The following is a 55,992-nucleotide window of genomic DNA, read 5'->3' on the forward strand; positions in this document are numbered from 1 at the left end:
CTTGGTCTGTCGAGGGTAGAGAACTCACCTGCCGATCGGCTACATGATTCGTCTCAGGTCATCTGCCGGCCCGTCAAGGGTCGGCTTAACTCAGGCGTTAGGCCTTGCCGCACATGGATATGAAAGAGATCATCCCTATAATCGGAAACGCCACTACGGGCGTCTTTGCTCTGCTTGCAGCCTACTTTGCATGGCGCCTGAAGCGCGGCACAGATGATCGTGATCGAAAAACAGCTTTGGCAGTTGAGCGCCGCAAAGACCTGCAAGAACTATTCTCCGAAGTATTCGCTCATTTGGAGCAGGCCATTCAACGCGGTCAACGGCTTGAGAGTTTTGACCTGACACTAGAATTGAGTCGCGTCAACGCAAAGATACGGTTAATTGCTTCCGAAGAAGTGAACTTGGCCTATGACGATGCCGCCGACAAACTTCACGAATGGTCCCTCTTGCACGTCAAGGCGTCTCCTCGTCAAGTGAAAGTTGGCGAAAGCACCATCGCCATCATTCAGGCCCCCGATCCAACTGCAGCTTTCAAAAAACCTGCGGCAGAAGCGTATGAAGCCCTTCAGGCATCACTCGACAATCTGCGTAAATGCATGAGGTCAGAAATTGAACGAGCAGGTTCTTAGAAATGCCATGAACACCCTGCAAAATGGCCTAACTGCAAAAACAGGGGTCAGAATAGAGTTTCCACCCGCAAGCTCATAGGGTGAACTCGTCGAGTAGCGGTAAGCGCAGCGAACCCCACCCATCGGCGACACCCGCGGCGAACTCCGAACGATGCATCGACGGCCGCCCGCATGCGGCCGTTTCGTTTTCCTGCGACATGCGGACGCGGCGAGTGAGTGGGGGTTGCTGCGCTCACCGCCATCCTGCGCGGCTGGCCGCCATGGTCTGCGAATGGTGGTTCCGCGGCCTGCCATATGGCCGCAGTCGTCGGTCGCTGTTGCCGGCGGCCGAGGTCACGCCATCTCCACCCGGGCACCGATCCGCGCAGCGGCGGGCTGGCCGCCGGGCATCCCGAATTCCGTATTTCCCCGGGGATCCGTACACTGACGGAAAGGTCGCTCGACCGGGGAATGCAAGATGACGCTGTTGAACGTGCTGATCGTGGCGGTGGCCACGCTGATCGGGTTGATCCTGTTGCTGTGGCTGCTGTTGCGCTACGCGCTGCCGTGGTGGCTGGCGCGCAAGATCGCCGCGATGGCGAATCTGCCGCAGACCGGGATCGCCGCGCGCATCACCCTGGAGCCGAACGTGCAGCCCTGGCAGCAGCCGGGCACCGCCGGCCTGATCGAAGCGATGCTGGTCGCCGGTTTCGCCGAAGTCGGCCGCTACTCGGTGCCGGAAATGCAGGGCATGCAGCTGTGGACGGGCACCCACCCGCAGGACGGCACCGCCGCCGCGGTCTACGATCACAAGCTGATGCCGTCGTTCTTCGACGTGGTGCGGGTGTACGAGGACTACCGCACCTGCACCGTCACCACCAATCCCATCCACGATCCGGACAACGTGCCGCCGGGCAGCCGCTGCATCGCCGATCCCGCGCTGGCGCCGGCCGATGCCTTCGCCGCGCTGCGCGCGCAGCCGCTCGACGGCGACGCGCTATGGGTGGACGCGTTGAATTTCGCGCCGGTGTTCATCGAGCTTTACGCGCGTTCGATCGATCACATCCTGGCGAAGCAAATGCCGGACGCCGAGAAGATGCGCCGCGTCGGCGAGCGCGTTTCGGAAGCCACCGGGCAGGCGGTGCCGCAGCTGGACGAGCGCCAGATGCAGATGGCGGTGGACATGGAGCGCGCCAGCCGTCTGTCCGCGTTGCAGGAGGCGATCATCGATCGTTTCCTGCAGTCGGGGCAGGTCGACGCGCGCGAGTGGGAGCGGGTGCGCGACCGGGTGATGGTCGTCCACGATCTGCTCAGTCGCGAGGACGCCGCCGATCTGGCGCGCACCGCCGCCGACTGGGAACTCTCGCAGCCGGTGGTCGACGAAGTCGTGGCCGAAGGCCTGTCGCCGCTGGATACCTTCGAGAAGATCGCCTCGGTGTTGCCCGAACATCAGCGCCTGCGCCTGCTCGGCGAGGTCGATCACCCGCTGTACGCGCAGATCTACGTCGGGATGGCCTGAGCCGAGCCTGCGCCGGCGTCAGGCCCCGGCGCAGGCAAGCGCCTGCAATTTCAGCGTGGTCGCCCAGTTGCGCGCGGTGACGCGGTCGCGGAATTTCGATCCGCCCAGGGCCTCGCCGATGCGGCTCTCGAGGATGCCGTCGGGACACCACAGATAACAGGCGTGCGCGCCGAGCGCGAAGGCTTCGTCCGGGAATTCGCGCCGCAGCGCTTCGAATGGTGCGCGGTCGGCGCCGTCGAGGTAGAAACCGACCAGCATCCGCGAGGGATCGTCGATGCGGTCCGCGAACGGATTGTCGGCGATCGCCGCGTCCAGCGTGGTCGCCTTGAGCACCAATGTGTTCGCCGCGACGCCGGTGCGTTCGACCAGCGCCGCGCCGATGCGCGCCGCATGAGCCGAGGGCGCGCCGCGCGCCGCATCGAACACCACGTTGCCGCTGTTGAGCAGGGTTCGCACGTCCGAGAAACCGAGGTCCTCGAACATCGCCTTCAGCTCGGCCATCGCGATGCGCTTGGCCTTGCCGACGTTGATGCCGCGGAACAAGGCGATGTGGGTCGACATTTCAGACTTCAAGCGTGGCGAGGTCGCCCTTCGCCTCCAGCCACGTCTTCCGATCGCCCGCGCGCTTCTTCGCCAGCAGCATGTCCATCAGCGCATGGGTCTCCGTTCCGCCATCGACGGTCAACTGCACCAGTCGACGTGTGTCCGGATGGATCGCCGATTCACGCAACTGCATCGGGTTCATTTCGCCGAGACCCTTGAAGCGGGTGACGTTGACCTGTCCCTTGATCTTCTCGCGTTCGATCCTTTCCAGCAGCAGCCGCTTCTCTTCCTCGTCCAGCGCGTAGAACACCTGCTTGCCCACGTCGACGCGGAACAACGGCGGCATCGCCACGAAGATGTTGCCGGCGTTCACCAGCGCGGGGAAATGCTTCAGGAACAGCGCCGACAGCAGGGTCGCGATGTGCAGGCCGTCGGAGTCGGCGTCGGCGAGGATCACCACCTTGCCGTAGCGCAGGCCGCTGATGTCGTCCTTGCCCGGATCGCAGCCGATCGCGACCGCGAGGTCGTGCACTTCCTGCGACGCGAGCACGCTGCCGGAGGCGACTTCCCAGGTGTTGAGGATCTTGCCGCGCAGGGGCAGGATCGCCTGGAAATCCTTGTCGCGCGCCTGCTTCGCCGAACCGCCGGCGGAGTCGCCTTCGACCAGGAAGAGCTCCGTGCGCGACAGGTCCTGACTGATGCAGTCGGCGAGCTTGCCGGGCAGGGCCGGCCCCTGGGTGACCTTCTTGCGGACGATCTGCTTTTCGGTCTTCAGGCGCGCGGCGGCGCGCTCGATCGCGAGCTGCGCGATCTTCTCGCCGAGTTCCGTATGCTGGTTGAGCCACAGCGAGAACGCGTCGTGCGCGGCGCTCTCGACGAAGGCCGCGGCCTGTCGCGACGACAGTCGTTCCTTGGTCTGGCCGCTGAACTGCGGGTCGGTCATCTTGATGCTGAGCACGAAGGCGACGCGGTCCCACACGTCTTCCGGCGCCAGCTTCACGCCGCGCGGCAGCAGGTTGCGGAAATCGCAGAACTCGCGCAACGCATCGGTGAAGCCGGTGCGCAGGCCGTTGACGTGGGTGCCGTGCTGCGCGGTCGGGATCAGATTGACGTAACTTTCCTGCACCAGCTCGCCGTCCGGCACCCAGGCCGCGGCCCAGTCGACGACTTCGGAATCCTTCTTCAGCTGGCCGACGAACAGTTCCGGCGGCAGGACTTCGGTCGCGCCGAGCGCGCCCTTCAGGTAATCGCGCAGGCCGTCTTCGTAGTACCACTGGTCTTTCTCGCCGGTCGCGGCGTCCAGCAGGGTGACGGTCAGGCCGGGGCAGAGCACGGCCTTGGCGCGCAGCAGATGGCGCAGATGGCGGATCACGAATTTCGACGAATCGAAATATTTGCCGTCCGGCCAGAACCGGATCCGGGTGCCGGTGTTCTTCTTCCCGACCGTGCCCACGACTTCCAGCGGCGTGGCGCGGTCGCCATCGCGGAAGGTCATGCGGTATTCGTTGCCGTCGCGTTTGATGTGCACTTCCACCAGCTTCGACAGCGCGTTCACCACGCTGACGCCGACGCCATGCAGGCCGCCGCTGAAGGTGTAGTTCTTGTTGCTGAACTTGCCGCCCGCGTGCAGGCGGGTGAGGATCAACTCGACGCCCGGGATCTTCTCTTCCGGATGGATGTCCACCGGCATGCCGCGACCATCGTCGGAGACTTCGCAGCTGCCGTCGGCGTGCAGCACCACGTCGATGCCCTTGGCGTGGCCGGCGAGGGCTTCGTCGACGGCGTTGTCGATCACCTCCTGCGCCAGATGGTTCGGGCGCGAGGTGTCGGTATACATGCCCGGCCGGCGTTTGACCGGATCCAGGCCCGACAGGACTTCGATGTCTGCAGCGTTGTAGCGTGAGCTCATGCGTGGGCGTCGATTGGCGTGTGGGAGTGGCGGAAGCGCGATGCCGGCTCAGGGACAGTCGGCGGGGCGGATGCGGGCCGAAGCGAGCATCTTGCCCGAACCGTCGCGAAGTTCCTTGAGCACGTCGATGCGATGCTGGACGAGCATCGCCCGTTCCTTGACCAGCTCGCGGCAGGCATCGGAGACCAGCGCCGTTTCCAGGGTGCGGACTTCGTCCGCGGTCAGCGGGCCGGGCGGCAGGGTGGTGGTCGAGGTGGTGAACACCAGCGTATTGCCCTGCGCGGAAATGCGTTCGAGCCTGAAGCCGTCGCCGAGATCGCGGGGCATCTGGACCCGGCGATTCATTTCGGTCGCCAGCGCCTGGGCGGTGATCGGTGTGCCGGGCCGCCCGATGAGCCACGCGAGACCGATCACCACCAGCAGGCCCAGCACGAGCCACAGCGGATGGAACGAGGCGGCGGGCGGGTGCGGGCTGGCGGTCTTGCGGACGTTCATGCGGGCATCGTCTGGCGGCGGGGCGGATCGCGTGCCACGGGCGTGCATGGGCCCGCGGCTGAAGGCGGCGAGCTTGGCGGCCCGGCCGTGCGGGGTCAAGCCGTTCAGTCTGCGGCCGGCGGGGTGGCCGGATTCATGCCGCAGTGTGTTCCGCGCCGGTATGGTGCCCGGGACCGCGAAGAACCCGCCGATCCTCCGGCGCATGCGGCCAATCCCGACCATGAAGAGTTTCCGCCGCCCCGCTTTCGTCCTGGTGCCGCTGGCGCTGGCGGCCGCGCTGCTGGCAGTCGTCGGCAGCGTCGCCGCACAGTCCAACACCGGCAGCCCGCCCGCCAAAACCAACAACGATGAGGCCGACAAGGCCAAGGCCGAGGCCGACAAGCGCCAGGCCGATGACGCCGCCCGCGCCGAGGCCGCCCGCAAGGCCGAGGCCCGCAAGCCGAAGCGCGACCAGAACGGGGATCGCAAGCACCCCGAGCGCGAGCTGGAGGAAGAAGAGGACATCTGAGCCCGACCACCCGCTCCGCCTTCCACGCCCCGGATTCCGGGGCGTTTTTTCTTTCCCGGAAAATCAATCGCTTGCGTCGTCGGGGTCGCCGCGACCATCGCTTCCCGGTAGACTGTGGCTTTCCAGCGACCCGCTGCCGCCATGAACCCCCCCAGCTCCGCGACACCCCTCGTCTTCGTCACCGGCGGCGTGGTGTCCTCACTTGGCAAAGGGATTGCCGCCGCCTCGCTCGCCGCCATCCTCGAAGCCCGCGGCCTGCGGGTGACGATGATGAAACTCGACCCCTACATCAACGTCGATCCGGGCACGATGAGCCCGTTCCAGCACGGCGAGGTGTACGTCACCGACGACGGCGCCGAGACCGATCTCGACCTCGGTCACTACGAGCGCTACGTCAATACCCGCCTGTCGGGCAAGAACTCGATCACCACCGGCAAGATCTACGAATCGGTGATCCGCAAGGAGCGCCGCGGCGATTATCTCGGCGCCACCGTGCAGGTGATTCCGCACATCACCGACGAGATCAAGCGCTGCATCGACGCCGCCACCGAGGGCTACGACGTGGCGCTGGTGGAGATCGGCGGCACCGTCGGCGACATCGAATCGCTGCCGTTCCTCGAAGCCATCCGCCAGATCCGTACCGAACGCGGCGCCGAGAAGGCGATGTTCATGCATCTGACCCTGGTGCCGTTCATCGCCGCGGCCGGCGAGCTCAAGACCAAGCCCACCCAGCACTCGGTGAAGGAACTGCGTTCGATCGGCATCCAGCCCGACGTGCTGCTGTGCCGCAGCGAACAACCGCTGCCCGACGGCGAGCGCCGCAAGATCGCGCTGTTCACCAACGTTTCCGAAAAGGCGGTGATCTCGGCGGTCGATCTGGACAACATCTACAAGATTCCGATGTGGCTGCATCAGCAGCAGCTCGATCAGATCGTGGTCGAACACCTGCACCTGCAGCACAAGGCCGCGGCGACCGCCGATCTGTCCGAGTGGGAAGCGGTGGTCGATGCCTCCGAACGGCCGATCGACGAAGTCACCATCGCCGTCGTCGGCAAGTACGTCGACCACAAGGATGCCTACAAGTCGGTGGCCGAGGCGCTGAAGCACGGCGGCCTGCGCCAGCGCAGCCGGGTGACGCTGAAGTGGCTGGAATCCGAGGACATCGAACGCGACGGCGCGGCCGTCACGCTGGCCGGGGTCGACGGCATCCTGGTGCCGGGCGGTTTCGGCGATCGCGGTTTCGAGGGCAAGGTGCTCACCGCGCAGTACGCACGCGAACACGGCATTCCCTATTTCGGCATCTGCTATGGCATGCAGGCGGCGGTGGTCGATTACGCGCGCCACAAGCTGGGCCTGACCGACGCCAACAGCACCGAGAACGACCGTCGCAGCCCGCATCCGGTGATCGGGCTGATCACCGAATGGCGCACCGCCACCGGTGAAGTGGAGCGTCGCAGCGAGAAGAGCGATCTCGGCGGCACCATGCGCCTGGGCCTGCAGGAGCAGCGGGTCAAGCCGGGCACGCTGGCGCACAGGCTCTACGGCAAGGACGTGGTCGGCGAGCGTCACCGCCACCGCTACGAATTCAACAATCGCTATCGCACCCAGCTCGAAGATGCCGGTCTGGTGATTTCGGCCAAATCGCTCGACGACCTGCTGGTGGAAATGATCGAACTGCCGCAGTCGCAGCATCCGTGGTTCCTGGCCTGTCAGGCGCACCCGGAATTCCTGTCCACGCCGCGTCACGGCCATCCGCTGTTCATCGGTTTCATCCGCGCCGCGCGCGAGCGGAAGGCCGGCGGCAAGCTGCTGAAGGAGGCGAGCGCGTGACGACTGCGGCGACGCCGGGGAGCGCAGGGCGGTGAGCGACGCGACGGTCTCGGCCGTGATGGCGCTGTCGTTCGTGACGCTGCTGGCGATCGCGATCGCCCTGCTGTTCTTCGTCGCCGTGGCCGCCACCGTCAGCGCCACCGGTCTCGCGCGCGAACGGGGTCGCGAGCGCTTCGCGGTGCTGGCGATGGTGGTGCCGGTGATCGGCTGGTTCTATCTCATCCGTCATGGCCGGTCGACGCGCTGGCTGCTGCGTTATCTGCTGATCGGTCTCGGCGCGCTCGCCGGCGCCGCGCTGCTGTCCTATTCCATCTTGCAACGGGGGCCTGTCGCACAATGAAACTCTGCGGTTTCGACGTCGGTCTCGACCGGCCTTTTTTCCTGATCGCCGGCCCCTGCGTGATCGAGTCCGAGCAGTTGCAGCTCGATGTCGCCGGGCAGCTGAAGGAGATCACGTCCGCGCTCGGCATTCCCTTCATTTTCAAGTCCAGTTTCGACAAGGCCAACCGCACCTCGGGCACCAGTTTCCGCGGCCCGGGCATGGAGGAAGGTCTGCGCGTGCTGGCGGAAGTGAAGCGCCAGATCGGCGTGCCGGTGCTCACCGACGTGCACGAATACACGCCGATGGACGAAGTGGCGAGCGTGGTCGACGTGCTGCAGACGCCGGCGTTCCTGGTGCGCCAGACCGACTTCATCCGGAAGGTCTGCGCTGCCGGCAAGCCGGTGAACATCAAGAAGGGTCAGTTCCTCTCGCCCTGGGACATGAAGCCGGTGGTCGAGAAGGCGAAGTCGACCGGCAACCACGACATCATGGTCTGCGAACGCGGCGCCAGCTTCGGTTACAACAACCTGGTCAGCGACATGCGCAGCCTCGCGGTGATGCGCGACACCGGTTGCCCGGTGGTGTTCGACGCCACCCATTCGGTGCAGTTGCCGGGCGGGCAGGGCAGCAGCAGCGGCGGCCAGCGCGAATTCGTGCCGGTGTTGGCGCGCGCGGCCACCGCCGTCGGCATTGCCGGCCTGTTCATGGAAACCCATCCCGATCCGGCCAAGGCGCTGAGCGACGGCCCCAATGCGTGGCCGCTGCCGAAAATGCGCGCGCTGCTGGAAACGCTGCAGGCGCTGGATGCGGTGACCAAGCGCAATGGATTCCTCGAAGCCGATGTCTGAGCCCGGTGCGGTATCGCATGCCACATCCGCGGCGCGCGCAGGCCGTCGTCGCCTTGGACCGATGGCGGCGGTTCCGGTCGTCGCGCTGATCCTGTCCGCCTGCGGCGATCAGGCGCCCCCGGAAGAGTTCCGGACGGCGGTCGAACCCCGGCGCGTCGTCGGCGCCGAAGAACAGACGTTCCGCGATGCGGTGATCGCGTCGGTCACGACCGTCGATCCGGAGTTGGCCTCGCAGACCCGCATCTACTATCGCGCCATGGATGCCGGCGAGCAGTCGCGCGCGGTGCGCGATGCCGGCGGTCTCGATCACGTCCGCTCCGAGCTGCGCGCGGCCGAGCTGTATCACTACGCGCACAAGCTGGACGTCTGCGTGGCCGATGTCTTCGACACCCGCAGCCAGCGCGGCGCGGTGCGCCTGATCGAACGCCTCGCCGCCGGCAGGCACGGCGCGGCCCTCATCGCCGACGCGAAGCGCTACGATCCCGATGGCTACGCCTTCGATCTGACCGGGTACGGCGATCGCCCCAGCCAACCGCAGCGGGTGGCCGCCGCCTACGACACGCTGTCCGTGCATTGGCGCACCATCGGTACCAAGCAGGGCAGCGATGAGGCGGTCAAGGTGTTCGCCGAAACCATGCTGCACATGGCCGCGGTCAGCGACGGCAAGTGCGTTCCCGATCCGAAGCTGCACGTTCTCCTCGACACCAGCGCACGATCATGACGCTTCGAATCCACGGCCATGTCGCTGGCGATGCCGTTTCGCATCCGCATCGGGAGAACGCGCCACGAGCACGGTTTCCATGATTCATGCCCGCGCGATTTCGGTGTTCCTTCGGTCGATGCTGTTGCTGGCGATCCTCACTGCATCTGCCCTGACGGCGGCGTACGCTTCCGCATCGGAGAAGGGTGGGGTCGAATCTTCGATGCCAGCGGCGGGACGCGAAACGAAAATACCGGATTTCTTGATCCAGCTGGATGCGCAGGAGCGATTCGAGCAGTGCGTGACGGCCGCATTCAAGGCCGGCGATATCGGTGAAAACGACGCGCTCGAAGCGGTGATCGCGAAAGGCAAGGTGGCCCCGCTGTATGCGGATCTCCAGAAGGACTGGACGCTTCAGTCGCTGCGGGAGATGGGAATCGATCCCGAGGCCGATCTCGATGATCGGGGCAGGCTCAAGGCGGTCACGGCTGCGATCGCTCGTCCTGTCGATGACCTGGCTTTTGCGATGACCGGACCTCGGCTGTCTGCAAGGCTGCGTATCGCGCAAATCGAAGCTCTCGGCATCACATCGTGCGAAGTGCCTGCGCATCTTCTGCCGGGTGGGGACCCGGAGCGCGACTGGATGATGGCCAATACGGCGTTGCTGGACGAAATGACCGGATTCACCAACGCGTTCGTCGAGTGCGTCGACGACGAAATGGCCGAGGACGAGAGTATCGATCGGGAGTCGCTGAGCAAAGCGATTCCGGCGGATGTGCAGGCCGCCATTCGCGCGCATGTCGTATCCAGTCTGAGCGCGGATGGATTGTTGCAAGACGGAGATCGGGAAGGAATCGAGTCCGCCAGGACGATCGACGAAGTGTTTGTGGTCTACAAGTTGCTGATGGGAACGGCCATGGACATGCGCCATATCGGAAAGATGGTGTTATACGACAAGTACTATCAGAATCGCTATCTCAAGCTGGGTTGCGATTTCAAGCCCAGTGCCCGCTTGCGCGAACACCTCGGCCTTCCCGAAGAGCATTGAAGCCTGCACGATTACCTCAATCCATCCGCTCGAAAATCCATGACCGCCATCACCCGCATCCACGCCCGCGAAATCCTCGACAGCCGCGGCAATCCCGCGCTCGAAGCCGAGGTCGCGCTCGCCGACGGCGGTTTCGGCCGCGCGGCGGTGCCTTCGGGCGTGTCCACGGGTGCCCGTGAAGCGGTCGAACTGCGCGACGGCAACAGGGCGCGTTATCTGGGCAAGGGCGTGCAGAAGGCGGTCGGCCACGTCAACGGCGCGATCGCCCAGGCGCTGACCGGTTTCGACGCCGCCGATCAGGCCGGCCTCGACCGGCGCCTGATCGATCTCGACGGCACCGAGAACAAGGGCCGGCTCGGCGCGAATGCGCTGCTCGGCGTGTCGATGGCCGCGGCACACGCGGTCGCCGCGTCGCGCAAACAGGCGCTGTGGCAGTACCTCGCCAACGGCCGCGACGTGTCGCTGCCTGTGCCGATGATGAACATCATCAACGGCGGCGCGCATGCCGACAACAACGTCGACCTGCAGGAATTCATGGTCCTGCCGGTCGGGTTCGATTCGTTCTCCGAGGCGCTGCGCTGCGGCGCCGAAATCTTCCACGCGCTGAAGTCGGTGCTGAAGGGCAAGGGCCTGAGCACGGCGGTCGGCGACGAGGGCGGCTTCGCTCCCGACCTGCGCAGCAATGCCGAAGCGCTGGACGCGATCATCGAAGCCATCGGCAAGGCCGGCTACCGTGCCGGCGAGGACGTGCTGCTCGCGGTGGATGTCGCGTCCAGCGAATTCTTCGAGAACGGCAAGTACAACCTCACCGGCGAAGGCAAGCGTCTCACCGGCGATCAGTTCGTCGACGTGCTTGCCGACTGGTGCCGCGAGTATCCGATCGTCAGTATCGAGGATGGCATGGCCGAACACGACGCCGCGGGCTGGAAGCAGTTGACCGATCGGCTCGGTACCAAGGTCCAGCTGGTCGGCGACGATCTGTTCGTCACCCATCCGAAGATCTTCCGCGAGGGCATCGACCAGGGCGTGGCCAACGCGATCCTGATCAAGCTCAACCAGGTCGGCACGCTCACCGAAACCCTGGAGGCCATCGCGATGGCCGACGCGGCGAAGTACGCGGCGATCCTGTCGCATCGTTCGGGCGAAACCGAGGACACCACCATCGCCGACATCGCGGTCGCGACCACCGCCACCCAGATCAAGACCGGCTCGCTGTGCCGCAGCGACCGCGTCGCGAAGTACAACCAGCTGCTGCGCATCGAACAGGCGCTGGGCGCGTCGGCGAAATACGCCGGCCGCGACGCGTTCGTCTCGTTGCACGGGGGCTGATGTCGAAACGATGACCCAAGGTCTCCGCCCGCTCCGCATCCTCGCGCTGCTGATGCTCGTGCTGCTGGCATGGCTGCAGTATCGGCTGTGGTTCGGCGAAGGCGGCGCGTCCGCCACCGGCGCGCTGCAGACCAAGGTCGAGCGGCAGGCGGTCGAGAACCGCGGGCTGCGCCAGCGCAACGACCAGCTTGCGGCGGAAGTCGAAAACCTCAAGTCCGGCGAAGCCGCGGCCGAAGAGCGCGCGCGCAGCGAACTGGGCATGATCAAGCCCGGCGAGACCTTCTATCGCGTGGTCGAACCGCCGGCACCGGTCGATGCGGCCGTCGACGCCGCCGTCGATGGGGGCGAGTCGCCATGATCTGGGCGGTGGTGCCCGCGGCCGGGCGCGGCGCCCGCTTCGGCGGCGAACTGCCCAAGCAATATCTCGACGTGGGCGGGCGGCCGCTGATCGCCTATACCCTCGATGCGCTGCTGTCGCATCCGTCGGTCCATGGCGTGATGGTGGTGATCGCGGAGAACGACCGTTTCTGGCGCGGCATGGATGCGGTGGCCGGCAAACCCGTGCTGACCTGCAGCGGCGGCGCCGAGCGCGCCGATTCGGTGCTGGCCGGGCTGAACGCCTTGCCCGACGACGTGCGCGCCGACGAATTCGTGCTGGTCCACGATGCCGCGCGGCCGAATCTCGCGCATGCCGATCTGGATCGCCTGCTCGACCTGGGCTGCGGCGACCCGGTGGGGGCGATCCTCGCCGCGCCGGTGCGCGACACCCTCAAACGCGCCGGCGACGACGGCGGCATCGACCGCACCGAGCCGCGCGAACGTCTCTGGCGCGCGTACACGCCGCAGTTGTTCCGGCGGATGCAGCTGAGCCGCGCGCTCGCCGCCGCGCAGGCCGCGGGCGTGGCCATCACCGACGAATCGATGGCGATGGAACGGCAGGGCCTGCGACCGCTGCTGGTGGAAGGCCGCGAGGACAATTTCAAGATCACCACGCCGGCCGATCTGGCGCGGTTCGAGTTCGTGCTTTCGCAACGCCATCGTTGATGCCGCGACGACGCAAGGGAGAATGATGAAGACTGTGATGTTGACGGCGATGCTGTCGCTGGCCGTGCTGGACGTGCCGGCCTCGATGGCGTCCGCCCCCGTATCCGCCGCGCAGCCGCAGGCCGCGACGCCCGCGCCGGCGCGTGTCGCGCCGGCGGCGCCGAAGGTCGCGCCGACCCTCCGCGCGCAGGACGCGCTGACGAAATGCCTGGTCGAATCCGCTTCGCCCGAAGACAGGCGCGTCCTGGTGAAATGGGTGTTCGCGGTCATCGCCCAACATCCCGACATCGCCTCGATGACGCAGATCGATGCCGCGCAGCGTCTGGTCATCGATCGGGCCGCGGCCGGCGTGTTCGAGAAGCTGCTCGCCGAACAATGCGCGGCGCCGCTGCGCGCCGCGGTGAAGCAATCCGGCACCGATGCGATCGGCAGGAGTTTCCAGGCGCTGGGCACGTCCGCCGCCACCGACATGCTGCAGAACCCGCAGGTCATGTCCAGCGGCGCCGGCCTGCTGAAGCACCTCGACATGCAGCGCCTCCTGATCGCGCTGATCGCGCCATGACCGCCGAGATCCGCATCGGCCAGGGTTTCGACGTCCACGCCTTCGGCGACGGCGATCACGTGATGCTCGGTGGCGTGCGCGTGCCGCACGATCGCGGCATCGTCGCCCACAGCGACGGCGACGTGGCCCTGCATGCGTTGTGCGATGCGCTGCTGGGCGCGCTGGCGCTTGGCGATATCGGCACCCATTTCCCCCCGAGCGATCCGCAGTGGAAGGGTGCCGACAGCCGTGCGTTCCTGCGCCACTGCGATCGCCTCATCCGCGAATTGGGCTGGAAGGCGGGCAACGTCGACCTCACCGTGATCTGCGAGCGGCCAAAGGTCGGGCCGCATGCCGAAGCGATGCGGCACGCAATCGCACAGGATCTCGGCATCGCCCTGGATGCGGTGAGCGTGAAGGCCACCACCACCGAGAAGCTCGGCTTCACCGGCCGCGGCGAAGGCATCGCCGCGCAGGCCGTCTGCCTGCTGGTCCACGCGTGAGCGACACCGCGTCGGCGCGCGCCCACGGCGAGGCGGTGCTGTCCGCGCGCATCCGCAGCGCGCCGGAGGATTTCGTCGTCGACGAGATCGATGCGTTCGAGGCCAGCGGCGCCGGCGAGCATCTGCTGCTGACGATCGAGAAGCGCGGCATGAACACCGCGTTCGCCGCGAAGCGGATCGCGCAATGGGCGGGCGTCGCGGAATCGGCGATCGGCTATGCCGGGCTGAAGGACCGTCACGCGCTGACCCGTCAGCGCTTCAGCGTCTGGATTCCGAAGAAGATCGCACCCGACATCGCGGCGCTGCAATCGGACGATCTGCGCGTGCTCGCCCATGCATGGCACGCGCGCAAACTCCCGCGCGGCGCGCTGGCCGGCAATCGCTTCGCGCTGACCCTGCGCGGGATCGTCGGCGATGCCGGCGTCATCGACGAACGCCTGCGCGCGATCGCCGCGCGCGGCGTGCCGAACTATTTCGGCGAGCAGCGCTTCGGCCGCGGCGGCGACAACGTCGCCAAGGCGCTGTCGATGTTCGCCGGTCGCCGCGTGCCGCGCGAGGAGCGTACGCATCTGCTCTCGGCCGCGCGTTCGGAACTGTTCAACCGGGTGCTGGCCGAACGCGTGCGCCGCGGCGACTGGGACCGCGGCCTCGACGGCGAGGTCTGGATGCTCGACGGCAGCCGCAGCGTCTTCGGCCCGGAGCCCTGGAACGACACGCTGGCCGAGCGTCTGGCGCGTTTCGACATCCATCCCAGCGGGCCGCTGTGGGGACGCGGCGAATTGCGCAGCCAGGGCGAAGCGCGCGCGCTCGAGCTCGCGGTGCTGGACGATAGCGGGCCGCAGGCCCTGCGCGCCGGTCTGGAGCGCGCCGGCCTGGAGCAGGAGCGGCGCGCGCTGCGCCTGCGGCCGCAGGCGTTGGCCTGGGAGTGGCGGGAGGCGGATGCGCTGCGCCTGCGGTTCGAGCTGCCGGCGGGCTGTTACGCCACCACCGTGCTTGCCGAGCTGGGCGAGGTCGTGGACGCGGCCTACGGCTGAATGCGTCCGGCCTGTGCCGTTCGTCGGAAACGCAGGACGCGCACAGCCGTCGGCGCTGCGCAGGCGTATAAGCCGGGGTGAGCGCCCTGCGGTCGCCGGGCGCGCGTGAACCGCCGTCGCTCCGGAGGTTTCAGATGAACGCAAGACGTTTCCTGCCGCTCGTGTTGGCCATCGCCACCGTGTTCCTGCCGGGGTGCAGGACCATGGACGAATCCGCCGTGGCGCCGCCGCCCGCCCGCATCCAGACCGCTCCGGCGCAGGTCGCCACCACCTATCAGCCGCGCATCGAAGAGGATGCGCGCTACGTGGCCTACGTCGAGAACATGGCCCGCCGCCGCGGCATCATCGTGCGCTGGGTCAACAAGCCGGTGAAGCGGCACGTCGACGTGCCGACCGATCGCGACTGACCACGCGCGACCGATCACGCGGGATCCGTGCCCCGATCCTGCGGGATCGGTCGGCGCTCAGCGGTCGGTGATCAGCACCAGCACCGCGCCGGTGCCGCCTGCGGCCGCCGGCGCGGAATGGAACGCCAGCACATCGCTGCGCTGGCGCAGGATGCGGTCGACCAGATTCTTGATCGTCGGCACCCCGTCCGGCGAGTTCAGGCCCTTGCCGTGGATCACGCGCACGCAGCCGGCGCCGGCCTCCCGCGCCTCCTTCATGAACCGTCGCAGCAGGACCTCGGCGGTCGCCGCGTCGACGTGATGCAGGTCCAGTTCGTCCTGCGCGGCGTAGTGGCCGCGCGCCAGCCGCTGCAGCACCCGCTGCGGGACTTCGTCGCGGCGGTAGCTCAGGGTGTCGCCGGCCAGCAGCGGGTTGGCGTCCAGCATGCGCCGGAACTCGCTGCGGGCATCGTCTTCGTCGAGATCGCGCATCCGCGCGGCCGGCTTCGGCCTGGGTTTCTGCGGCCCGGTGTCCGCCGCCGGCAGTTCGCGCACCGGGCCGATCGCGGCGCGGAACAGCGCGGCGTCGTCGTCCTCGGGCAGGGGCGCTGCAGGCGGGTCTTTGCGCGGTTTCATCGTCGTCGAGGTTAGCAGGGCGAGCGGGCGCGGCGCATGCGTGCGCGAGCAGGTCCGATGCATCCGGTATCATTCGGGGCATCTCCCTCCGATGGCGACGATTCCGACTCCATGCGCATCCTGGTCAGCAACGACGACGGCGTCGACGCCCCCGGCATCCGCGTCCTCGCCGCAGGTTTGCGTGCGGCCGGGCACGAGGTGCTGGTGGTGGCGCCCGACCGCGACCGTTCAGGCGCCAGCAACTCGCTGACCCTGGACATGCCGATCCGGGTCATCCGTCAGGACGAGACCACCTGGCGCGTCCACGGCACGCCCACCGACTGCGTCCACGTCGCCATCACCGGCATGCTCGAACACGAGCCGGACATCGTGGTCTCCGGGATCAACAACACCGCCAACCTCGGCGACGATGTGATCTATTCCGGCACCGTCGCCGCGGCGATGGAAGGCCGCTTCCTGGGCCTGCCCGCGGTGGCGGTGTCGCTGGTCACCGCCGATCACAAGGGCCTGCACTACGAAACCGCAGCGCGCGCCGCGGTGGAGATCGTCGCCCGATTGCGCGCCGACCCGCTGCCGGCCGATACCATCCTCAACGTCAACGTGCCCGACCTGCCGTGGGCGGAGATCCGCGGTTTCGAGGTGACCCGCCTCGGCAACCGCCACCGCGCCGAACCCTGCACGCCGCAGGAAGATCCGCGCGGCCGCACCTGGTGGTGGATCGGCGCAGCCGGTCCCGAGCAGGACGCCGGCCCGGGCACGGATTTCCACGCGGTGCGCACCGGTTTCATCTCGATCACTCCGATCCATGTCGATCTGACCCGCTACCAGGCGCTGGAACAGGTGGCGAGCTGGGTCGGCGGCCTCGCCGCCGGTCTGGAGAATGCCCAACACGATGCGCAGCAGGACACGCCGCGCGGCCCGGGAGCCCCGGCATGACCGCGCGCATGCGCCTGCAGCCGGAGGCCATCGGCATGGGCATGACCTCGCAGCGCGTGCGCGATCGCCTGATCGAGCGTCTCAGAGAGAAAGGCATCGTCGACGAGAACGTGCTCAACGCCATCCGCACCGTGCCGCGCCATCTGTTCGTGGACGAAGCGCTGGCCGCGCGCGCCTACGAGGACAACGCGCTGCCGATCGGCCACGGCCAGACGATTTCGCAGCCGTGGGTGGTCGCGCGCATGACCGAGGCGCTGTTCGAGGACGGCGCGCAGCCGAAGAAGGTGCTGGAAGTCGGCACCGGCTCCGGCTACCAGGCCGCGATCCTCGCCGCGCTGGGGCTGGAAGTGCATACCGTCGAGCGCATCGGCGACCTGCTGCGCACCGCGCGCAAGCGCTTCCGCACCCTCGGCCTGAACATCCGCAGCAAACACGACGACGGCCGCATCGGCTGGTCGGAGAACGGCCCGTTCGACGCCATCGTCGTCACCGCCGCGGCGCCGGCGCTGGTCGATGCGCTCACCGCGCAGCTCGCGCCCGGCGGCACGCTCATCGCCCCGGTCGGCGGCAGCGGCGGGCAATCGCTGGTGAAACTGCGCAAGGCCGCGGACGGCAGCATCGAACGCAGCGATCTCGCCGCGGTCGTGTTCGTGCCGCTGCTGTCGGGAGCGATCGACGGATGAGCGGACGCGCCGCATGAAGCTCTTCGCCCCGATGTACCAGCGCGCCATCGCCTGGTCGCGCCATCCGCACGCGCCGCGCCTGCTCGCCGGGTTGAGCTTCATCGAAGCGATCATCTTTCCGGTGCCGCCCGAGGCGATGCTGGCGCCGATGTCGCTGTCGCAACCGAAGCGCGCGCTGTGGTTCGCCACCCTCAGCCTCGCGGCCTCGATGGCCGGCGCGGTCGTCGGCTATCTGCTCGGCCATTACGCCTTCGAACTCATGAAGCCGGCGTTCGAAGCGCTGGGCATGATGGACGCCATCCAGCACGGCATCGACACCGTCCGCACGAAGATGGAAGAGTCGCCGTGGGCGGTGTTCTGGCTGCTGGTCGCCGGCGGTTTCGCGCCGATCCCGATGAAGGTCTTCACCTGGGCTTCGGGCGTGGTCGGCGTGCCGTGGGTGCCGTATCTCGCCGCGATGGCGATCGGTCGCGGCAAGCGCGTGTACCTGATCGCGATCGCGATCCGCCTCGGCGGCGAGCGCGCCGAACGCGCGCTGCAGCGCTACATCGAACCGATCGGCTGGGGCGCATCCGCGGTCCTGCTGGTCGCCGGCTGCTATCTCGGTTACCGGGCGTGGGCCGGATGAGCGGGCGTCGCGTTCCGGCGATGCGCGCGCTCGCGGCGCTGCTGATGCTGGCGCTGCTCGCGGCGTGCGCGCAGACCACCGTGGTGCGCACCGCGCCGCGCGGCAAGCCGCAGGCCGCGCGTCCGGTGTCGCCGCCGAAGCCCGGATCGACCGCGCTGGTGCGCAAGGGCGACACCGTCTACCGGATCGCCACGACGCACGGCGTCAGCCCGCTCGATCTGGCGATGTGGAACCGCATCCCGCCGCCGTACACCATCCATCCGGGCCAGCGCCTGCGGCTGACGCCGCCGGATGCGCGTCGCCCGGAACCGCCCCGACCCGCGGGACCGACGCCGCCGCGCGTCGCCGGCACCACACCCGCGTCGACGCCCCGCCCCCCGGCCGGCACGCGACCGCCGTCGACCACGACATCGCCCGCCACGACGCCGCCCGCGACCACGCCGCGACCGGTGCCGCCTCAACCCGTCCCGCCGCCGGCCGCCGCCGCGTTCGACTGGCGCTGGCCGGCCGATGGCGCGCTGGTCGGCCGCTTCGCCGCGGGCGATCCCACCCGCCAGGGCATCGACATCGCCGGCAAGAGCGGCGCTCCCGTGCGCGCCGCGGCCGACGGCGTGGTGGTGTATTCCGGCGCCGGGCTGGTCGGCTACGGCGAGCTGATCATCGTCAAGCACGACGAACAGTGGCTCTCGGCCTACGGCCACAACCGCGCGCGCCTGGTCAACGAAGGCCAGCGCGTGAAGGCCGGCGACCAGATCGCCGAGATGGGCCGCAGCGGCGCCTCGCGCGACATGCTGCATTTCGAAATACGTTTCAACGGCAAGCCGCAGGATCCGCTGCAGGCGCTGCCGAAGCGCTGACATTCGGATGCGAGCGATCCGCACTCGCATCGTCGCCGCGCTCGTTCTGCGGTCGGCGATCGCGGCGCTGCTGTTCGCCATGCTGCTGGCGGGCTGTCATCGCGGGACCCGCGCCGATGCGCCGCTGACCGTCGTCACCCTGAATCTCTGGCACGACAAACAGGACTGGCCGCATCGCCAGGACCTGATCGTCGCCGGACTGCAGGCGCAGTCGCCGGACGTGATCCTGCTGCAGGAAGTGCTGCAGGACGCCGGATTGCCGAACCAGGCGGCGACGCTCGCCGAACGGCTCGGTTACCGGTACCGGTTCTTCTCGGTCGATCCGCCGGATCGCGCGCGTCGTTACGGCAACGCGATCCTGACCCGCGCGGAGCCGCTCGCGACGCACGAGATCAAACTCGCGCCGCTCGACGATTACCGCAACGCCGGCCATGTGCTCGCCGACATCGGCGGCCGCCGGATCTCGATCTACGTCACCCATCTCCACCACACCGCCGAGGGCGGCGCGATCCGCGCGCGGCAGGTCGAGGACCTGCTGGCCTTCGTCGCGGCCACCCGCGGCGATGCGCCGGTGTTGATCGGCGGCGATTTCAACACCCGCGCCGACGCGCCCGAATTGAAGCCGCTGGCCGATGCCTTCGTCGACGCCTACGCCACCGCGCATCCCGGCGAGGATGTCGACGCGCCGGAACGCAGCACGCTCAACACGCATGCGGGTCACGCGCCGCTGCGCATCGATCACGTGTTCTTCCCGCGCGATGCCTTCCGCATCGACGATGCGCGGATCATCCTCGATCGCGCCGATGCCAACGGCGCATGGCCGTCGGATCACTACGGCGTGCGGGTGCGCCTCCTGCCGCGCTGATGCTGCGATCCATACGGCACCCATGGCGAGTGGCGATGGCACTCCGAACGGAATTGATCGCGCGCAACATTCCAGCCGCGGCGTGCCGGATAACATGTCGCGCATGAGGTCTTTCCGTCGCCCGCATCGATGGCTCTCCGCGCTCGCGCTCGCCGCGAGTCTGCTGCTGTCGCTGTTGCCCACGGTGGGGCGGTTGCAGCAGGCGTTCGCGCAGGAGGCGCAGGACGCCGTCGTGCTGGCGATGTGCACGGTGCGGGGCCTGGAATACCTGCCTGTTTCGCGTCTCGATGCCTTGTCTGCTGATCGGCCGGCGCCGCAGCGCGATCCCGCACCGGCCGGCCATGGCGACGACTGCGCCTATTGTCCGCTGCTGGCCTCGCTCGATCTGCCGGCTCCGCCGCCGATGGCGCATCCGGCGTCCGTGTCCTCCTCCGACGATCTCCGTTCGCCGTCCGATCGCGGCGTCACCGCTGCGCATCGCATGGGCCTGGGCCCGCGCGGGCCGCCGACGATGGTTTTCGCGGGCTGATCGCCCGTCCGATCCACACATTCCAGCGCCTCGCATGCGTCGCGCGCCTGCGTGCGCAGCGCGCGCGTGCCCTCGCGCGCACGACACCGAATCCAGGAGTTCCACCATGCCGTTCCGTTTCCGGCCGCTCGCTGCGGCCATCCTCGCCGCGCTTCCGCTCTGCGCGTCCGCCGCCGAACCCGCCGATGCGCACACCCCGTCCGATGGCGACACCGCCGTCGCCACCCTGCCCAGAGTGCTGGTCGAAGCGGATCGCGCCTCGATCGCGCCCGCGCGCCGCGTCGAACAGGGCGCCCTCGATCGCGCTGCCGCCACCGACGACACCGCCGCGCTGCTCGATCGTCTGCCCGGCGTGTCGATCAACCAGGCGGGGGGCGTGTCCGGTCTGCCGTCGATTCGCGGTCTCGCCGACGATCGTCTGCGCATCCTCGTCGACGGCGCCGACATCACCGCTTCGTGTCCGAACCACATGAATCCCGCGCTGTCCTACGTGTCGCCGTCGGCCGTCGGCCGGATCGTCGTCTACCCGGGCATCGTGCCGGTCTCGAAGGGCGGCGACTCCATCGGCGGCAGCATCGTCGTCGACACCGCGCCGCCGACGTTCGCCGCCGCGGGCGAAGATCCGCGGTTCTCGGGCGAAGTCGGCGCCTTCTACCGCAGCAACGGCGACGCCCATGGCGCGAACGTCGGCGCGACCTGGGCCAGCGAACGCTTCCGCATCCATTACGCCGGTTCCACCGCGCGCGCCGACGATTACCGCGCCGGCGACGACTTCAAGGATTACGACTTCACCGGCCGCGCCGGTCACGACCTCGATCGCGACGAGGTCGGCTCCACGGGATATCGCGTGCACAACCAGCGCCTGGATCTCGCCTGGACCTGGGGCGACCACCTGCTGGAAGCGAAACTCGGCTGGCAGTCGATCCCCGAACAGGGCTTCCCGAACCAGCGCATGGATCTCACCGACAACCGCCAGCGGCGACTGAATCTGCGCTACCTCGGCGATTTCGACTGGGGCCGGCTGGACGTGCGCGCCTATCGCGAAACGCTCGAACACGCGATGGATTTCGGCGCCGACAAGCGCGACTGGTACGGCATGGCGTCCGGCGGGCAGTTCCCGCCCGGCGGCAACGCCGTGGCGTGTTCGCCGCTGGGATCGACCTGCGCCGCGGGCATGCCGATGCTGACCGAGAGCGACACCACGGCGCTGTCGGCGGAGGCCGATCTGGTGCTGGGCGAAGACGATCGCCTGCGCCTCGGCGTGGCGCACCGCAGCTACCGGCTGGACGACTGGTGGCCGCCGTCGGGCGGCATGATGTGGCCGGGCGTGTTCTGGAACATCCGCGACGGCCGGCGCGACCGCAGCGCCGGCTATGCGGAATGGGAGCGTCGTTTCGATGCGCGCAGCACCCTGGAACTCGGCGTCCGCTACGAACGCGTGCGCATGGATGCCGGCGATGTCCGCGGCTACGACCCGGCCAGCAACATGATGGGGTCGTACCAGATGCGCGACGCCGCGCGGTTCAACGCCAGCGATCGGGACCGCAGCGACGGCAACTGGGATGCGACCGCGCTCTATCGCTTCGCCGCCAGCGACCGCACCGATCTCGCGCTGGGTCTCGCCCGCAAGACGCGCTCGCCCGGTCTCTACGAAGTCTATCCGTGGTCGACGTGGACCATGGCCGCGGTGATGAACAACTTCGTCGGCGACGGCAACGGCTACATCGGCAATCCCGATCTGCGCCCGGAGCGTGCCGCGACGGTCTCGCTCACCCTCGACCGGCATGCGGCCGATCGCGGCTGGGAACTGCAGATCACGCCGTACTACACGCGGATCGCAGACTACATCGACGCGGTGCAGTGGGATCCCGCGACCAACGCGCCGCGCGCGGTGCCGATGCGCGACGCCTTCACCACGCTGCGCTACGCCAACCAGAGCGCGCGCTTGTTCGGCGTCGATCTGTCCGGCAAGGCGACGTTCGGCGAAACCCGCTTCGGCACGTTCGGCGTCGAAGGCGAGCTGGCGTGGTCCAGCGGCGAGAACACCCGCACCGGCGACAATCTCCATCATCGGATGCCGCTCAACGCGCGGATGGCGCTGACCTGGCGCAACGGTGGTTGGGAAGGCGCGCTGGAAGCGGTGGGCGTGGACCGCAAGAACGCCGTCTCGCGCGTGCGCAACGAAGTCGAGACCGCCGGCTACGGCTTGGCGAATCTGCGGCTGTCGCGCGAGTGGTCGCGGCTGCGGGTGGATGTCGGCGTCGACAATCTGTTCGACCGTTTCCATGCGTTGCCGACCGGTGGCGCCTACGTCGGACAGGGCACCACGATGTCGATCAATCCGGCGGCGCCGAACTATCCGCGCTGGGGCATCGCCGTGCCCGGCGCGGGACGTTCGGTGTACGCGGCGGTGAAGGTGACGTTCTGATCGCAGACGCTGCGCGCATCGATTCTCCCTGCCGGGCCTCCGCGCCCGGCAGGGCGGATGCGCGTCGCGATCAACCGGCGGTGCAGAGCGAGGTCCGCCAGCTGTGGTCCTCGCCCCAGGTGCGATAGCCGGCGGTGTCGATATGGATCGCGGTCGGCGTGTAGAACCCGAGGCCCATGTCCAGCGCCTGTCCATGTTCGCGCCAGAACGCGCAGAGTCTTTCGACGTTGTCGCCGCGCTTCGGCAGATCGAAATCGATCGCGCGGTTTTCCAGATGCTTGCTGCGGGCGCTGCCGCCGGCGCAGGTGTTCATCGCCGGATCGCGATACACCGATCGCGCACGCTGCGGATCGACGATGCCTGCGTCGCGCAGGCGTGCGACCAGACGCAGCGTCGGTGGCATGTTCGCCTGCAACGCCGGCGGCGGGACGTCGAACTCCCGGTTGCCGCAGAGCCGCCAACGGCGCGCGGTCCGCGCCAGCGCGGCGGCGGGAACGATGTCGCCCACGCCTTCGCTCCGCAGGTAGGCCGCATAGCCTTCGGCGGCGTCGCGATGCCCGGCATCGAGCCAGCGGGCATGCCGCGATGCCGGCGGCAGGATCGAGGTGCAGGCGCAGAGCGCGACGCCCAGCATCGCGAGCGCGAGCCAGCGTCGGCGCGGCGCCGTCTTCATCCTGCCAGCACGAAGCCGGCGACCACCCGGCGGCCTTCGCTGGCGAGCACGTTGAACGTGCGCGCGGCGGCGGCGTTGGTCATCGTTTCCAGACCGATGCCGCGCGAGAGGCAGGCGGCGAGGGTGGCGGCGGGCGGAAAGGTCTGGCGGTCGCCGCAGCCCAGCAGGACCAGTTCCGGCGACAGCGCGAACAGCGGTTCCAGATCGGCCGGCGACATCGCGGCCACATCACGCACCGGCCAGGACTCGACCAGCGTGTCGGGGGACAGCAGGAAACTCGCGGTCAGGCGGCGGTCATTGACCAGCGCGCCGGCGCCGTCGGCACCGCGCAGGAAGAATTCGTGATCCGGACGTTCGAGATGGAGCTGCATCGGCCGGCGCTCACGCCCGCGGCAACACGATCTGGCGGTGGTCCGTGCTCTGGCGGTACAGCACGGCGACGTTGCCGATCCGTTGCACCAGGGTCGCGCCGCTGCGGCCGGCCAGGTCGGCGACCATCGCATCGCGGGCGTCGCGGTCCTCGGCGGCCACCTTCACCTTGATCAGCTCATGGTGTTCCAGCGCCAGATCGACCTCGGCCACCAGCGCGTCGGTCAGGCCCTTGGCCCCCACCTGCAGCATCGCTTTCAGGCCGTGGGCGTGGCCGCGGAGGAATCGGATCTGGGCATTGGTGAGCGTGGACATGCGGATGGCGTCTCGTGTGGCATGCGGGCGCCAGGGGGCGCCAGCGGAAGAGCGGATCGGGCCGGCAGGGTATCATGGCCCGCACGCCGGCCTTTCCGGCTGCCTCCGTCCGCCTTCCCGAGCCGTATTCCCCGCATGACCCGCAGCAAGAGCAGCCACCGCTGGCTCAAGGAGCACTTCTCCGACCCCTACGTCAAAAAGGCGCAGGCGGAAGGGCTGCGGTCGCGGGCTGCCTACAAGCTGGAGGAACTGGTCGAACGCGACCGCCTGCTCAAGCCGGGCATGGTGGTGGTGGATCTCGGCGCCGCCCCCGGGGGCTGGTCGCAGTGGGTCCGCCAGGCGATGGGCGACAGCGGCCGGGTGGTGGCCCTGGACATCCTGGACATGCCGTCGCTGGCCGGGGTGGAATTCATCCACGGCGATTTCCGCGAGGACACCGTCCTCGCCCAGCTCGAAGGTCTGCTGAACGGGCAGGCCGTGGACCTTGTGCTGTCCGACATGGCCCCCAATATGAGCGGAGTCGACGCGGTGGACCTGCCGCGGGCCATGCATCTGGCGGAGCTGGCGATGGATTTCGCCGACCACCACCTGCGGCCCGGGGGCACCTTCCTGATCAAGCTGTTCCAGGGGGTGGGGTTCGACGATTACGTCCGGGCCTTGCGCAAGCGCTATGCCCGTGTCGTGATCCGCAAACCGGCGGCCTCGCGCAAGCGTTCCACCGAGGTCTACGCCCTCGCCCAGGGCAGGCACGCGGCTCCGGCCGGGTGAGGCGCAGGGCGGTATCGGCGGTTCCGGTCGTGCGTTTCGGCGGCGTGCGTCGGTTCCACGTTTCGAAAGCAGTACGTTTCCAACCATGCGTCCCCGCGGGGGACGTCAGCGAAGGGTGAACATCTTGGCCAAGAATCTGCTGCTGTGGGTGATCGTCGCCATCGTGCTGATGGCGGTGTTCCAGAGCTTCACGCCGTCGGGGATGACCGCGGGCGACAAGCCGCTCACCTACGACCAGTTCGTGCAGCAGGTCCAGGGCGACCGCGTCGCGAAGGTCGTGATCGAAGACGACGGCATGACCATCCGTGGCCAGCGCAAGGACGGTACCCAGTTCTTCACCTACAGCCCCGGCGACCGCGACATGGTCAACGACCTGATCAAGCACAAGGTCGAGATCGAGCAGAAGCCGCCGTCCTCGGGCCGCAATCTTTTCCTCAGCCTGTTGTTCAACCTGCTCCCGATCGCGCTGCTGATCGGCGTGTGGCTGTACTTCATGCGCCAGATGCAGCAGGGCGGCACCAAGGGCGCGATGTCCTTCGGTCGTTCCCGCGCCAAGCTGCTCAACGAAGACCAGACCAAGGCCACCTTCGCCGACGTCGCCGGTTGCGACGAAGCGAAGGAGGAAGTCGCCGAACTGGTCGAATTCCTGCGCGATCCCGGCAAGTTCCAGAAGCTCGGCGGCAAGATTCCGCGCGGCGTGCTGATGGTCGGCCCGCCGGGCACCGGCAAGACCCTGCTCGCCAAGGCCATCGCCGGCGAAGCGCGGGTGCCGTTCTTCAGCATCTCGGGTTCGGACTTCGTCGAAATGTTCGTCGGTGTCGGCGCCAGCCGCGTGCGTGACATGTTCGAGCAGGCCAAGAAGCACGCGCCGTGCATCATCTTCATCGACGAAATCGACGCCGTCGGCCGCCATCGCGGGTCCGGCATGGGCGGCGGCCACGACGAGCGCGAGCAGACCCTCAACCAGATGCTGGTCGAGATGGACGGCTTCGAGGGCGGCGAGGGCGTGATCGTGATCGCCGCGACCAACCGTCCCGACGTGCTCGACAAGGCGCTGCTGCGCCCGGGCCGTTTCGATCGCCAGGTCATGGTCGGCCTGCCCGACATCAAGGGCCGCGAGCAGATCCTGCGCGTGCACATGCGCAAGGTGCCGCTGAGCGACAACGTGCGCCCCGAAGTGCTGGCGCGCGGCACCCCGGGCTTCTCCGGCGCCGATCTGGCCAACCTGGTCAACGAAGCCGCCCTGTTCGCCGCGCGCCGCAACAAGCGCGAAGTGGAGATGCAGGACTTCGAGGACGCCAAGGACAAGATCTTCATGGGTCCCGAGCGTCGCAGCATGGTCATGCGCGACGAAGAGCGCCGCAACACCGCGTATCACGAATCCGGCCACGCCGTGGTCGCGATGTCGCTGCCGAAGGCCGATCCGGTGCACAAGGTCACGATCATGCCGCGCGGCTGGGCGCTGGGCCTGACCTGGCAGCTGCCGGAGCACGACCAGCTCAGCAACTACAAGGACAAGATGCTGGAGGAGCTGTCGATCCTGTTCGGTGGCCGCATCGCCGAGGAACTGTTCATGGGCAGCATGTCCACCGGTGCATCGAACGATTTCGAACGTGCGACCAAGCTGGCGCGCGCGATGGTGACCCGCTACGGCATGTCCGACGCGCTGGGCACGATGGTCTACGCCGACGACAAGGATTCCGGCTTCGGCCTGCAGAACAAGACCATTTCCGAGGCGACGCAGCAGAAGGTCGACGCCGAGATCCGCCGCATCCTCGATGAGCAGTACGCGGTCGCGCGACAGATCCTCGAAAGCAAGCGCGACATCGTCGAAGCCATGACCGCCGCGCTGATGGAGTGGGAGACGATCGACGCCGACCAGGTGAAGGACATCATGGAAGGCCGCGAACCGACGCCGCCGGCCGGTTGGACCAAGAAGCCGGAGTCGACCAAATCCGATCCGCCGACGCCGCCGGCGGTCAGCCTGGGCGATCCGCAGGCCAGCACCTGATACGACTTGCTCCGCAATCCCGAAAAGGCCAGAGTCCGCTCTGGCCTTTTCCGTTTCCGGGACCTCCGATGTTCGATATTTCTCCGCAACTCGACTGCGCCGGCCGCGTGCTGGTGCTCGATCGCCCGCGCGTGATGGGCGTCGTCAATGTCACCCCGGATTCGTTTTCGGACGGCGGGCTGCATGCCGACGTCGACACCGCGGTCGCGCATGCGCTGCGGCTGGTGGAGGAGGGCGCGGACGTGCTCGACATCGGCGGTGAGTCCGCGCGTCCGGGCGCGAATGGCGTGTCGGTCGAGGAAGAACTGGCGCGGGTGATTCCGGTGATCGAGCGGCTCGCCCGCGAGACCGCGCTGCCGATCAGCATCGATACTTCCAAGCCCGAGGTGATGCGCGCCGCGGTGGCCGCGGGCGCCGGCATGATCAACGACGTGTACGCGCTGCGGCGCGAAGGCGCGCTCGATGCCGCTGCGGCGCTCGGCGTGCCGGTGGTGCTGATGCACATGCTGGGCGAGCCGCGCTCGATGCAGGATGCGCCCGATTACGAGGACGTGGTCGCCGACGTACACCGTTTCCTCGCCGAGCGCATCTTCTCTGCGGAAATGGCCGGCATCCCGAAGAAGCGGATCGTGGTCGATCCCGGTTTCGGCTTCGGCAAGACCACCGCGCACAATCTCGCGCTGCTGGCGCGCTTCGAACGCTTCACCGATCTCGGCGTGCCCGCGCTGGCCGGCCTGTCGCGCAAGCGCAGCATCGGCCAGATCACCGGCCGCGACGATCCGCACGCGCGCATCCACGGGTCGGTGGCCGCGCACGTCATCGCCGCGCAACGCGGCGCGAAGCTCCTGCGCGTGCACGATGTCGCCGCGACCGTCGATGCGCTCAAGATCTGGAACGCGGTGGCGGCGGTGCCGATGCCGAAATCGTCCGCGTCCGCATCGACGGGCATCCGCTGGCCGGACGATGTCTGACCCGTCGCGCTTGTGCACAACATCTGTGGACAAGTATCGGGATTGTTCTGTGGACAACCCGCTGCGGCCCTGTCGTGGCGGGCCCCGCAGGCACTCTGGCGAAAAAAACGACAGCCGGTTCCCGGGTTCCGCGTGATCAAAAATTGACCACATCGGCTGCAGGCCCCACTGCGACAGGGGCGCAGCGATTCATCCACAGACTTGTGCACGCGTTGTCCACAGAACCTGTGGATGAGGCCACATCGTGTCTCTGCATGCTTGACATGTCGTGATTGACTTTGACTCCGTCGGCACACTTCAGCGTCGGCGTTCGCCCGCGCCGCGCATGCGGTTCGTGACCTGCGGCGCCTGCGCGGGCGTCGCCATCGATATCGAGGCCACGATGGGCGCACGCGGGCGCAGCAGCGGCCGTGCGCCGCGGCCCGGCGAAAGCGGCGTCGTCTGCTTCCAGTGACGCAGCAGCGTGCGCAGCGCTTCCGGCGCGTTCGTGGGCGTCGCCAGCCCGGCCTGATTCTTCGAATTCTGGCCGTGACAGCCGGCGCAGGTGCGGATTTCGCCGGGCTGCATCGTGATCCAGACGCGCTCGCGGACGATGGCGACGCCGGCACCGTCGGTGGTCTGCCAAGTCAGCGCGCGATTGGCCGGCACCAGCGCCGCGGTGGAGCCGTCGGCGGCGATCCGCACGCTGCCGGGCGGCCCGGACGCATTCGCCGGATTGCGTCCGGCATCGATCGGTTGCGCGATGAGGCGGCGCCCGGCGGAGAAATTGTCGTAGCCGCGGACGGCGTTCGCCTGAAGGATCTGGTAGTGGGCGATGTCGTACACGCGGCCGCTGCCGCCGATCGTGCTGGTGCCCAGCGGCACGCGCAGGTTGAACGGTTGTTGCCTGTCGCCGCGATCGCGGCTGGTCTGGTTGCGGGTGACGATCAGCGCGAGACCATTGGCCTTCATCCAGTCGCGGAAGACGTGTTCGCTGATGCGTTCTTCGGCGAACACCGCGGCCTCCGGCGCTTCGATGACCGGCTGCGCGATCGGAGGTCGCGGACGCGCCACGACTTCGACCGGCTCGATCTCCCATAGCGGTCCGTTGTAGACGAGGGCGACGTCGGGACTCCACCACGACACCGTTTTCTGGATGCCCGGCGTCAGCGACGGACCCGCTTCGAGCATGCCGCTGCCGTTCGTGACCAGCTGGCGCAGGCGGAACAGGGTGCCGGTCGCGGTGGTCGGACTCGTGGTGTGCGAGGCCACCATCTGCCCGCCGGTCATCGGCAGCGGATTGCGGAACCGGCCCGCCGGCAGGCTGCCGTTCGTTTCCGGCGGCGACGCGTCCTCGAAGACCATCTGTTCCGCGTTCATCGTCGGCGCTCCCGTGAAGCGCACGATCTGGTTGGAAGTCATCGAGCCGAATTCGCGCGCGAGGATGGCGTAGTAGACGCCGGGCGTCTTCGGATCCTCACGGACATGGAACACGCCGCCATCGTGACGGATGTATTTGCGGTTGGCGATGATGCTTTCGTTGGTGTAATCGCTCAGCGCCGGATCGTCGATGAACGATCGCGGCAGATAGCCGAACGCCATTTCCTGCCGGCCGATGTGGTTGAGCGTCAGCTCTTCGCTGCCGTCCTGGTGCATCTGCCACGGCGTGAACAGATTGCTGGTGAAGCCCGCCACCCGGCCGTACGGGCCGGTCGATGCCTGGCGCGGTTCGGGGAAGACTTCGGTCGGTGTCGCCAGTTTCGTCGCGCCGGGCGCTTCGCCCGCGTAGTTCACCGCGCCGTAGGTGCCGGCGTCCGCCTGCTGGTCGCGCTGCAGATGATCCCAGCGCACGAAGATCAGGCGGCCATAGCTGTCGATGGTCGGCGAGAACGCGCCGCTGGGCGTGTGGTTGAGCATCCGCACGCGGCCGCTGGCGGGATCGAGGCTGTACAGCCCGGTGATCGTCGAGGTGCTTTCGTATTCGTCGAGCTGCGGATAGAGATGCGCCGCGCCGCCGATCGGGCGGTCCGACGCGAACAGGATGCGATCATCGCTCGCGTACAGCGGCGAGACGTTGTTGTAGTCCGCGGGCTGGTTCGGCACCTTCGTCACGACCGCGGTCTGCCCCTGGGCCAGTCCGGTCACTTCGTACAACTGCCACTTGCCGGTGCTGTCGACGTACTGCCGCGGCGGCGCGCCGACCACCATGCTGAAGATCGCCTTGTCGCCGTTCCAGTGCACGGTGGGTTCGCGCACGGCGATGGCGTTGTCGCCCTGCTGGCCGTCCATGCCGTAACCGGCTTCGCGGGTGAGATTGCGCAGGCTGCCGTCCGGATACCGGATCATCAGATCGCCGCCGCGGGGCACAGAACCGATGCCGGGCAGATGATTCGCGAAGGTCGACATCCGGCTCGCGAACGGGTCGCTGCCGGGCGTCGGCACCTGGGTGACGAACAGCACCGGATTCTGCAGGGGCGCGCCGTTCACGGCCTTCGTCGACGCGCGCGCCGCGGACGTGGTCGCGTGTGCCCTGTCATCGGTGACCGCGGCATCGCGCGCGGCGTTCGATGCGGACGCGGAATCGACGTCGCGGCCGCAGGCGGCCAACAGCAGCACGCAGGCGAGGGTGGACATCGCGATGCGTGGAGACGAACCGGACGCTGGAAACATGGCGTTGCCCTGCCGATGCGGTCGGCTGCCGTCGCGCTGCGAGTGCCCCCCGGTGTCCGCGCCTGCAGTCTAGGCGGCGTCGTGCGGCCGGGCTGTGATCCGATTCACGCTCCGTCGGCCGATGTGGCCTGGGCTCCGTGTGCGCCGGTGCCATCGCGGAAGGAGCGCACCCGCGGATCCACGATCCGGAACCACAGCGGCGGGCACAGCGCGAGCAGGAACATCGCGGCATAGCCGCCCGGCAACTGCGGGCTGTCGTCGTGATGCAGCAGGGACTGGTAGCGGCGGCGCGGCGTTTCGTGATGATCGGAATGACGCTGCAGGTGGAACAGCAGCAGGTTGCTGAGCAGATAGTCCGAATTCCACGAGTGCAGATGCGTGGTGCGTTCGTAACGACCGTCGGCGAGTGTCCGCCGCTCCAGGCCGTAATGCTCGATGTAGTTGATGATCTCCAGCGCGCACGCCGCGAAGAACCCCTGGGCGAGGAAGTACGCCGCGCCCGCCGGCCCCAGCCACAGCGCGAAGACGGCGATCAGCGCCAGCCACAGCGCGCTCCAGCGCAGCAGTTCGTTGTCGGCGCTCCACCAGTGTCGCCCCTGTTTCGCCAGACGCTGCGCTTCCAGGGTCCAGGCGTTCGCGGCGTTGCGCAGCAGCGCGCGCGGCAGGAAGTGCCACAGCGATTGGCCGAAGCGCGCGCTCGATGCGTCCTCGGGCGTCGAGACGTGGACGTGATGGCCGCGCACATGTTCGATCTTGAAACCGTGATAGCCGACGCTGGTCAACAGCAGGCCGCCGGCGATGCGTTCGAGCGCGGTGTCCTTGTGGATGAGTTCGTGGGCGACGTTGATCGCCAGCACGCCGCCGACGATGCCCTGCGACAGCAGCCAGCCGGCGATACCGACGACGCCGAAGTCCGCGTGGACGAAATGCCAGCCCGACCATGCCATCACGCCGAGCTGCGCGGGCAGGGCGGCGAGCGTCATCGTCTTGAACCACATTGCGGAGACGCCGTCCGCTTCCAGCGCGCGCGCCTTGTCGGGCGTCGGATTGCGCGGGTCGTGGCCCAGCGCGTAATCGGCCACGGGCAGCAGCACGAACAGGAAGAACAGCGGAAACCACGCCATGAGGTCCGGCTGGCCGCTGCGCATGCCCAGCCAAGCGGCCGCGGGCATCAGCGCCGGCACCACGAACACGAACAGGAACCCGAGGCGTTTCCAGAGCGGCATGGCGTATCGAGGACGGGCGACGTCCACAGCGTACGCCAACGCATGGCCGATTCAACTGCGGCGGTCCGCGCCCGCGACGCCCGGTGGCCGGGGTATCCTCCCCGCTCATCGCCCTTCGACCGGAACCGCCGCATGACCGCTGGCCAGCCGCTGCTCATCACCTTCGGCATCTACCTCGCCGCCATGATCCTGATCGGCGTGTGGGCCTGGCGCTCCACCCGCAGCTTCGACGACTACATCCTCGGCGGGCGTTCGCTGGGCAGCGTGGTCACCGCGCTGTCGGCCGGCGCCTCCGACATGAGCGGCTGGCTGCTGATGGGCCTGCCCGGAGCGCTGTATCTCGGCGGCGTGTCGGAATCGTGGATCGCGCTGGGGCTGATCGTAGGCGCCTGGTGCAACTGGAAATTCGTCGCCGGGCCGCTGCGCGTGTACACCGAGCGTACGCGCAACGCGCTGACCCTGCCGGATTACTTCACCCACCGCTTCGAGGATCGCCAGCGGCTGCTGCGGGTGTTCTCGGCGGTGGTCATCCTGGTGTTCTTCGCGCTGTACTGCGCCAGCGGCATCGTCGCTGGCGCGCGCCTGTTCGAGAGCGTGTTCGGCGTGCCCTATGCCGAAGCGCTGTGGTGGGGCGCCGCGGCCACCATCCTTTACACCCTGATCGGCGGCTTCCTCGCGGTGAGCTGGACCGATACCGTGCAGGCCTCGCTGATGATCTTCGCGCTGGTGCTGACGCCGGTGATGGTGGTGCTGGGCAGCGGCGGCGTCGATGCCAGTCTCGCCCTGATCGAACAGACCGATCCGGCGAAGCTCGACTGGTTCAAGGGCGGCACGCTGGGCGTCGTCGGCATCGTCTCGCTGCTGGCCTGGGGGCTGGGCTATTTCGGCCAGCCGCACATCCTCGCGCGCTTCATGGCTGCGGATTCGCTGACCACCATTCCCAAGGCGCGCCACATCGGCATGTCCTGGATGGTGCTGTGCCTGTTGGGTGCGATGGCGGTGGGCTTCTTCGGCAACGCCTATTTCGCGACGCATCCGGACCAGGTCGGACCGGTCGCCGAGAATTCCGAACGCGTCTTCATCCAGTTGTCGACCGTGCTGTTCAATCCGTGGGTGGCGGGCGTGCTGCTGTCGGCGATCCTGGCCGCGATCATGAGCACGCTGTCGTGCCAGTTGCTGGTCTGCTCCAGCGCGCTCACCGAAGATTTCTACAAGGGCTTCCTGCGTCCGAACGCCAGCCAGCGCGAGCTGGTGTGGTTCGGCCGCGCGATGGTGCTGTCGGTGGCGCTGCTGGCGATCTGGATCGCGCGCGATCCCGACAGCAAGGTGCTCGGCCTGGTGTCGTATGCGTGGGCCGGCTTCGGTGCGGCGTTCGGGCCGGTGGTGCTGTGCTCGCTGTTCTGGGGGCGCATGACCCGCAACGGCGCGCTCGCCGGCATGCTGGCCGGCGCCGCGACCGTGATCCTGTGGAAGGAGATCGCGGTGAAGCAGCACGGCAGCGGGCTCTACGAAATCGTGCCGGGCGTGATCGTCGCGTTCGTCGCGATCTTCGTCGTCAGCCGCATCGGAAAAGCGCCTTCGGACGAGGTGCAGTTCCGGCACAAGGGCGTGCAGGAGACGTTGAAGGTGCATGGCTATTGAGAGCACCATCGCGCGATTGCAAAAACGCGTCATCCCCGCGAAAGCGGGGAGCCAACTCGATCCGCGATCATGCATGGGTCCTCGCTTGCGCGAGGATGATCGCCGTTTCTTTTCGCTCTTGTCGTAGTGCTTAGCATGCCAGCCGACAGCCGCCCCCTCGCCATCGCCCTGATGGGCCCGACCGCATCGGGCAAGACCGCGCTCGCGCTCGACTGGGCACAGCGCTTCGGCGGCGAGATCGTCAGCGTCGACTCGGCGCTGGTGTATCGCGGGCTCGACATCGGCGCGGCCAAGCCCAGCCGCGAAGAACTGGCGGCGGTGCCGCATCACCTGATCGACCTGCGCGAGCCCTGGCAGCCGTATTCCGCCGCCGACTTCGCCGCCGATGCGCGCGTCGCGGTGAAGGACATCGTCGATCGCGGGCGACTGCCGATCCTCGCCGGCGGCACCGGTCTGTATTTCCGCGCGCTGCTGCAGGGCCTGTCGCCGATGCCGCAGGCCGACCCCGCGATGCGCGTGCAGATCGAAGCCGAAGCCGCCGAACGCGGCTGGCCCGCGATGCATGCCGAACTGACGACAGTCGACCCGGCCGCCGCGGCGCGCATCCACGCCACCGACCCGCAGCGCATTCAGCGCGCGCTGGAGGTGTATCGCCTCAGCGGCCGCCCGATCAGCGCATGGCAGCGCGAGGCCAGCGCATCGCCGCGGTTTCCGTGCCGGGTGCTGAAACTCGCGATCGCGCCGCACGACCGCGCCGTGCTGCACGCGCGCATCGAGCGCCGTTTCGACGCGATGCTCGCGGCCGGCTTCCTCGACGAAGTGCGCGCGCTGCGCGCGTTGCCGCCCCTGCGCGACCACCCGGCGCCGCTGGATCTGCCGGCGCTCCGTGCGGTCGGTTATCGCCAGGCCTGGGAGCATCTCGACGGCGCGCTGTCCGCGGTCGAGTTTCGCGACCGCGCGATCTTCGCCACCCGTCAGCTCGCGAAACGACAGGGCACCTGGTTGCGCGGCGAACGCGATCTGCGCGTCTTCGACCCCGCAAACGACAACGCCGGTCTCGAAATGGCGGTCCTCGCATTCCTCGGCGACGGCGCGACCGGTCGATTCGACCTTCGGGCGGCTTCCGGTCAGCTCCCAGTTATGTAAACATCGGGCGTCCGGCAGGGGTAAGGTCGCGTCGCATGTCGACGGGCGGAGCCGGCGCGCGATGATCCATCGTCAATTCTCGAAGAATCCATTCTCGAAGAACTCATGTTTCAGCCAATAACAAGACCCAAAACGGGGAACACCATGTCGAAGGGGCAGTCTTTGCAGGATCCTTTCCTGAACGCTTTGCGCCGCGAGCGCGTTCCGGTTTCGATCTATCTCGTCAACGGCATCAAATTGCAGGGCACGATCGAATCCTTCGACCAGTTCGTGGTGCTGCTGCGCAATACCGTCAGCCAGATGGTCTACAAGCACGCGATCTCCACTGTCGTGCCGGCGCGCAACGTGCGCGTGGGCCCGGGCGGCGGTTACGTGCATTCGGCCTCCGATCACGACGAAGGCGCCCCGGTGGGCGCGCTCGTCGGCGACGACTGACGTCCTGCGGCGGCCGACCGGCCGCCGCGCGTCGATGCGGATCGCAGCGGATGCGGCGCGGAAGCGCCGCAGGCGGCATACTGCGCGTCCCGTCCCTACGGAAGTCCCGGCTTGTTCGAACGTTCCCGCAAGGGCGAAACCGCACTGCTGATCCAGACCCATGCCGGCGGCCCGCCGGAAGCGGACGTGCTGGAAGAATTCGCCGATCTCGCCCGTTCCGCCGGCGCCACGGTCGCGGCCGTGCTGCATGCGCGGATCGACAAGCCGAAGGCGGCGCTGCTGATCGGCAGCGGCAAGCTGGAAGAAGTGAAGGCCGCGGCCGACGCCACCGGCGCCGATCTGGTGCTGGTCAATCACACCCTCAGTCCGGTGCAGGAGCGCAACCTCGAAAAGGCGCTCGGCCGTCGCGTCGTCGACCGCACCGGCCTGATTCTCGACATCTTCGCCCAGCGCGCGCGCAGCCACGAAGGCAAGTTGCAGGTGGAGCTCGCGCAGTTGCGGCACATGGCCACGCGTCTCGTGCGCGGCTGGACCCATCTCGAACGCCAGCGTGGCGGCGCCATCGGTCTGCGCGGTCCCGGCGAAACCCAGCTCGAAACCGACCGCCGCCTGCTGCAGAAGCGGGTGGAACAATTGCAGCGCCGGCTGGAAAAAGTCGAAGTGCAGCATACGCAGATGCGTCGCGCCCGCGTGCGCAGCGAACTGCCGCGGGTCGCGCTGGTCGGTTACACCAATGCCGGCAAATCGACGCTGTTCAATGCGCTGACCGGCGCCGAGGCCTACGCCGACGACCGCCTGTTCGCGACCCTCGATCCCACCGTGCGCCGGATCGCGCTGCCCGGTGGCGGCGTGGTGCTGGCCGACACCGTCGGCTTCGTCCGCGATCTGCCGCACGAACTGGTCGCGGCGTTCCGCTCCACGCTGTCGGAAGCGCGCGAGGCCGATCTGCTGCTGCACGTGATCGACGCCGCGGATCCCCTGCGCGATGAGCGCATCCGTCAGGTCGACGCGGTGTTGAACGAAGTCGGCGCCGGGGATCTGCCGCAGTTGCTGGTCTTCAACAAGATCGATCGCATCGAGGGCGCGGTGCCGCGCCACGATCCGGCGCTGCGTTCGGCGACCGCGGGCGAGGGCGACGACGCGTCGACGGAGCACGATCCCCTGGCCGCGCCGCCGGTCGAGCATCACGGGCTGGAGGAGATCGCGCGCGAACGCGTGTGGCTGTCGGCCCGCGACGGCAGCGGCCTGGATCTGCTGCGTGCGGCGCTGGTGGCGCGGCTCGGCCTGCGTCGGGTCGCCGGTACCATCCATCTGCCTGCTCGTGCCGGGCGCCTGCGCGCGCGTCTCTACGCGCTGGAGGCGGTCCGCGCCGAGACCCACGACGAACACGGCGGCTGGACGATCGAGGTCGATCTGGCCCAGGCCGATGCCGAGAAACTGGCCGCCGGCCCGGGCGGCGATGCGCTCGATGCCCTGTTGCCGCGGGACGACTCGGACGATCACTGGCGGCCCGACCGCCAGCCCGACCGCCACGCCGATCCCGAGTCCGAACCCCAGCCCGATCAGGACCGACATCCCGACCCGGGCCGCGGCCCGGACGACGGCACCTTGTAAACTTCAACTCTCGCCCGCATTCCTGCGGAGCGCAACGGCTTCGGAGCAGGCATGGCCTGGAACACGCCCGGCAAGGGCTCGCCCGACAAGGGCAACAACAACGATTCGTCCGGTGGTTCCGGCAACCGCAATCCGTGGAAGCCCCGTCAGGGCGGTCGCGGCGGTGGCGGCGGCGGTTTCGACGACATCCTCGACCGTCTGCGCGGCCTGTTCGGCGGCGGCAACAGCGGTCCGTTGCGCTGGGTCGCGATCGCGATCGGCCTGTGGCTGGTCTTCAGCAGCTTCGTGCTGATCACCGAACAGCAGCGCGGCGTCGTGCTGCGCTTCGGCGAGTTCTCGCGGACCATGGACCCGGGCCCCAGCTTCAAGCTGCCGTGGCCGATCGAGAGCGTCTACAAGGTCAACGCCACCCAGATCAAGAACTACAGCGACAGCGTGCCGGTGCTCACCAGCGACGAGAACATCGTCCAGGTCGAGATCAACGTGCAGTACCGCATCAACAACGCGAGGCTCTACCTGTTCGGCACCCGCGACGGCGACGAAGTGCTGAAGCAGGCCGTGCTCAGCTCGGTGCGCGAGCAGGTCGGCCGCTCGACCCTCGATACCGTGCTCGGCGCGCGCGACGCGCTGGCCGTGGCCGCGCGCGTGCGCCTGCAGAAATCGCTGCAGGCCTACAACACCGGCCTGGTCGTTACCGAGCTCAATCTGCCCAACGCGCGTCCGCCGGAAGAAGTGAAGCCCGCGTTCGACGACGTGAACTCCGCGCAGCAGGACAAGGACCGCCTGATCAGCGAATCCCGCGCCTACGCCGCGAAGGTCGTGCCCGAAGCGCGCGGCGAAGCCTCGCGCACCCGCACCGTCGCCGAAGGCTACAAGACCGCCTCGATCGCCCGCGCCACCGGTGACGCGTCGCGCTTCACCTCGCTGCTGCAGCAGTACCGCGGTGCGCCGGAAGTGACCCGCAAGCGCCTGTGGCTGGAGACCGTGCAGCAGGTGCTGGCCGACAACCGCAAGGTCGTCGGTGGCGACAGTCGCCAGATCCTCTATCTGCCGGTGCCGCCCGCCCGCAACCAGGCGCCCGCGGCCGCCGCGGCGCCGCCGCCCGAACTGATCGCGCCCACCGTGACCGCGACCCCCGACGAAGACACCACGCGCAAGGGCCGCAGCAGCGGCCGCGATGGAGACGGCCGATGAGACTCTCGCTCTGGATCCTGATCGCGCTGACCGCGCTGTTCATGCTGTTCGGCTCGGTCTACGTCGTGCGCGAAGGCCACACCGCCATCGTCCTCAACCTCGGCAAGGTCGTGCGCAGCGACATCGGCCCCGGCCTGCATTTCAAATGGCCGCTGGTCGAAAGCGCGCGCATCTTCGATGCCCGTCTGCTGGTGCTGCCGGCCGAACCCGAGCGCTACCTCACCTCCGAACGCAAGGACGTGAGCGTGGACTTCTTCGCCGTCGGCCAGATCCAGGACGGTCGCGCGTTCTATCGCGCCACCGCCGGCGACGAGCTGGCCGCGATCGACCGCCTCGCGCCGATCATCAAGGACGCGCTGCGCAACGAAGTCAACGCGCGCACGCTGTCCCAGGTGGTGTCCGGCGATCGCAGCAAGATCGTCGACGCCCAGCTCGCCGCGATCAACAAGGGCGCGGCCACGCTCGGCGTGAAGATCGTCGACCTGCGCATCAAGCAGATCGATCTGCCCACCGACAGCCAGGTCATCCGCGACGTCTATCGCCGCATGAGCGCGCAGCGCCAGCAGGTCGCCAGCAAACTGCGCGCCGAGGGCGAGGAGCAGGCCAACCAGATCCGTGCCCAGGCCGACCGCGACCGCGCGGTGATCCTGGCCGAAGCCGAACGCGACGCCCAGAAGATGCGCGGCGAAGGCGATGCCGAGGCCGCGCGCATCTACGGCGGCGCCGCGAACGCCGACCCCGGTTTCTACGCCTTCCAGCGCAGCCTCGAAGCCTATCGCGCCTCGTTCGCCGACGGCGACGCTGTGATCGTGCTCGACAAGGACGATCCGTTCCTGCAGTACATGCGCAGCGATCGTTGAGGCCGGTGTCGCGATGACCGACCTCTGGGCCGCTCTGGCCCTCGTCGCCGTGATCGAAGGATTGATGCTGTTCGCCTTCCCGGGCGTCTGGCGTCGCGCGGCCGAACAGATGCTGTCGATGCCCCTCGGCCAGTTGCGCGTGGTGGGTGGCGTGGTGATGGCGGCAGGGCTGATCGCGCTGTATCTGGTACGCGGTTGACGCGATCGTTTCCGCTGCCCGGAATATTCCGGGTCCGTCCAGAAAAGTTCATGATCCTGTCGCGGCGTCTTTCGCGCTGCAGGAGATGGCGCGCCTCGCGCTACGCGGGCCGGCCATTGCGGCCGGGCCCGCGCCCATGACTCTTCCAAGGACAGCCCTTCCGATGAGAATGCTCATCCACACCCTGCTGGCCGCGGCGTTCGGCCTCGGCCTGACGCCTGTCGCGCATGCCCAGAGCGGCGGCATCGACGCCTCGCCCTCCACCGTGGTCATCCCCACCGGCAGTACGACCGGGACCACCGACGTCTTCTGGACCGTCTCCGGCGGCGAAGCCTTCTACATCACCGTGAACTGCGGCGGCGGCGACGGCCTGTTCGCCTCCAGCGGCGCCGGCAGCTACAGCCAGGGCGCGCCGTGGATCACGGTCGGCGCCAGCTGCGTCTTCAGCCTGCGCGCGAACGCCCCCGGTGGCCCGGTGCTCGGCAGCGTGACCGTCAACGGCGTCGCCCCGAACGGCGCGATTTCCGCGTCTCCGGAAACCGTCGTGATTCCTGCCGGGCAGACCCACGGCAACACCAACATCGGCTGGGTCGGCGAATACGCCGACAGCTTCCACGTCACCGTGAACTGCGGTGGCGGCGACGGCCTGTTCGCCTCCAGCGGCCCCGGCGCCAACAGCCAGGGCGCGCCGTGGATCGGCGTCGGCACCCAATGCGTCTTCAGCCTGCGTGCGGACGGTGCGTCCGGCCCGGTGCTGGACAGCGTCGCCGTGAACGGCGTGGCCGGGCTGGCGCCGAGCGGCAGCATTTCCGCGTCGCCGACCACGGTCAATATTCCGGCCGGGCAGTCCAGCGGCAGCACGACCCTCAGCTGGGTCGGCCAGAACGCCGGCAGTTTCGTCGTCACCCGCGATTGCGGCAGCGGCGAAAGCGTCGTCACCTCCAGCGGCGCTGGCAGCTACAGCCAGGTCGCCTCCGGCATCACCGCCGGCGCCGACTGCGCGTTCCGCCTGCGCGCGGACAGCGCCGCAGGCACGGTGCTCGGCAGCGTCGCGGTCACCGGCGTGGCCACCCAGACCGCCACCGGCACCCTGACCGCCACGCCGGCCACCGTGACCATTCCGTCCGGCCAGTCCACCGGTACCACCACGCTGAACTGGACCGCCCAGGGCGCCGACGCCTTCCACGTCACCGTCAGCTGCGGCGGTGGTGCGGAATCGCTGTTCGCCTCCAGCGGTGCCGGCAGCTACAGCCAGAGCGCGCCGTGGATCACCGTCGGCGCCAATTGCGCCTTCCGCCTGCGCGCGAACACCACCAGCGGCCCGGTGCTGTCCACCGCCAACGTCTCCGGCGTCGCCGGGCAGGCGCCGACCGGCAGCATCTCCGCGTCTCCGACCACGGTGAACATCCCGTCCGGCCAGAGCACCGGCAGCAGCACCATCAGCTGGAACGCCAGCGGCGTCACCCAGGCCCACGTGCGTTCGTCGTGCGCGGGCGCCGCGCAGACCGGTTTCGCCGTCACCGGCGCCGGCAGCTTCAGCCAGGTCGCGAACTTCATTCCGGTCGGCGCGTCGTGCACCTTCCAGCTCCGCGCCGACGGCGCGGGCGGCGCGCTGCTCGGCGCGGTCACGGTCACCGGCCAGCAGACGCAGACGCTCATCACCACGCAGCGCGGCGGTTCGAATCACCTGTTCTATCGCCATCCGGCGCCGGGTTCGGGCGATCAGGCCTACAACTACGGAATCATGCTGCACTACCACGAGAAGGGTGTGCGCGACACCGTGCGCGACCAACTGCAACAGATGCACGCCAACGGCCAGCGTTCGCTGCGCGTGTTGGTGCACTACCTGCATGCGCCGGGCGGCGTCATCACCAGCACGCCGGCCGAATCGTCGAAGAAATGTCTGATCTCGGCGAAGACCTGTCCCCCGGGCAGCGAATACTTCCTGCCGCTGCAGTACCAGCAGAACCTGCGCGACTATCTCGCCGACATCCGCGCCGCCGGTTTCGAGCGGGTGATGATCGGCATGGGTCCGCAGTGGATCAACGACTTCTATTCCTGCAACAGCAACGAAGTGCCGCTCTCGCTGCGCCAGCAGTTGTATGCCGGCTCGCCGCTGGTCAACGAACTGTTCGAGGAAGCCTGGGGCGTGGCGAAGGAGCTGCGCGCGATCGCGGTCGCCTCCGGCCTGCCGTACCTGATGGATCTGGGCAACGAATACATCCCGCCGTCCAACATCGCCGACTTCGGCCAGTGCGTGAAGGACATCATCGAAGGCACGCCGCAGCATCAGGGTTACCTGCGCTTCCTGTGGGGCCGCTACGTCGCCGCCTACGGCACCCAGGACACGGTCGGGTTCTCGGTGATCGTCGGCAACAGCTGGGACGCCGACAATCGCCTCGCGCGGATGCCGCAGTTCCTCTCGCCGCTGCCGTCGATCTACTCGCTGCACAGCTACACCGCATCGGGCGACATCACCGGCGCCCTGAACCGTGCCTACCAGGTCACCGGCAATTTCGGTCGCCGGCCGTGGATCATCGGCGAGACCGACAACCGATCGACCGCGGCGGCGGATGCGATCCGCAGTTTCATCGTCAACCGCCCGCAGCAGCAGGTGTTGCACGTCATGCAGTGGCCCGGCTTCAACTGCACGACCGAAGCCCAGTGCCTGCCGCTGGACTTCAGCGCGTTCATCTCGCGGGGCTTCTGAGGCCTGGTTCCCGCATTCCCTCTCCCCGCCTTGCGGTGGAGAGGGAAGGCCGCTCTATCGGTGGGCGGCCGGGCGCGGATGCGGCACCGCAAAATAATCCGCCCCAAGGGTGGTCCCGGGGCCCAAAACCCGGATAATGCACAAAAGCCGGACGGGGCATCTGCCCCTCCGGCTTTTCCGTGTCGGTGACACGTCCCCTGATCGCGAACGTTGCCCGGGCAGAGGCCGCAACCCGGGGGCATTCGCGAACAACCCCGGGTTTCGCGCTTCGCGCTCGACCCGGGCTACGAATCAAGAATTCCGGAGTACGCAATGGGTCAGTCAGTCGTGGTGTTGGGCGCGCAGTGGGGCGACGAGGGCAAGGGCAAGATCGTCGATCTCCTCACCCAGGACATCGGCGCCGTCGTGCGCTTCCAGGGCGGCCACAACGCCGGTCATACCCTCGTCATCGGCGGCAAGAAGACCGTCCTCCACCTGATTCCCTCCGGGATCCTGCGCGACGACGCGCTCTGCCTGATCGGCAACGGCGTCGTGCTGCATCCCGGCGCGCTGCAGAAGGAAATCGGCGAACTCGAAGCCAACGGCGTCGAAGTGCGCAGCCGCCTGAAGATCAGCCCGGCCACGCCGATCATCATGCCGTACCACATCGCGCTGGATCAGGCCCGCGAAAAGGCCGCCGGCAAGAGCGCCATCGGCACCACCGGCCGCGGCATCGGCCCGGCCTACGAAGACAAGGTCGCGCGTCGCGGCATCCGCGTCGCCGACCTCAGCTATCCGGCCGAACTCGCCGAAAAGCTGCGCACCACGCTCGATTACCACAACTTCGTGTTGACCCAGTACCTGAAGGTCGAACCGGTCGACTTCCAGCAGACGCTCGACGAAGCGCTCGCGTTCGGCGAATACATCGAGCCGATGAAATCCGACGTCGCCGGCATCCTCCACGACCTGCGCAAACAGGGCAAACGCGTGCTGTTCGAAGGCGCGCAGGGCTCGCTGCTCGACATCGACCACGGCACCTATCCCTACGTCACCTCGTCGAACACCACCGTCGGCGGCGCGCTCGCCGGCACCGGCGTCGGCGCCGACGCCATCGACTACGTGCTCGGCATCGCCAAGGCCTACGCCACCCGCGTCGGCGGCGGCCCGTTCCCGACCGAACTCGACGACGAAGTGGGCCAGGGCATCCGCGACCGCGGTCAGGAATACGGCGCCACCACCGGCCGCCCGCGCCGCTGCGGCTGGATGGACATCGTGGCCCTCAAGCGCGCGGTCGCCATCAACGGCATCAGCGGCCTGTGCATCACCAAGCTCGACATCCTCGACGGCATGGACAAGCTGAAGATGTGCGTCGCCTACGAATACCGCGGCAAGCGCACCGAATACGCACCGCTCGACGCCGACGGCTGGAACGATTGCAAACCTGTCTACCTTGAATTCCCGGGCTGGAGCGAATCCACCGCCGGCATCACCGAGTGGGACAAACTCCCCGCCGCCGCCCGCGCCTACCTGCGCGCGCTGGAAGAACTCGCCGGCTGCCCGCTGGCGATCGTCTCCACCGGACCGGACCGCGACGCCAACATCGTCCTGCGCGATCCGTTCGCGTAAGTCGCGCGGAACGCGACCGCTTCGCTTTCACCACCCGCAGGCGCGGCCCCATCCTCGTCGTACGTTGGGGTCTGCCTGGGCCGGCCCGGACCGCGACGCCAACATCGTCCTGCGCGATCCGTTCGCGTAATGCGGGTGCGCTGAGGCGCGCGCCGATTCAAAAACGACCCTCATCCGACCTTCGGACACCTTCTCCCCGCCAGCGGGGAGTAAGGACGTTTTCCGCCGCCTGCATTTCAGAAAACTCCGACGCCCCATCGCCCCGTCCACCGACATTCAAGCCGTGATCGATTCGCAATGCTGTTTGGACACCGGGAATCCGCCCGGGCATGAAGCGAGGATTAGGCATGAGCGAAGAACCGATGTCGTTGGCATTCACCGTCGAGGATCTGGATGCGGTGGACGCGGCGCTGACGATGCTGGAAGCGCGACTGGCAGCGCTGGTGTCGCTGCGGCAGGAAGTGCGGCAGGGTTGGGCGCGGATGGGCGAGGTGTCCGAGCTGTTCTGCCGGCAGACGCTGGCAGCGATGGCCGAGCGGCCACCTGTGTCGTCGGTGACGTTCGATCTATCGCGGGCGCAGGCCGATCTGGCCGCGGCGGATGCGCTGCATCCGCGTCTGTTGCGGTTGCGGCGGCTGGCCGATCGCGCCGAGGATTCGGAACTGGCGCTGGGCGCCGATGTGATGGTGGCGGCGCTGCAGGCGCATGCGCTGCTGGAGGCGGCCGGCGATGACGTGGTGCCTGTCTTGTCTTGCGAGGTGCGCGCCGCGTGAGCCGATGAGCAGCCGCATGCCTTCATCGACACAGTTTCTGCCGGATTGGATCCGCGGCCGTCGGTGTCGAACGCTGGACGGCCATGTCGCGATCAGCCCGAATACGCGGTCTGTGGTTCGTTGACCTGATTCACGTTGGCGAGCATCAGATGCTTGCGCAGCCAGTCGGCGAATTCAGCCTCGTCGAGATGGCCTGCAGCGAGATCGAGGTAGACCGGATAAAGCGACAGATCGTCGGCCTGCAGAACGGCATCGTTGAGGCGGATGAAGGTTTCGCAGCAGACGGCGGCGGTGCGTTTGTTGCCGTCGACGAACGGATGGTTGCGGGCAAGACCGAACGCCAGACTGGCCGCCAGCGCGGCGAGATCGGGCGGCGGGTCGCCATAGGCGAACAACTGATGCGGCCGCGCGAGCGCGGAGTCGAGCAGGGCTTCGTCACGAACGCCCGTGCCGCCGCCGTGTTCGGCCAACTGCCGGTCGTGGATGGCGAGGGCCAGGCGTTTGCTGATCCAGACGATCATGTCGCCGCCCTCACTGCGCCAGCTTGTGCAGCAAGGTGCGGCGATCGCGCATGACCTGCTCGGCCACTTCCATCTGCGCCGCGAGTTCCGGGTCGTAGGTGGTCAGGACGATGCCGCCCGGAGTTTCCAGTGCGAACAGTTCGTCGCCCTTTTCCAGGCGCAGACGGGCCAGCAGTTCCTTGGGCAGGATCACGCCGGCGGAATTGCCGACGGTCGTAATTTTCAGTTTCATCGCAACCTCACGAACGATAGTTATAACCGACGTTATACCCGGGTTGTAGGCGGTTTCGCAAGCCCGCAACGACACAACCCCGCCGGGGCGGGGTTCTGCAGGTGGCGCATGGCGGTTTCGGTGGGCGTCAGCCGTTCTTCAACGCCGGATTGTCCCAGCCCGGGCGGGCGGCGAAGCGGTCGCCGTATTTCGCTTGCAGCGCGGCCAGTTTCGCGAGCAGCGCATCGACGCCAGTGTCGCGGATGTACTGGATCGGGCCGCCACGGAAGGGCGCGAAGCCGGTGCCGAAGATCACGCCGGCATCCAGCAGTTCCGCGTCCGCGACCACGCCTTCGTGCAGGGCGGCGACGGCTTCGTTGAGGAAGGGCAGGATCAGGCGGTCTTCGAGGTCGTCGGGCGCCTTGTAGTCGGCGGGAATTTCAGGTTTCCGCGCCTTGCCGTTCTCCCATGCGTAGAGGCCCTGGCCATCCTTCTTGCCGCGCTTGCCGGCTTCGGGCGGGGCGGCCAGCGCGGCGGGAATCGGCAGGCCGAGGAAGGGCGCGAGTTCCGCGCCGACGCCCGCGGCCACGTCCAGACCGACGGTGTCGATCAGTTCGATCGGGCCCATCGGCATGCCGAACTTCGTCGCGGCCTTGTCGATGACCGGGCCGGGAATGCCTTCGGAATAGGCGGTCGCGGCTTCGAGCATGTACGGGAACAGCAGGCGGTTCACGAGGAAGCCCGGGGTGCCTGCGACCGGCACCGGCAGTTTGTCGATCGCCCGGCAGAACGCGGCGAGGCGCTTCTCGGTGGCCGGGTCCATGCCGTCGTGGTGGATGATTTCCACCAGCGGCATCATCGCCACCGGGTTGAAATAGTGCAGGCCGGCGAACTGCGCCGGACGCGCGATGTGTTCGCGCAGTTCGGTCAGCGGGATCGACGAGGTGTTGGTGGTGAGCAGCGCATCGGCCTTCATCTTGGGCTCGACGCTGGTGTAGAGGTCGCGCTTGGCCTCGGGTTTCTCGATGATCGCTTCGATCAGCAGATCGGCCCTGGCGACGCCGTCGCCGGCGAGATCGGAGACCAGGCGTGCCGCGACTTCCGGACGCTTGCGCTCGTCCTTCACGCGCTTGGCGAACAATTCCTGCGCGCGGCCCATGGCGGTGTCGATGAAGCGCTGTTCGCGATCCTGCAGGGTGACCTCGAAGCCCTTGTACGCGGCCCATGCGGCGATGTCGCCGCCCATCACGCCGGCGCCGACGACATGCACGTGGCGGATGCCGTGATCCTTGCCGCCCAGGCCCTTCAGCCGTTCCTGCAGGAAGAACACGCGGGTCAGATTGCGCGCCGTCGGCGTGGCGGCGAGTTTCACCACCGCTCTGCGCTCGGCGTCGAGGCGCGCCCTGATGCCGGCGCCGGCGCTTCGGCGCCAGGTGTCGATCAGGGCGTAAGGCGCCGGGTAGTGTTCCCGGCGCGCCTTGCGCGCGGTCATCTTCACCATCTTCGGCGCGATCAGCTGGCGCGCCGCCCAGGTGTTGGTGGCCCAGCCGAGGAAGCGCTGCTTGAACGGGCGCTCGATGCCGCGCAGCGCGAGGGTGGCGGCGGCTTCGACCAGTTGGTCGGCATCCACGACCTTGTCGACCAGACCGATCGCGCGCGCGGCGGAGGCCGAGAGGCTGCGGCCTGTGAGCATCATGTCCATCGCCGCGGGGGAGCCGACGAGTTGCGGCAGACGGGCGCTGCCGCCCCAGCCCGGGAAGATGCCCAGCATCACTTCCGGCAGGCCGATCTTCGTCGACGGATCGTTGGAGGCGATGCGATAGCGGCAGGCCAGCGAGATTTCGGTGCCGCCGCCCATGCAGAAGCCGTGGATCGCGGCGACGGTGGGGAAGGGCAGCTCGGCGATCCGCTGGAAGATCTGCTGGCCGCGGCGGATGGAATCGCCGATGGTGCCCTTGCGGTCGAATTCCTGGAATTCGCGGATGTCGGCGCCGGCGATGAAGCCTTTTTCCTTCGCCGAGCGCAGCACCATGGCTTTCGGCGGCTCCAGCAGGATGCGTTCGAGCAGAGCGCCCAGTTCGATCAGCACGTCCTGACCGAAGGTGTTGACCGATTCGCCCTCGCGGTCGAAGGACAGGACGAGCACGCGGTCGGGGCGGAGTTCGGTCTTCCAGTGGCGGAGACGCAGGCCGTCGAGGCCGGGCTGGGGCGTGGTCATGGGGAATCCATACGCTGGAGAATGGGGCCTATGATCCCGACGAGGCCGGCGGGTCGTCAAATGCCGCGTCGTCGCCGGGCCCGGCATGGCTTGTGGCAGTGGCGCCGGGCCCCCAGATGAACCGATGTTGCACAGGACGGCCGGTGGGCGGCCGTGGGGACCGGGAACTTTTCCCGGACGTGTATTGTCGGAACAGTCGGCCATCGAGCCGGACGATTCCCTGCAGGAGTGCCGGCCGGATGGCCGAGACGATGACCGAAAACGTGGACCTCGAACTGGTCCGGCGGGTGCAGCGCGGCGACAGCGCGGCCTTCGACCTGCTGGTGCGCAAGTACCAGCACCGGGTCGTGGCCCTGATCGGGCGCTACGTCCACGACTGGAGCGAATCCCAGGACGTGGCCCAGGAAACGTTCCTGCGCGCTTACCGCGCGCTGGGGAATTTCCGCGGCGACGCCCAGTTCTCGACCTGGCTGCACCGGATCGCGGTGAACACCGCGAAGAACCATCTGGTGGCGCACAAGCGCCGGCCGCCGGGCGAGGACATCGACATCGACGATGCCGAACAGTTCGAATCCGCCGTGCGGATGCGCGACAACGACACCCCGGAGCGCGAGTTGATGCGACAGGAGATGGAACAAACGGTGATGCGCGCGGTCGTAGCATTGCCCGAGGAGCTTCGGGTGGCGATCACGCTCCGCGAGGTCGAGGGTCTGAGTTACGAGGAGATCGCGCAGCAGATGCAGTGCCCCATCGGCACGGTCCGTTCGCGCATCTTCCGGGCCCGCGATGCGATCGACGCGCAGTTGCGACCGCTGATGGACGCGCAGGATCCGCGCGAACGCGCGATCCGCTGATCGATTCCCTTCCCCCGACGCCGTCTCCATTCCGACAACGAGCCCATGACCGGATTGCACGACATTTCTTCCGATCGCGAAGCCAACGCCCGCGAATTCCACCGAGAACAGTTGTCCGCGATGCTGGACGGCGCGCTCTCCGCGGACGAAACCCGGTTCCTGTTGCGGCGCATGCAGCACGACGATGAACTCGCCGATTGCTGGGGCCGCTGGCAGTTCTATGGCGACGCCCTGCGCGGCCATGCCGGCCGCGCCTTGCCCGCCGATTTCTCGCAGCGCGTCGGCCGCGCGATTGCCGACGACATTGCCGACGACATCGCCACGGCCGAAGTCATGCCGGTGGCGGCGCTTTCAAACGATCCCCGCCGCCCGCTGTTGCAGCGACCGTTGCTGCGTTGGGGTGGCGGTGCGGCCCTTGCGGCGTCGGTCGCCCTGGCGGCATTCCTCGGCGGCCGCGAACCCGAGGCGCCCACCGACGCCGCGATTCCGCCGGCGGTGGCCGTGATCCATCCGCCGGGCGCAGCGTCCGGCGCGCCGGTGCCAGTGCCTCTGCCCGAACCGCGCCCCGAAGCACCCGTCGGAGATCAGGCCGCCGCTGTGCTGGTGGCTTCCGCGGCCGCAGCCGCCTCCGTTGCGGAAAGCCGCGGGACGCATCCCCGGATCAAGGCCGGCAATCGGGCAACCACGCTCGAACGCGATCGCGCCGCAGTGGCTGCGCGGGCCCGCGAATCCGAAGCCGTCGTCGTCGCGCAGTCGACCCCACGCGACGATCTGGCGCCGAACGCGCAGATCGTGGTCAAGCCGTGGCCGCGCGCACTGGTGCCCGGCGCGTCCGACAACGGCGTGGTCACCGCCGGTTTCGGCGACGGCAGTCATGCCGTGCATCCCGCATTCCAGCCCCGGTCCCAGTCGCAGCCGCGATTCATCGAGTTGCCGCCGCCGCCCGCAGCCGCGGAGGCGCCATAACGGCGCCCGGCGTCTCCTGCATCCCTGCGCGATCCCGTCTTTCCGAAACCCGTCTTCCAGAATCCAGCATCCCCACTCTTTATCGAGGACGCCTCCCCGATGAAACCGACTTTCCGTACCCTGGTGCTCGTCACCGCCACGGCTGCCGCGACCGCGGCGGCCACCACCGTGTTGCCGATCGGCGCGGGACAGCCTGCCGCCGCACAGCCCGCGGCATCGGCGTCCGTCGTCACGGCCGCCGCGGCCGAAGCCATCAACGCGCCCAACGCGCCGCTGGTGACCGGCCTTCCGGATTTCACTCTGCTGGTCGAGCGGGTCGGACCCGCGGTCGTCAGCATCGAAGCCACCGGCAGCGCCCGCAACCCGATGGCGCGCGGCGGTGGCGTCCCCGATGACGATGAACTGCCCGAATTCTTCCGCCGCTTCTTCGGCCCCGACATGCCGATGCCGGGCGTCCCCGGTGGCCCGGGTGGCCCCGGTGCGCCAGGTGAGGACGGCGATGGCGACGGCGGCCCCCAGGGCATGTCGATCGGCACCGGGTTCCTGATTTCCGGCGATGGCTATCTGCTGACCAATCATCATGTGGTCGACGGCGCCGACGAGGTCAAGGTCACCCTGTCGGATCGTCGCGAATTCAAGGCGAAGGTGGTCGGCAGCGATCCGCAGTCCGACGTCGCGGTGCTCAAGATCTCCGCCGACGATCTGCCATACCTGCGCACCGGAAATTCCAAATCGCTCAAGCCCGGGCAGTGGGTGGTCGCGATCGGCTCGCCGTTCGGTCTCGATCACTCGGTCACCGCCGGCATCGTCAGCGCGGTCGGTCGCGCCGCGAACGCGCAGCAGCGCTATGTGCCCTTCATCCAGACCGACGTGGCGATCAACCGCGGCAATTCCGGCGGCCCGCTGTTGAACACCCACGGCGAAGTGGTCGGCATCAACTCGCAGATCTTCAGCAACTCCGGCGGTTACATGGGCGTGAGCTTCGCCATTCCGATGGACGTGGCGATGAACGTGGCCCAGCAGATCCGCACCACCGGCAAGGTCAGCCGCGGCCAGATCGGCGTGGTGGTCGGCGCCGTCACTTCGGAAGCGGTGAAGGGCTTCGGCCTGCCCGACACGCGCGGCGCGCTGGTCAGCGACGTGCGCGCCGGCAGCCCGGCCGAGAAGGCGGGCATCGAACCGGGCGACGTGATCCGCGCGGTCGACGGCACCCCGATCGACGATTCCAGCGATCTGCCGCCGGTGATCGGGTCGATGGCGCCGGGCGCCACCGCGAAGCTCTCGATCCTGCGCGGCGGCAAGACCCTCGAACGCACGGTCACGCTGACCCGTCTCGACGAGACCGCGGTCGCCGAGGGTCCGCAGCGGCAGGCGCCGCGCGAGCCCGCGGCCAGCGGCAAGCGCAATGTGCTGGGGCTGGTCGGCGAGGACATCGCCGCCGACACGCGTCGCGAACTGGGCCTGCGTCCGGGTGAAGGTGTGGTCATCGCCCGGGTCGAGGGCAAGTCGGCGCGCAGCGCGGGCCTGCGTCAGGGCGACATCGTGCTGCGGGTCGGCACCACCCCGGTGGGCAACGTGGCTGCGTTCGACCGCGAACTGGCCAAGGTCCGCGACGACCAGACGGTGATGCTGCTGGTCCGTCGCGGCGGTGCGACCCAATTCCTGGCGGTCTCGCCCGACAAGACCGGCTGATCGCGGTCCTTCCGGGCGTCCGGCCCATCCGAAGGCGGCCGTCGGCCGCCTTCGGCGCGTTCGCGGGGCGGTCGACCGGTCCCGGCCGAGGCCGGCGGGCTTCCCGCCTGTGCGATAATCTTCGGTTCGACCACACAAGGCCACGACGGCCCCGCGCCGCGCTTCCCTATGTCCGATTCCATGCGGAACATCCGCAACTTCTCCATCATCGCCCACGTCGATCACGGCAAGTCCACGCTGGCCGATCGCATCATCCAATTGTGCGGCGGTCTGGAAGCGCGCGAGATGGAGGCGCAGGTGCTCGATTCGAATCCGATCGAGCGCGAGCGCGGCATCACCATCAAGGCCCAGTCCGTGTCTTTGCCGTACAAGGCGAAGGATGGGCAGACCTATCAGCTCAACTTCATCGACACCCCCGGCCACGTCGACTTCAGCTACGAAGTCAGCCGCTCGCTGGCCGCCTGCGAGGGCGCGCTGCTGGTGGTGGACGCCGCCCAGGGCGTGGAGGCGCAGTCGGTCGCCAACTGCTACACCGCGGTGGAGCAGGGCTTGGAAGTGGTGCCGATCCTCAACAAGATCGATCTGCCGACCGCCGACATCGATCGCGCCAAGGCCGAGATCGAGGCGGTCATCGGCATCGACGCCACCGACGCGGTCGCGATCAGCGCCAAGACCGGCCTGAACGTCGGCAATGTGCTCGAAGCCATCGTCCACCGCATTCCGCCGCCGAAGCCGCGCGATACCGACAAGCTGCAGGCGCTGATCATCGATTCCTGGTTCGACAACTACCTCGGCGTGGTCTCGCTGGTGCGGGTGATGCAGGGCGAAATCGTGCCCGGCACCAAGATCCTGGTGATGTCGACCGGCCGCACGCATCTGGTCGACAAGGTCGGCGTGTTCACGCCCAAGCGCAAGGAGCTGAAGAAGCTCGGCGCGGGCGAAGTGGGCTGGATCAACGCCAGCATCAAGGACGTTCACGGCGCGCCGGTCGGCGACACCCTCACGCTGGCCAGCGATCCGGCCGCCAAGCCGCTGCCGGGTTTCCAGGAAATGCAGCCGCGCGTGTTCGCCGGCCTGTTTCCGGTCGATGCCGAAGACTATCCGGACCTGCGCGAAGCGCTGGAAAAACTGCAGCTCAACGACGCCGCCTTGCGTTTCGAGCCCGAAAGCTCCGAAGCGATGGGGTTCGGTTTCCGCTGCGGCTTCCTCGGCATGCTGCACATGGAGATCGTGCAGGAGCGTCTGGAGCGCGAGTACAACCTCAACCTCATCACCACGGCGCCGACCGTGGTGTACGAAGTGCTGAAGACCGACGGCACGGTGGTGTCGCTGGACAATCCCGCGAAGCTGCCGCCGACCAATCACATCGAGGAAATCCGCGAGCCGATCATCCGCGCGAACATCCTCACCCCGCCGGACTACGTCGGCAACTGCATCACGCTGTGCGAAGAGAAGCGCGGTTCGCAGATCGGCATCCAGTATCTCGGCGGCCAGGTGCAGATCAGCTACGAACTGCCGATGGCCGAAGTGGTGCTGGATTTCTTCGACAAGCTCAAGTCGGTCTCGCGCGGCTACGCTTCGCTGGACTACCACTTCCTGCGTTTCGACGCCGGCCCGTTCGTGCGCGTGGATACGCTGATCAACGGCGACCGCGTCGACGCGCTGTCGATCATCGTCCATCGCAGCCACGCCGACCGTCGCGGCCGCGAGCTGTGCGACAAGATGAAGGATCTGATCCCGCGGCAGATGTTCGACGTGGCCATCCAGGCCGCGATCGGCTCGCAGGTCATCTCGCGCAGCACGGTCAAGGCGCTGCGCAAGAACGTGCTGGCGAAGTGCTACGGCGGCGACATCAGCCGCAAGAAGAAGCTGCTGGAGAAACAGAAGGAAGGCAAGAAGCGGATGAAGCAGGTCGGGCGGGTGGAAATTCCGCAGGAGGCCTTCCTCGCCGTGCTGCAGGTGGACAGCAAGTGATCCCGATGCCGTCTCCCGCCGGGAGGCGGTGCCCGAACGGCATGCCCCGGACCCGGTCCGGAGGCGGATGAGGGGCGGGGAACGCCGGTCGTTGAACTTTCGCCGCGTTGCCGTACCCTCATCGCAACCCCTCTTCCGGTCGGAGAGGGGCTTTCATTTGGAGACTGTATGGTCTGGTTCGAAATCATCCTCGTCGCGTTGACCCTGATCACCGGCGTGATCTGGCTGCTCGACAAGCTGTTCCTCGCCAAGCGGCGGGCCACGGCCGACGGCCTGCTGGACGAACGCGCCGAGCCGGTGGTCGTGGACTACGCCCGCGCGTTCTTCCCGGTGCTGGCGCTGGTGCTGATGCTGCGCAGCTTCGTCGCCGAGCCTTTCCGCATTCCCTCCAGTTCGATGATGCCGACGCTGCTGATCGGCGACTTCATCCTGGTCAACAAGTTCGCCTACGGCCTGCGCCTGCCGATCACCAACAGGAAGGTGATCGAGATCGGCGAACCCGGGCGCGGCGACGTGGTGGTGTTCCGCTATCCGGGCAAGGGCCCCGGCGACCCGAACACGGGCGCCGACTACATCAAGCGCGTGATCGGCCTGCCGGGCGACACCATCGAATACGCCGGCACCACGCTGTCGATCAACGGCCAGGTCATGCAGTACGCGCCGAAGGGCGAATTCAAGGGCAACGGCCGCAACGCCGAAATGAACGGCGCGACCCGCCTGCTCGAGAAAATGCCCGGGCACGAGCATGAAGTGCTGGAGTTGCCGGATCAATTCGTGGACCCGCGCGGCGAGAGCCGCTGGACCGTGCCGCCCGGTCATTATCTTGTGATGGGCGACAACCGCGACCGCAGCGATGATGGTAGATTCTGGGGGTATCTGCCGGAAGAGCGACTGCGCGGCAAGGCGTTCCTGGTGTGGTTGAACTGCAGTGGCTGGTTCTGCACCGACAGTTTCGAGCCGTCCCGCATCGGCAACGACATTCCGTAAGACGTCGTCGTCGGCAGCGCGTGCGGCGTTCGCCCGAAAGCGATCGCCCGCATGCAATCGTCTACGTGTCATCGTCCATACATCATCGTTTACATGTCTATCGTCGGGGGAATCGGATATGCGACGCAATCAGAGCGGCATGACCTTGATCAGTTTCGTCATCGTGGCATCGGTGGTCGGCTTCTTCCTGTTCATCCTCATGAAGCTGTTCCCGATGTACCAGGAATATTTCGCGGTGAAGTCCGCGATGAAGGGCCTTGCCGCCGAAGCCGGCATCGCTACCGAGCAGCCGGCGCAGATCAAGGAAAAATTCTTCAAGCGCCTCTACATCAGCTACTCGGAAAACGTGAAGCCCCAGCACGTGAAGATCGAGAACAAGGGCAGCGGTCAGGGCCAGGTGATGTACGTCAATTACGAAGTGCGCGTCCCGCTGATGTACAACCTCGATGCGGTCGGCAAGTTCAGCGCCGAGCAGGCGCTTTCGGGAACGGCCGCGTATTGAGCCCGGTGCAGTGAGGCCGGGCCCGAGGTGAGCGCCGCGATCGCCTGCGGAGGCCATGTCTTCCGCGACCCGGCGCTGCTGGAACGGGCACTGACCCACCGCAGCGCCGCCGCCGTCCACAACGAACGGCTCGAATTCCTCGGCGACGCACTGGTCGGCGCCATCGTCGCGGAGGCGCTTTACGCGCGCTGGCCGAAGGCGGCCGAAGGCGAACTGACCCGCGCCCGCGCCGAACTGGTGCGCGAATCCTCGCTCGCGGCGCTCGCCCGCGGACTCGAGCTGGGGACGCGGATCCTGCTCGGCCCCGGCGAGATGAAATCCGGCGGCCACCGCCGCGACTCGATCCTCGCCGACGCCTTCGAGGCGGTGGTCGGCGCGATCTACCTCGACGCCGGCTTTGATACCTGCCGCGCGGTGGTCCTGCCGTGGTTCGCCGCGGCCATCGAAGCGCTGCCGCCGCCGCACAAACTCGGCAAGGACGCCAAGACCCGGCTGCAGGAATGGCTGCAGGCCCGGCAGTTGCCGCTGCCGGCCTACACCCTGTTGTCGGAATCCGGCGAAGACCACGCCAAGCTGTTCCGCACCGAATGCGCATTGAGCGATCCGCCGCTGCGTCGCGAAGGCGAGGCCGGTTCGCGGCGCGCCGCCGAACAGCTCGCGGCCGAAGCGGTGCTGCAGGCGGTCGCGCCGGACGCCTGATCGCGTCCGGCCCGACGCCGTCCCGGCTTCGATCGTTCCGCGTCGATCGCTCCGCATCATCCGCTTCGGTTTCGGGCGGTAAATCCCGTGCATTCCGCGGGGCCGGGTATCGCCGCCCCCGGTCGGGCCGTACAATCGCGGCATGACCGAATCCACCCATCGCGCGGGCCACGTCGCCGTCCTCGGCCGGCCGAACGTCGGCAAATCCACGCTGATCAACGCCCTCGTCGGCACCAAGGTCAGCATCGTCTCGCCGCGGCCGCAGACCACCCGTCACCGGATGCTGGGCATCGCCACCTTCCCCGAAGGCCAACTGGTGCTGGTCGACACCCCGGGCATCCACGCCGACAAGGGCAAGGCCACCGCCTCGGCCATGCACCGGATGATGAACCGCGCGGCGCGCGGAGCGCTGGAAGGCGTGGACGCGGCGATGCTGGTGATCCGCGCCGGGCAATGGAGCGACGAAGACACGCTGGCCTACGACGCCTTGAAGGGCGCCGGCATTCCCACCGTGCTGGTGGTCAACCAGGTCGACCGCTATCCCGACAAGGCCGTGCTGCTCCCGTTCCTGCAGTCGGCCAGCGAAGGCCGCGAATTCGCCAGCGTGCATCCGGTGTCGGCGCTGAAGCGCAGCGGCCTGCAGCCATTGGTGAAGACCGTGCTGGGTCTGCTGCCGGAACAGGATGCGCTGTACGGCGAAGACGAGATCACCGACAAGAGCCAGCGCTTCCTCGCCGGCGAACTGGTGCGCGAACAGCTGATGCGCCAGCTCGGCGCCGAACTGCCCTATGCGACCACCGTCGAGATCGAACGTTTCGAGGAAGAGATGGTCAAGCGCAAGGGCGCACCGCCGGAACCGATGTACCGCATCGGCGCGGTGATCTTCGTCGAACGCGAGAGCCAGAAGGCCATCGTCATCGGCAAGGGCGGCACCCGTCTGCGCGAGATCGGCACCAAGGCGCGGCAGCAGATGGAACGCATGTTCGGCTGTCGCGTGTTCCTCGAAACCTGGGTCCGCGTGCGCGAGGGCTGGTCGGACGACGAGGCGGCGCTGAAGGCCTTCGGGTACACCGAGTGATCCACATGGTGCGTTCGGCGTTCGCACTCGCGCTCTGCCTGACGGCGATGCCCGGCATCGCGACCGCCGGTAATCCGGCCAGTCGGCATGAAATCCGTTTTCCGCCGCAGTTCGTGAGGCCGCCCGCGGGCCTCGCCATCGACCACGTCCGGATCGTGATCGCGTGCGGCGAATTCGTCGCCATCGAGCGGATACCGGCGGATTGGAATGTCGGCGTTTCCCGTCCGATTTCGGCGCAGGCCGGTTTCGACGCCACCGCCGGCCATGGCGCCAGCGCGCTGGACGATCTCTCCGCATTCGATGGTGCGATCGTGGTCGGCCGCAGCGATGCGAGTTGCCTGCGCATCCAGAAGGCGACCGCATCGAGCATGCAGGGCGAATGGGAGCGCGAGATCGTCGACG

General features: G+C 67.9%; 55 protein-coding genes and 1 pseudogene (1 of these 56 only partly in view). 44 read left to right on the plus strand and 12 right to left on the minus strand.

The window, feature by feature from the left end; genetic code table 11:
* Positions 1-113 precede the first annotated feature (113 nt).
* Entirely contained in the window at positions 114-629 is a 516-nt protein-coding gene (locus ABD974_RS18175; RefSeq protein ID WP_345304764.1) for an McrC family protein, read from the plus strand.
* 457 nt (positions 630-1,086) lie between these two features.
* On the plus strand, positions 1,087-2,127 hold the full coding sequence (locus tag ABD974_RS18180) for a hypothetical protein (RefSeq protein ID WP_345304765.1): 1,041 nt from the start codon (positions 1,087-1,089) through the stop codon (positions 2,125-2,127).
* An 18-nt stretch (positions 2,128-2,145) separates the two neighbouring features.
* Here the strand turns inward: ABD974_RS18180 and ABD974_RS18185 are convergent, their stop codons facing one another.
* From ABD974_RS18185 to ABD974_RS18195, 3 genes are read right to left on the minus strand one after another with little or no spacing between them, the layout of a single operon-like run.
* Entirely contained in the window at positions 2,146-2,688 is a 543-nt protein-coding gene (locus ABD974_RS18185) for a DUF1697 domain-containing protein (protein WP_345304766.1), read from the minus strand.
* A 1-nt stretch (position 2,689) separates the two neighbouring features.
* Positions 2,690-4,579, minus strand: coding sequence for a DNA topoisomerase IV subunit B (gene parE, locus ABD974_RS18190; RefSeq protein ID WP_345304767.1), 1,890 nt, complete (start codon positions 4,577-4,579; stop codon positions 2,690-2,692).
* 48 nt (positions 4,580-4,627) lie between these two features.
* Positions 4,628-5,074, minus strand: a complete 447-nt coding sequence (locus tag ABD974_RS18195) for a hypothetical protein (protein WP_345304768.1) — start codon at positions 5,072-5,074, stop codon at positions 4,628-4,630.
* 220 nt (positions 5,075-5,294) lie between these two features.
* On the opposite strand from ABD974_RS18195, the gene ABD974_RS18200 reads away from it, so the two are divergent.
* From ABD974_RS18200 to ABD974_RS18260, 13 genes are all read left to right on the plus strand, one after another.
* Entirely contained in the window at positions 5,295-5,582 is a 288-nt protein-coding gene (locus ABD974_RS18200; protein ID WP_345304769.1) for a hypothetical protein, read from the plus strand.
* A 141-nt stretch (positions 5,583-5,723) separates the two neighbouring features.
* On the plus strand, positions 5,724-7,412 hold the full coding sequence (pyrG, locus tag ABD974_RS18205; protein ID WP_345304770.1) for a CTP synthase: 1,689 nt from the start codon (positions 5,724-5,726) through the stop codon (positions 7,410-7,412).
* A 31-nt stretch (positions 7,413-7,443) separates the two neighbouring features.
* Entirely contained in the window at positions 7,444-7,752 is a 309-nt protein-coding gene (locus tag ABD974_RS18210) for a hypothetical protein (protein ID WP_345304771.1), read from the plus strand.
* Complete coding sequence (gene kdsA / locus ABD974_RS18215) at positions 7,749-8,582, plus strand: 3-deoxy-8-phosphooctulonate synthase (protein ID WP_345304772.1); 834 nt, start codon at positions 7,749-7,751, stop codon at positions 8,580-8,582. The genes ABD974_RS18210 and kdsA overlap by 4 nt, the downstream gene beginning before the upstream one ends.
* Positions 8,583-8,643: 61 nt before the next feature.
* Positions 8,644-9,303 (plus strand): hypothetical protein, encoded by a 660-nt coding sequence (locus ABD974_RS18220; RefSeq protein WP_345304773.1) that lies wholly within the window; start codon positions 8,644-8,646, stop codon positions 9,301-9,303.
* Positions 9,304-9,382: 79 nt separating this feature from the next.
* Positions 9,383-10,330: a hypothetical protein gene (locus ABD974_RS18225; protein WP_345304774.1), complete on the plus strand. Its 948-nt coding sequence runs from the start codon at positions 9,383-9,385 to the stop codon at positions 10,328-10,330.
* Positions 10,331-10,369: 39 nt separating this feature from the next.
* Complete coding sequence (eno, locus tag ABD974_RS18230; RefSeq protein WP_345304775.1) at positions 10,370-11,659, plus strand: phosphopyruvate hydratase; 1,290 nt, start codon at positions 10,370-10,372, stop codon at positions 11,657-11,659.
* 10 nt (positions 11,660-11,669) lie between these two features.
* Positions 11,670-12,017 (plus strand): cell division protein FtsB, encoded by a 348-nt coding sequence (gene ftsB / locus ABD974_RS18235; protein WP_345304776.1) that lies wholly within the window; start codon positions 11,670-11,672, stop codon positions 12,015-12,017.
* A complete protein-coding gene (gene ispD, locus ABD974_RS18240; RefSeq protein ID WP_345304777.1) occupies positions 12,014-12,703 on the plus strand; it encodes a 2-C-methyl-D-erythritol 4-phosphate cytidylyltransferase in 690 nt (229 codons plus the stop codon). Before ftsB ends, ispD begins: the two co-directional genes overlap by 4 nt.
* Positions 12,704-12,728: 25 nt before the next feature.
* Positions 12,729-13,265 carry a hypothetical protein gene (locus ABD974_RS18245; RefSeq protein ID WP_345304778.1) on the plus strand — a complete coding sequence of 179 codons (537 nt, stop codon included), beginning with the start codon at positions 12,729-12,731 and terminating at the stop codon, positions 13,263-13,265.
* Positions 13,262-13,747, plus strand: coding sequence for a 2-C-methyl-D-erythritol 2,4-cyclodiphosphate synthase (gene ispF / locus ABD974_RS18250; protein WP_345304779.1), 486 nt, complete (start codon positions 13,262-13,264; stop codon positions 13,745-13,747). The genes ABD974_RS18245 and ispF overlap by 4 nt, the downstream gene beginning before the upstream one ends.
* Positions 13,744-14,781 (plus strand): tRNA pseudouridine(13) synthase TruD, encoded by a 1,038-nt coding sequence (gene truD / locus ABD974_RS18255; protein WP_345304780.1) that lies wholly within the window; start codon positions 13,744-13,746, stop codon positions 14,779-14,781. The genes ispF and truD overlap by 4 nt, the downstream gene beginning before the upstream one ends.
* Positions 14,782-14,915: 134 nt before the next feature.
* Positions 14,916-15,188: a hypothetical protein gene (locus tag ABD974_RS18260; protein WP_345304781.1), complete on the plus strand. Its 273-nt coding sequence runs from the start codon at positions 14,916-14,918 to the stop codon at positions 15,186-15,188.
* Between the two features lie 57 nt (positions 15,189-15,245).
* Here ABD974_RS18260 and ABD974_RS18265 read toward each other — a convergent pair whose 3' ends face one another.
* Entirely contained in the window at positions 15,246-15,803 is a 558-nt protein-coding gene (locus ABD974_RS18265) for a Smr/MutS family protein (protein WP_345304782.1), read from the minus strand.
* A gap of 111 nt (positions 15,804-15,914) precedes the next feature.
* Between ABD974_RS18265 and surE the strand changes: the two genes are divergently transcribed.
* The 7 genes from surE (at position 15,915) to ABD974_RS18300 (ending at position 22,729) form a co-directional block, all read left to right on the plus strand.
* Positions 15,915-16,739: a 5'/3'-nucleotidase SurE gene (gene surE / locus ABD974_RS18270; RefSeq protein WP_345304783.1), complete on the plus strand. Its 825-nt coding sequence runs from the start codon at positions 15,915-15,917 to the stop codon at positions 16,737-16,739.
* Positions 16,736-17,422, plus strand: coding sequence for a protein-L-isoaspartate(D-aspartate) O-methyltransferase (locus ABD974_RS18275; RefSeq protein WP_345304784.1), 687 nt, complete (start codon positions 16,736-16,738; stop codon positions 17,420-17,422). The genes surE and ABD974_RS18275 overlap by 4 nt, the downstream gene beginning before the upstream one ends.
* Positions 17,423-17,435: 13 nt before the next feature.
* Complete coding sequence (locus tag ABD974_RS18280; RefSeq protein WP_345304785.1) at positions 17,436-18,050, plus strand: YqaA family protein; 615 nt, start codon at positions 17,436-17,438, stop codon at positions 18,048-18,050.
* Positions 18,047-18,907, plus strand: a complete 861-nt coding sequence (locus ABD974_RS18285; RefSeq protein ID WP_345304786.1) for a peptidoglycan DD-metalloendopeptidase family protein — start codon at positions 18,047-18,049, stop codon at positions 18,905-18,907. Before ABD974_RS18280 ends, ABD974_RS18285 begins: the two co-directional genes overlap by 4 nt.
* Before the next feature lie 7 nt (positions 18,908-18,914).
* The gene (locus ABD974_RS18290) at positions 18,915-19,772 is read left to right on the plus strand and encodes an endonuclease/exonuclease/phosphatase family protein (protein ID WP_345304787.1); all 858 of its coding nucleotides are present in this window, start codon (positions 18,915-18,917) and stop codon (positions 19,770-19,772) included.
* 103 nt (positions 19,773-19,875) lie between these two features.
* On the plus strand, positions 19,876-20,301 hold the full coding sequence (locus tag ABD974_RS18295; protein ID WP_345304788.1) for a DUF2946 family protein: 426 nt from the start codon (positions 19,876-19,878) through the stop codon (positions 20,299-20,301).
* Between the two features lie 106 nt (positions 20,302-20,407).
* Positions 20,408-22,729: a TonB-dependent receptor gene (locus ABD974_RS18300; RefSeq protein ID WP_345304789.1), complete on the plus strand. Its 2,322-nt coding sequence runs from the start codon at positions 20,408-20,410 to the stop codon at positions 22,727-22,729.
* 70 nt (positions 22,730-22,799) lie between these two features.
* On the opposite strand, the gene ABD974_RS18305 is transcribed toward ABD974_RS18300, so the two are convergent.
* From ABD974_RS18305 to yhbY, 3 genes are read right to left on the minus strand one after another with little or no spacing between them, the layout of a single operon-like run.
* Complete coding sequence (locus ABD974_RS18305; protein WP_345304790.1) at positions 22,800-23,402, minus strand: D-Ala-D-Ala carboxypeptidase family metallohydrolase; 603 nt, start codon at positions 23,400-23,402, stop codon at positions 22,800-22,802.
* The gene (locus tag ABD974_RS18310) at positions 23,399-23,773 is read right to left on the minus strand and encodes an Mth938-like domain-containing protein (protein WP_345304791.1); all 375 of its coding nucleotides are present in this window, start codon (positions 23,771-23,773) and stop codon (positions 23,399-23,401) included. Before ABD974_RS18310 ends, ABD974_RS18305 begins: the two co-directional genes overlap by 4 nt.
* A gap of 10 nt (positions 23,774-23,783) precedes the next feature.
* On the minus strand, positions 23,784-24,086 hold the full coding sequence (yhbY, locus tag ABD974_RS18315) for a ribosome assembly RNA-binding protein YhbY (RefSeq protein ID WP_345304792.1): 303 nt from the start codon (positions 24,084-24,086) through the stop codon (positions 23,784-23,786).
* A gap of 135 nt (positions 24,087-24,221) precedes the next feature.
* On the opposite strand from yhbY, the gene rlmE reads away from it, so the two are divergent.
* The 3 genes from rlmE (at position 24,222) to folP (ending at position 27,836) form a co-directional block, all read left to right on the plus strand.
* Complete coding sequence (gene rlmE / locus ABD974_RS18320; RefSeq protein ID WP_345304793.1) at positions 24,222-24,854, plus strand: 23S rRNA (uridine(2552)-2'-O)-methyltransferase RlmE; 633 nt, start codon at positions 24,222-24,224, stop codon at positions 24,852-24,854.
* Between the two features lie 85 nt (positions 24,855-24,939).
* Entirely contained in the window at positions 24,940-26,865 is a 1,926-nt protein-coding gene (ftsH, locus tag ABD974_RS18325; RefSeq protein WP_345304794.1) for an ATP-dependent zinc metalloprotease FtsH, read from the plus strand.
* 68 nt (positions 26,866-26,933) lie between these two features.
* Entirely contained in the window at positions 26,934-27,836 is a 903-nt protein-coding gene (folP, locus tag ABD974_RS18330) for a dihydropteroate synthase (RefSeq protein ID WP_345304795.1), read from the plus strand.
* A gap of 297 nt (positions 27,837-28,133) precedes the next feature.
* Here the strand turns inward: folP and ABD974_RS18335 are convergent, their stop codons facing one another.
* On the minus strand, positions 28,134-30,485 hold the full coding sequence (locus ABD974_RS18335) for an HzsA-related protein (RefSeq protein ID WP_345304796.1): 2,352 nt from the start codon (positions 30,483-30,485) through the stop codon (positions 28,134-28,136).
* A gap of 104 nt (positions 30,486-30,589) precedes the next feature.
* Entirely contained in the window at positions 30,590-31,711 is a 1,122-nt protein-coding gene (locus ABD974_RS18340) for an alkane 1-monooxygenase (RefSeq protein ID WP_345304797.1), read from the minus strand.
* A gap of 132 nt (positions 31,712-31,843) precedes the next feature.
* Here ABD974_RS18340 and putP point away from each other — a divergent pair, with 132 nt between their 5' ends.
* From putP to ABD974_RS18390, 10 genes and pseudogenes are all read left to right on the plus strand, one after another.
* Complete coding sequence (gene putP, locus ABD974_RS18345; protein WP_345304798.1) at positions 31,844-33,352, plus strand: sodium/proline symporter PutP; 1,509 nt, start codon at positions 31,844-31,846, stop codon at positions 33,350-33,352.
* Between the two features lie 135 nt (positions 33,353-33,487).
* Complete coding sequence (gene miaA, locus ABD974_RS18350; protein WP_345304799.1) at positions 33,488-34,498, plus strand: tRNA (adenosine(37)-N6)-dimethylallyltransferase MiaA; 1,011 nt, start codon at positions 33,488-33,490, stop codon at positions 34,496-34,498.
* A 144-nt stretch (positions 34,499-34,642) separates the two neighbouring features.
* Positions 34,643-34,933 carry an RNA chaperone Hfq gene (gene hfq / locus ABD974_RS18355; RefSeq protein WP_345304800.1) on the plus strand — a complete coding sequence of 97 codons (291 nt, stop codon included), beginning with the start codon at positions 34,643-34,645 and terminating at the stop codon, positions 34,931-34,933.
* A 111-nt stretch (positions 34,934-35,044) separates the two neighbouring features.
* Positions 35,045-36,445: pseudogene (gene hflX, locus ABD974_RS18360) on the plus strand (ribosome rescue GTPase HflX); the annotation flags it as partial.
* A 153-nt stretch (positions 36,446-36,598) separates the two neighbouring features.
* Complete coding sequence (gene hflK, locus ABD974_RS18365; protein WP_345304801.1) at positions 36,599-37,741, plus strand: FtsH protease activity modulator HflK; 1,143 nt, start codon at positions 36,599-36,601, stop codon at positions 37,739-37,741.
* Positions 37,738-38,601, plus strand: coding sequence for a protease modulator HflC (gene hflC / locus ABD974_RS18370; protein ID WP_345304802.1), 864 nt, complete (start codon positions 37,738-37,740; stop codon positions 38,599-38,601). Before hflK ends, hflC begins: the two co-directional genes overlap by 4 nt.
* 13 nt (positions 38,602-38,614) lie before the next feature.
* Entirely contained in the window at positions 38,615-38,800 is a 186-nt protein-coding gene (locus ABD974_RS18375) for a DUF2065 domain-containing protein (protein WP_345304803.1), read from the plus strand.
* A 163-nt stretch (positions 38,801-38,963) separates the two neighbouring features.
* Positions 38,964-41,510: a hypothetical protein gene (locus tag ABD974_RS18380; protein WP_345304804.1), complete on the plus strand. Its 2,547-nt coding sequence runs from the start codon at positions 38,964-38,966 to the stop codon at positions 41,508-41,510.
* A gap of 312 nt (positions 41,511-41,822) precedes the next feature.
* Positions 41,823-43,115 (plus strand): adenylosuccinate synthase, encoded by a 1,293-nt coding sequence (locus tag ABD974_RS18385; protein WP_345304805.1) that lies wholly within the window; start codon positions 41,823-41,825, stop codon positions 43,113-43,115.
* Between the two features lie 347 nt (positions 43,116-43,462).
* Positions 43,463-43,888 carry a hypothetical protein gene (locus tag ABD974_RS18390; protein WP_345304806.1) on the plus strand — a complete coding sequence of 142 codons (426 nt, stop codon included), beginning with the start codon at positions 43,463-43,465 and terminating at the stop codon, positions 43,886-43,888.
* 92 nt (positions 43,889-43,980) lie between these two features.
* Here the strand turns inward: ABD974_RS18390 and ABD974_RS18395 are convergent, their stop codons facing one another.
* The 3 genes from ABD974_RS18395 to ABD974_RS18405 all read right to left on the minus strand — a co-directional run bounded on the left by ABD974_RS18395 (position 43,981) and on the right by ABD974_RS18405 (position 46,838).
* Complete coding sequence (locus ABD974_RS18395) at positions 43,981-44,409, minus strand: type II toxin-antitoxin system death-on-curing family toxin (protein WP_345304807.1); 429 nt, start codon at positions 44,407-44,409, stop codon at positions 43,981-43,983.
* A 10-nt stretch (positions 44,410-44,419) separates the two neighbouring features.
* Positions 44,420-44,641: an AbrB/MazE/SpoVT family DNA-binding domain-containing protein gene (locus ABD974_RS18400; protein WP_345304808.1), complete on the minus strand. Its 222-nt coding sequence runs from the start codon at positions 44,639-44,641 to the stop codon at positions 44,420-44,422.
* Positions 44,642-44,768: 127 nt separating this feature from the next.
* Complete coding sequence (locus ABD974_RS18405) at positions 44,769-46,838, minus strand: 3-hydroxyacyl-CoA dehydrogenase NAD-binding domain-containing protein (protein ID WP_345304809.1); 2,070 nt, start codon at positions 46,836-46,838, stop codon at positions 44,769-44,771.
* Positions 46,839-47,077: 239 nt separating this feature from the next.
* Here ABD974_RS18405 and rpoE point away from each other — a divergent pair, with 239 nt between their 5' ends.
* The 9 genes from rpoE to ABD974_RS18450 all read left to right on the plus strand — a co-directional run.
* Positions 47,078-47,692, plus strand: coding sequence for an RNA polymerase sigma factor RpoE (gene rpoE, locus ABD974_RS18410; protein WP_345304810.1), 615 nt, complete (start codon positions 47,078-47,080; stop codon positions 47,690-47,692).
* Between the two features lie 45 nt (positions 47,693-47,737).
* Complete coding sequence (locus ABD974_RS18415) at positions 47,738-48,658, plus strand: sigma-E factor negative regulatory protein (RefSeq protein WP_345304811.1); 921 nt, start codon at positions 47,738-47,740, stop codon at positions 48,656-48,658.
* 99 nt (positions 48,659-48,757) lie between these two features.
* Positions 48,758-50,350 carry a DegQ family serine endoprotease gene (locus ABD974_RS18420; protein ID WP_345304812.1) on the plus strand — a complete coding sequence of 531 codons (1,593 nt, stop codon included), beginning with the start codon at positions 48,758-48,760 and terminating at the stop codon, positions 50,348-50,350.
* 180 nt (positions 50,351-50,530) lie between these two features.
* The gene (gene lepA, locus ABD974_RS18425) at positions 50,531-52,324 is read left to right on the plus strand and encodes a translation elongation factor 4 (protein ID WP_345304813.1); all 1,794 of its coding nucleotides are present in this window, start codon (positions 50,531-50,533) and stop codon (positions 52,322-52,324) included.
* A gap of 168 nt (positions 52,325-52,492) precedes the next feature.
* Complete coding sequence (gene lepB / locus ABD974_RS18430) at positions 52,493-53,311, plus strand: signal peptidase I (protein WP_345304814.1); 819 nt, start codon at positions 52,493-52,495, stop codon at positions 53,309-53,311.
* Positions 53,312-53,429: 118 nt separating this feature from the next.
* Positions 53,430-53,813, plus strand: coding sequence for a DUF4845 domain-containing protein (locus ABD974_RS18435; RefSeq protein ID WP_345304815.1), 384 nt, complete (start codon positions 53,430-53,432; stop codon positions 53,811-53,813).
* A gap of 27 nt (positions 53,814-53,840) precedes the next feature.
* Positions 53,841-54,512, plus strand: a complete 672-nt coding sequence (rnc, locus tag ABD974_RS18440; RefSeq protein ID WP_345304816.1) for a ribonuclease III — start codon at positions 53,841-53,843, stop codon at positions 54,510-54,512.
* 142 nt (positions 54,513-54,654) lie between these two features.
* Positions 54,655-55,590: a GTPase Era gene (gene era / locus ABD974_RS18445; RefSeq protein ID WP_345304817.1), complete on the plus strand. Its 936-nt coding sequence runs from the start codon at positions 54,655-54,657 to the stop codon at positions 55,588-55,590.
* Between the two features lie 5 nt (positions 55,591-55,595).
* Positions 55,596-55,992, plus strand: the 5' portion of a protein-coding gene (locus ABD974_RS18450) for a hypothetical protein (RefSeq protein WP_345304818.1). Its footprint extends 29 nt past the window's final position; only the first 397 of its 426 coding nucleotides appear in the window; its start codon is at positions 55,596-55,598; its stop codon lies off the right edge, out of view.

Source organism: Lysobacter hankyongensis (assembly GCF_039543145.1).
GTDB lineage: Bacteria > Pseudomonadota > Gammaproteobacteria > Xanthomonadales > Xanthomonadaceae > Lysobacter_I > Lysobacter_I hankyongensis.

Excerpts from the sequence above, each read along its gene's own strand:
- ABD974_RS18275 (WP_345304784.1), top strand. The coding sequence starts at position 16,736 with ATGACCGCGCGCATGCGCCTGCAGCCGGAGGCCATCGGCATGGGCATG.
- ABD974_RS18385 (WP_345304805.1), top strand. The coding sequence starts at position 41,823 with ATGGGTCAGTCAGTCGTGGTGTTGGGCGCGCAGTGGGGCGACGAGGGC.
- pyrG (WP_345304770.1), top strand. The coding sequence starts at position 5,724 with ATGAACCCCCCCAGCTCCGCGACACCCCTCGTCTTCGTCACCGGCGGC.
- eno (WP_345304775.1), top strand. The coding sequence starts at position 10,370 with ATGACCGCCATCACCCGCATCCACGCCCGCGAAATCCTCGACAGCCGC.
- rlmE (WP_345304793.1), top strand. The coding sequence starts at position 24,222 with ATGACCCGCAGCAAGAGCAGCCACCGCTGGCTCAAGGAGCACTTCTCC.
- ABD974_RS18195 (WP_345304768.1), bottom strand. The coding sequence starts at position 5,074 with ATGAACGTCCGCAAGACCGCCAGCCCGCACCCGCCCGCCGCCTCGTTC.
- ABD974_RS18380 (WP_345304804.1), top strand. The coding sequence starts at position 38,964 with ATGAGAATGCTCATCCACACCCTGCTGGCCGCGGCGTTCGGCCTCGGC.
- ABD974_RS18295 (WP_345304788.1), top strand. The coding sequence starts at position 19,876 with ATGAGGTCTTTCCGTCGCCCGCATCGATGGCTCTCCGCGCTCGCGCTC.
- ispF (WP_345304779.1), top strand. The coding sequence starts at position 13,262 with ATGACCGCCGAGATCCGCATCGGCCAGGGTTTCGACGTCCACGCCTTC.
- ABD974_RS18225 (WP_345304774.1), top strand. The coding sequence starts at position 9,383 with ATGATTCATGCCCGCGCGATTTCGGTGTTCCTTCGGTCGATGCTGTTG.
- ABD974_RS18200 (WP_345304769.1), top strand. The coding sequence starts at position 5,295 with ATGAAGAGTTTCCGCCGCCCCGCTTTCGTCCTGGTGCCGCTGGCGCTG.
- ABD974_RS18260 (WP_345304781.1), top strand. The coding sequence starts at position 14,916 with ATGAACGCAAGACGTTTCCTGCCGCTCGTGTTGGCCATCGCCACCGTG.
- ABD974_RS18310 (WP_345304791.1), bottom strand. The coding sequence starts at position 23,773 with ATGCAGCTCCATCTCGAACGTCCGGATCACGAATTCTTCCTGCGCGGT.
- ABD974_RS18405 (WP_345304809.1), bottom strand. The coding sequence starts at position 46,838 with ATGACCACGCCCCAGCCCGGCCTCGACGGCCTGCGTCTCCGCCACTGG.
- ABD974_RS18435 (WP_345304815.1), top strand. The coding sequence starts at position 53,430 with ATGCGACGCAATCAGAGCGGCATGACCTTGATCAGTTTCGTCATCGTG.
- rpoE (WP_345304810.1), top strand. The coding sequence starts at position 47,078 with ATGGCCGAGACGATGACCGAAAACGTGGACCTCGAACTGGTCCGGCGG.
- ABD974_RS18290 (WP_345304787.1), top strand. The coding sequence starts at position 18,915 with ATGCGAGCGATCCGCACTCGCATCGTCGCCGCGCTCGTTCTGCGGTCG.
- ABD974_RS18285 (WP_345304786.1), top strand. The coding sequence starts at position 18,047 with ATGAGCGGGCGTCGCGTTCCGGCGATGCGCGCGCTCGCGGCGCTGCTG.
- ispD (WP_345304777.1), top strand. The coding sequence starts at position 12,014 with ATGATCTGGGCGGTGGTGCCCGCGGCCGGGCGCGGCGCCCGCTTCGGC.
- ABD974_RS18300 (WP_345304789.1), top strand. The coding sequence starts at position 20,408 with ATGCCGTTCCGTTTCCGGCCGCTCGCTGCGGCCATCCTCGCCGCGCTT.
- kdsA (WP_345304772.1), top strand. The coding sequence starts at position 7,749 with ATGAAACTCTGCGGTTTCGACGTCGGTCTCGACCGGCCTTTTTTCCTG.
- ABD974_RS18220 (WP_345304773.1), top strand. The coding sequence starts at position 8,644 with ATGGCGGCGGTTCCGGTCGTCGCGCTGATCCTGTCCGCCTGCGGCGAT.
- ABD974_RS18340 (WP_345304797.1), bottom strand. The coding sequence starts at position 31,711 with ATGCCGCTCTGGAAACGCCTCGGGTTCCTGTTCGTGTTCGTGGTGCCG.
- hflK (WP_345304801.1), top strand. The coding sequence starts at position 36,599 with ATGGCCTGGAACACGCCCGGCAAGGGCTCGCCCGACAAGGGCAACAAC.
- ABD974_RS18400 (WP_345304808.1), bottom strand. The coding sequence starts at position 44,641 with ATGAAACTGAAAATTACGACCGTCGGCAATTCCGCCGGCGTGATCCTG.
- hflC (WP_345304802.1), top strand. The coding sequence starts at position 37,738 with ATGAGACTCTCGCTCTGGATCCTGATCGCGCTGACCGCGCTGTTCATG.
- ABD974_RS18265 (WP_345304782.1), bottom strand. The coding sequence starts at position 15,803 with ATGAAACCGCGCAAAGACCCGCCTGCAGCGCCCCTGCCCGAGGACGAC.
- parE (WP_345304767.1), bottom strand. The coding sequence starts at position 4,579 with ATGAGCTCACGCTACAACGCTGCAGACATCGAAGTCCTGTCGGGCCTG.
- lepA (WP_345304813.1), top strand. The coding sequence starts at position 50,531 with ATGCGGAACATCCGCAACTTCTCCATCATCGCCCACGTCGATCACGGC.
- lepB (WP_345304814.1), top strand. The coding sequence starts at position 52,493 with ATGGTCTGGTTCGAAATCATCCTCGTCGCGTTGACCCTGATCACCGGC.
- ABD974_RS18395 (WP_345304807.1), bottom strand. The coding sequence starts at position 44,409 with ATGATCGTCTGGATCAGCAAACGCCTGGCCCTCGCCATCCACGACCGG.
- hfq (WP_345304800.1), top strand. The coding sequence starts at position 34,643 with ATGTCGAAGGGGCAGTCTTTGCAGGATCCTTTCCTGAACGCTTTGCGC.
- putP (WP_345304798.1), top strand. The coding sequence starts at position 31,844 with ATGACCGCTGGCCAGCCGCTGCTCATCACCTTCGGCATCTACCTCGCC.
- ABD974_RS18375 (WP_345304803.1), top strand. The coding sequence starts at position 38,615 with ATGACCGACCTCTGGGCCGCTCTGGCCCTCGTCGCCGTGATCGAAGGA.
- yhbY (WP_345304792.1), bottom strand. The coding sequence starts at position 24,086 with ATGTCCACGCTCACCAATGCCCAGATCCGATTCCTCCGCGGCCACGCC.
- surE (WP_345304783.1), top strand. The coding sequence starts at position 15,915 with ATGCGCATCCTGGTCAGCAACGACGACGGCGTCGACGCCCCCGGCATC.
- folP (WP_345304795.1), top strand. The coding sequence starts at position 26,934 with ATGTTCGATATTTCTCCGCAACTCGACTGCGCCGGCCGCGTGCTGGTG.
- ABD974_RS18245 (WP_345304778.1), top strand. The coding sequence starts at position 12,729 with ATGAAGACTGTGATGTTGACGGCGATGCTGTCGCTGGCCGTGCTGGAC.
- ABD974_RS18185 (WP_345304766.1), bottom strand. The coding sequence starts at position 2,688 with ATGTCGACCCACATCGCCTTGTTCCGCGGCATCAACGTCGGCAAGGCC.
- ABD974_RS18335 (WP_345304796.1), bottom strand. The coding sequence starts at position 30,485 with ATGTTTCCAGCGTCCGGTTCGTCTCCACGCATCGCGATGTCCACCCTC.
- ABD974_RS18175 (WP_345304764.1), top strand. The coding sequence starts at position 114 with ATGGATATGAAAGAGATCATCCCTATAATCGGAAACGCCACTACGGGC.
- miaA (WP_345304799.1), top strand. The coding sequence starts at position 33,488 with ATGCCAGCCGACAGCCGCCCCCTCGCCATCGCCCTGATGGGCCCGACC.
- ftsB (WP_345304776.1), top strand. The coding sequence starts at position 11,670 with ATGACCCAAGGTCTCCGCCCGCTCCGCATCCTCGCGCTGCTGATGCTC.
- ABD974_RS18180 (WP_345304765.1), top strand. The coding sequence starts at position 1,087 with ATGACGCTGTTGAACGTGCTGATCGTGGCGGTGGCCACGCTGATCGGG.
- ABD974_RS18390 (WP_345304806.1), top strand. The coding sequence starts at position 43,463 with ATGAGCGAAGAACCGATGTCGTTGGCATTCACCGTCGAGGATCTGGAT.
- ABD974_RS18420 (WP_345304812.1), top strand. The coding sequence starts at position 48,758 with ATGAAACCGACTTTCCGTACCCTGGTGCTCGTCACCGCCACGGCTGCC.
- ABD974_RS18280 (WP_345304785.1), top strand. The coding sequence starts at position 17,436 with ATGAAGCTCTTCGCCCCGATGTACCAGCGCGCCATCGCCTGGTCGCGC.
- ABD974_RS18305 (WP_345304790.1), bottom strand. The coding sequence starts at position 23,402 with ATGAAGACGGCGCCGCGCCGACGCTGGCTCGCGCTCGCGATGCTGGGC.
- ABD974_RS18415 (WP_345304811.1), top strand. The coding sequence starts at position 47,738 with ATGACCGGATTGCACGACATTTCTTCCGATCGCGAAGCCAACGCCCGC.
- era (WP_345304817.1), top strand. The coding sequence starts at position 54,655 with ATGACCGAATCCACCCATCGCGCGGGCCACGTCGCCGTCCTCGGCCGG.
- ftsH (WP_345304794.1), top strand. The coding sequence starts at position 24,940 with ATGCGTCCCCGCGGGGGACGTCAGCGAAGGGTGAACATCTTGGCCAAG.